The 57,671-nt window shown below is 39.8% G+C and carries 45 protein-coding genes, 5 tRNA genes, 1 other RNA gene and 1 pseudogene; 19 read left to right on the forward strand and 33 right to left on the reverse strand.

The genetic code is table 11. The annotated features are described in order from the left end of the window. Positions 1 to 205 precede the first annotated feature (205 nt). Positions 206 to 1,394, forward strand: a pseudogene (locus tag QL986_RS10890) (alpha/beta hydrolase-fold protein). A 159-nt stretch (positions 1,395 to 1,553) separates the two neighbouring features. On the opposite strand, the gene QL986_RS10895 reads toward QL986_RS10890, so the two are convergent. From QL986_RS10895 to QL986_RS10910, 4 genes are read right to left on the reverse strand one after another with little or no spacing between them, the layout of a single operon-like run. Beyond that, positions 1,554 to 2,720 carry an FAD-dependent monooxygenase gene (locus QL986_RS10895; RefSeq protein ID WP_290191530.1) on the reverse strand — a complete coding sequence of 389 codons (1,167 nt, stop codon included), beginning with the start codon at positions 2,718 to 2,720 and terminating at the stop codon, positions 1,554 to 1,556. Next, a complete protein-coding gene (ubiH, locus tag QL986_RS10900; RefSeq protein WP_290191531.1) occupies positions 2,717 to 3,904 on the reverse strand; it encodes a 2-octaprenyl-6-methoxyphenyl hydroxylase in 1,188 nt (395 codons plus the stop codon). Before ubiH ends, QL986_RS10895 begins: the two co-directional genes overlap by 4 nt. 14 nt (positions 3,905 to 3,918) lie before the next feature. Further along, a complete protein-coding gene (gene pepP / locus QL986_RS10905; protein WP_290191532.1) occupies positions 3,919 to 5,241 on the reverse strand; it encodes a Xaa-Pro aminopeptidase in 1,323 nt (440 codons plus the stop codon). Between the two features lie 36 nt (positions 5,242 to 5,277). Beyond that, positions 5,278 to 5,841: a UPF0149 family protein gene (locus QL986_RS10910; RefSeq protein WP_024600851.1), complete on the reverse strand. Its 564-nt coding sequence runs from the start codon at positions 5,839 to 5,841 to the stop codon at positions 5,278 to 5,280. Between the two features lie 225 nt (positions 5,842 to 6,066). Between QL986_RS10910 and ssrS the strand changes: the two genes are divergently transcribed. After that, positions 6,067 to 6,250: non-coding RNA, 6S RNA (gene ssrS / locus QL986_RS10915), on the forward strand. A 153-nt stretch (positions 6,251 to 6,403) separates the two neighbouring features. Here ssrS and QL986_RS10920 read toward each other — a convergent pair. From QL986_RS10920 to QL986_RS10955, 8 genes are all read right to left on the reverse strand, one after another. Next, entirely contained in the window at positions 6,404 to 9,487 is a 3,084-nt protein-coding gene (locus QL986_RS10920; protein ID WP_013464148.1) for an efflux RND transporter permease subunit, read from the reverse strand. Beyond that, complete coding sequence (locus QL986_RS10925; protein WP_028834372.1) at positions 9,484 to 10,680, reverse strand: efflux RND transporter periplasmic adaptor subunit; 1,197 nt, start codon at positions 10,678 to 10,680, stop codon at positions 9,484 to 9,486. Before QL986_RS10925 ends, QL986_RS10920 begins: the two co-directional genes overlap by 4 nt. Then, positions 10,677 to 12,086 (reverse strand): TolC family protein, encoded by a 1,410-nt coding sequence (locus QL986_RS10930; protein ID WP_024600854.1) that lies wholly within the window; start codon positions 12,084 to 12,086, stop codon positions 10,677 to 10,679. Before QL986_RS10930 ends, QL986_RS10925 begins: the two co-directional genes overlap by 4 nt. Positions 12,087 to 12,392: 306 nt before the next feature. After that, a tRNA-Phe gene (locus tag QL986_RS10935) sits at positions 12,393 to 12,468 on the reverse strand. 40 nt (positions 12,469 to 12,508) lie between these two features. After that, positions 12,509 to 12,584, reverse strand: a tRNA-Thr gene (locus tag QL986_RS10940). A 59-nt stretch (positions 12,585 to 12,643) separates the two neighbouring features. After that, positions 12,644 to 12,719: transfer RNA gene (locus QL986_RS10945), tRNA-Phe, on the reverse strand. 39 nt (positions 12,720 to 12,758) lie between these two features. After that, positions 12,759 to 12,834: transfer RNA gene (locus tag QL986_RS10950), tRNA-Thr, on the reverse strand. Positions 12,835 to 12,906: 72 nt separating this feature from the next. Continuing rightward, a tRNA-Phe gene (locus QL986_RS10955) sits at positions 12,907 to 12,982 on the reverse strand. 306 nt (positions 12,983 to 13,288) lie between these two features. Between QL986_RS10955 and QL986_RS10960 the strand changes: the two genes are divergently transcribed. Beyond that, entirely contained in the window at positions 13,289 to 16,072 is a 2,784-nt protein-coding gene (locus QL986_RS10960; RefSeq protein WP_024601264.1) for an ATP-binding protein, read from the forward strand. A gap of 58 nt (positions 16,073 to 16,130) precedes the next feature. On the opposite strand, the gene QL986_RS10965 is transcribed toward QL986_RS10960, so the two are convergent. Both QL986_RS10965 and mutY read right to left on the reverse strand, forming a co-directional pair. After that, complete coding sequence (locus QL986_RS10965; RefSeq protein ID WP_013464143.1) at positions 16,131 to 16,403, reverse strand: oxidative damage protection protein; 273 nt, start codon at positions 16,401 to 16,403, stop codon at positions 16,131 to 16,133. Between the two features lie 33 nt (positions 16,404 to 16,436). Continuing rightward, positions 16,437 to 17,498, reverse strand: a complete 1,062-nt coding sequence (gene mutY / locus QL986_RS10970) for an A/G-specific adenine glycosylase (protein WP_024601263.1) — start codon at positions 17,496 to 17,498, stop codon at positions 16,437 to 16,439. Between the two features lie 150 nt (positions 17,499 to 17,648). Between mutY and trmB the strand changes: the two genes are divergently transcribed. The 4 genes from trmB to arcA all read left to right on the forward strand — a co-directional run bounded on the left by trmB (position 17,649) and on the right by arcA (position 22,400). Beyond that, the gene (gene trmB, locus QL986_RS10975; RefSeq protein ID WP_024601262.1) at positions 17,649 to 18,374 is read left to right on the forward strand and encodes a tRNA (guanosine(46)-N7)-methyltransferase TrmB; all 726 of its coding nucleotides are present in this window, start codon (positions 17,649 to 17,651) and stop codon (positions 18,372 to 18,374) included. 36 nt (positions 18,375 to 18,410) lie between these two features. Continuing rightward, a complete protein-coding gene (locus QL986_RS10980; RefSeq protein ID WP_024601261.1) occupies positions 18,411 to 19,436 on the forward strand; it encodes a methyltransferase in 1,026 nt (341 codons plus the stop codon). Between the two features lie 183 nt (positions 19,437 to 19,619). Then, the gene (locus QL986_RS10985) at positions 19,620 to 21,224 is read left to right on the forward strand and encodes an ATP-binding protein (protein WP_024601260.1); all 1,605 of its coding nucleotides are present in this window, start codon (positions 19,620 to 19,622) and stop codon (positions 21,222 to 21,224) included. A 459-nt stretch (positions 21,225 to 21,683) separates the two neighbouring features. Then, positions 21,684 to 22,400: a two-component system response regulator ArcA gene (gene arcA / locus QL986_RS10990; RefSeq protein ID WP_008110444.1), complete on the forward strand. Its 717-nt coding sequence runs from the start codon at positions 21,684 to 21,686 to the stop codon at positions 22,398 to 22,400. A gap of 7 nt (positions 22,401 to 22,407) precedes the next feature. Here arcA and arcB read toward each other — a convergent pair whose 3' ends face one another. Next, entirely contained in the window at positions 22,408 to 24,726 is a 2,319-nt protein-coding gene (gene arcB / locus QL986_RS10995; protein WP_024601259.1) for an aerobic respiration two-component sensor histidine kinase ArcB, read from the reverse strand. A gap of 207 nt (positions 24,727 to 24,933) precedes the next feature. On the opposite strand from arcB, the gene folE2 reads away from it, so the two are divergent. The 4 genes from folE2 (at position 24,934) to QL986_RS11015 (ending at position 28,333) form a co-directional block, all read left to right on the forward strand. Then, the gene (folE2, locus tag QL986_RS11000; RefSeq protein WP_024601258.1) at positions 24,934 to 25,854 is read left to right on the forward strand and encodes a GTP cyclohydrolase FolE2; all 921 of its coding nucleotides are present in this window, start codon (positions 24,934 to 24,936) and stop codon (positions 25,852 to 25,854) included. A 102-nt stretch (positions 25,855 to 25,956) separates the two neighbouring features. Then, positions 25,957 to 26,553 carry a DUF2726 domain-containing protein gene (locus tag QL986_RS11005; protein WP_024601257.1) on the forward strand — a complete coding sequence of 199 codons (597 nt, stop codon included), beginning with the start codon at positions 25,957 to 25,959 and terminating at the stop codon, positions 26,551 to 26,553. Between the two features lie 109 nt (positions 26,554 to 26,662). Next, on the forward strand, positions 26,663 to 27,370 hold the full coding sequence (gene mtnN, locus QL986_RS11010) for a 5'-methylthioadenosine/S-adenosylhomocysteine nucleosidase (RefSeq protein WP_016900621.1): 708 nt from the start codon (positions 26,663 to 26,665) through the stop codon (positions 27,368 to 27,370). Continuing rightward, positions 27,371 to 28,333, forward strand: a complete 963-nt coding sequence (locus tag QL986_RS11015) for a cobalamin biosynthesis protein (RefSeq protein WP_024601256.1) — start codon at positions 27,371 to 27,373, stop codon at positions 28,331 to 28,333. Positions 28,334 to 28,372: 39 nt separating this feature from the next. On the opposite strand, the gene tyrS is transcribed toward QL986_RS11015, so the two are convergent. Further along, entirely contained in the window at positions 28,373 to 29,572 is a 1,200-nt protein-coding gene (tyrS, locus tag QL986_RS11020) for a tyrosine--tRNA ligase (RefSeq protein ID WP_013464134.1), read from the reverse strand. Positions 29,573 to 30,063: 491 nt separating this feature from the next. Here tyrS and QL986_RS11025 point away from each other — a divergent pair, with 491 nt between their 5' ends. Continuing rightward, on the forward strand, positions 30,064 to 31,377 hold the full coding sequence (locus tag QL986_RS11025; RefSeq protein WP_013464133.1) for a peptidoglycan DD-metalloendopeptidase family protein: 1,314 nt from the start codon (positions 30,064 to 30,066) through the stop codon (positions 31,375 to 31,377). A gap of 81 nt (positions 31,378 to 31,458) precedes the next feature. Here QL986_RS11025 and QL986_RS11030 read toward each other — a convergent pair whose 3' ends face one another. From QL986_RS11030 to QL986_RS11050, 5 genes are all read right to left on the reverse strand, one after another. Beyond that, positions 31,459 to 31,635 carry a hypothetical protein gene (locus QL986_RS11030; protein ID WP_013464132.1) on the reverse strand — a complete coding sequence of 59 codons (177 nt, stop codon included), beginning with the start codon at positions 31,633 to 31,635 and terminating at the stop codon, positions 31,459 to 31,461. A gap of 56 nt (positions 31,636 to 31,691) precedes the next feature. Further along, positions 31,692 to 32,663, reverse strand: coding sequence for an aldo/keto reductase (locus tag QL986_RS11035; RefSeq protein WP_016900618.1), 972 nt, complete (start codon positions 32,661 to 32,663; stop codon positions 31,692 to 31,694). Positions 32,664 to 32,799: 136 nt separating this feature from the next. Next, positions 32,800 to 33,930: a sodium ion-translocating decarboxylase subunit beta gene (locus QL986_RS11040; protein WP_013464130.1), complete on the reverse strand. Its 1,131-nt coding sequence runs from the start codon at positions 33,928 to 33,930 to the stop codon at positions 32,800 to 32,802. Between the two features lie 14 nt (positions 33,931 to 33,944). Further along, the gene (oadA, locus tag QL986_RS11045) at positions 33,945 to 35,726 is read right to left on the reverse strand and encodes a sodium-extruding oxaloacetate decarboxylase subunit alpha (RefSeq protein WP_016900617.1); all 1,782 of its coding nucleotides are present in this window, start codon (positions 35,724 to 35,726) and stop codon (positions 33,945 to 33,947) included. Positions 35,727 to 35,738: 12 nt separating this feature from the next. Next, complete coding sequence (locus QL986_RS11050; RefSeq protein ID WP_013464128.1) at positions 35,739 to 35,984, reverse strand: OadG family transporter subunit; 246 nt, start codon at positions 35,982 to 35,984, stop codon at positions 35,739 to 35,741. A gap of 522 nt (positions 35,985 to 36,506) precedes the next feature. Between QL986_RS11050 and QL986_RS11055 the strand changes: the two genes are divergently transcribed. From QL986_RS11055 to QL986_RS11065, 3 genes are all read left to right on the forward strand, one after another. Beyond that, a complete protein-coding gene (locus QL986_RS11055) occupies positions 36,507 to 36,680 on the forward strand; it encodes a DUF1328 family protein (protein ID WP_002961939.1) in 174 nt (57 codons plus the stop codon). A gap of 47 nt (positions 36,681 to 36,727) precedes the next feature. Next, positions 36,728 to 36,919 carry a hypothetical protein gene (locus QL986_RS11060; protein WP_013464127.1) on the forward strand — a complete coding sequence of 64 codons (192 nt, stop codon included), beginning with the start codon at positions 36,728 to 36,730 and terminating at the stop codon, positions 36,917 to 36,919. 169 nt (positions 36,920 to 37,088) lie between these two features. Beyond that, positions 37,089 to 37,556, forward strand: a complete 468-nt coding sequence (locus QL986_RS11065; RefSeq protein ID WP_008115132.1) for a YcxB family protein — start codon at positions 37,089 to 37,091, stop codon at positions 37,554 to 37,556. A gap of 55 nt (positions 37,557 to 37,611) precedes the next feature. Here QL986_RS11065 and csrA read toward each other — a convergent pair whose 3' ends face one another. From csrA to ribA, 6 genes are all read right to left on the reverse strand, one after another. Then, positions 37,612 to 37,803: a carbon storage regulator CsrA gene (gene csrA / locus QL986_RS11070; RefSeq protein WP_004587515.1), complete on the reverse strand. Its 192-nt coding sequence runs from the start codon at positions 37,801 to 37,803 to the stop codon at positions 37,612 to 37,614. 90 nt (positions 37,804 to 37,893) lie between these two features. Then, positions 37,894 to 39,111: an aspartate kinase gene (locus tag QL986_RS11075; protein ID WP_290191533.1), complete on the reverse strand. Its 1,218-nt coding sequence runs from the start codon at positions 39,109 to 39,111 to the stop codon at positions 37,894 to 37,896. A 6-nt stretch (positions 39,112 to 39,117) separates the two neighbouring features. Further along, positions 39,118 to 41,718: an alanine--tRNA ligase gene (alaS, locus tag QL986_RS11080; RefSeq protein WP_024601254.1), complete on the reverse strand. Its 2,601-nt coding sequence runs from the start codon at positions 41,716 to 41,718 to the stop codon at positions 39,118 to 39,120. 19 nt (positions 41,719 to 41,737) lie between these two features. Further along, positions 41,738 to 42,190, reverse strand: coding sequence for a regulatory protein RecX (locus tag QL986_RS11085; RefSeq protein ID WP_024601253.1), 453 nt, complete (start codon positions 42,188 to 42,190; stop codon positions 41,738 to 41,740). Further along, complete coding sequence (locus tag QL986_RS11090) at positions 42,190 to 42,978, reverse strand: BPSS1780 family membrane protein (RefSeq protein ID WP_008465956.1); 789 nt, start codon at positions 42,976 to 42,978, stop codon at positions 42,190 to 42,192. Before QL986_RS11090 ends, QL986_RS11085 begins: the two co-directional genes overlap by 1 nt. 400 nt (positions 42,979 to 43,378) lie before the next feature. After that, positions 43,379 to 44,002, reverse strand: coding sequence for a GTP cyclohydrolase II (ribA, locus tag QL986_RS11095; protein ID WP_008465954.1), 624 nt, complete (start codon positions 44,000 to 44,002; stop codon positions 43,379 to 43,381). 232 nt (positions 44,003 to 44,234) lie between these two features. Between ribA and QL986_RS11100 the strand changes: the two genes are divergently transcribed. Further along, positions 44,235 to 45,332: a TonB family protein gene (locus tag QL986_RS11100; RefSeq protein WP_024601252.1), complete on the forward strand. Its 1,098-nt coding sequence runs from the start codon at positions 44,235 to 44,237 to the stop codon at positions 45,330 to 45,332. A 40-nt stretch (positions 45,333 to 45,372) separates the two neighbouring features. Here QL986_RS11100 and QL986_RS11105 read toward each other — a convergent pair whose 3' ends face one another. From QL986_RS11105 to QL986_RS11115, 3 genes are read right to left on the reverse strand one after another with little or no spacing between them, the layout of a single operon-like run. Then, positions 45,373 to 45,825, reverse strand: a complete 453-nt coding sequence (locus tag QL986_RS11105) for a low molecular weight protein-tyrosine-phosphatase (protein ID WP_024601251.1) — start codon at positions 45,823 to 45,825, stop codon at positions 45,373 to 45,375. A 40-nt stretch (positions 45,826 to 45,865) separates the two neighbouring features. After that, a complete protein-coding gene (locus QL986_RS11110; protein ID WP_024601250.1) occupies positions 45,866 to 46,519 on the reverse strand; it encodes a glutathione S-transferase family protein in 654 nt (217 codons plus the stop codon). A gap of 15 nt (positions 46,520 to 46,534) precedes the next feature. Then, positions 46,535 to 47,041 (reverse strand): DUF3087 domain-containing protein, encoded by a 507-nt coding sequence (locus tag QL986_RS11115; protein WP_008115114.1) that lies wholly within the window; start codon positions 47,039 to 47,041, stop codon positions 46,535 to 46,537. Positions 47,042 to 47,255: 214 nt separating this feature from the next. On the opposite strand from QL986_RS11115, the gene QL986_RS11120 reads away from it, so the two are divergent. Then, positions 47,256 to 48,413, forward strand: a complete 1,158-nt coding sequence (locus QL986_RS11120) for a hypothetical protein (RefSeq protein ID WP_290191534.1) — start codon at positions 47,256 to 47,258, stop codon at positions 48,411 to 48,413. A gap of 252 nt (positions 48,414 to 48,665) precedes the next feature. Then, a complete protein-coding gene (locus tag QL986_RS11125) occupies positions 48,666 to 51,914 on the forward strand; it encodes a methyl-accepting chemotaxis protein (protein WP_290191535.1) in 3,249 nt (1,082 codons plus the stop codon). 94 nt (positions 51,915 to 52,008) lie between these two features. Here the strand turns inward: QL986_RS11125 and kynU are convergent, their stop codons facing one another. From kynU to QL986_RS11140, 3 genes are all read right to left on the reverse strand, one after another. Then, on the reverse strand, positions 52,009 to 53,244 hold the full coding sequence (kynU, locus tag QL986_RS11130; RefSeq protein WP_024601247.1) for a kynureninase: 1,236 nt from the start codon (positions 53,242 to 53,244) through the stop codon (positions 52,009 to 52,011). 2 nt (positions 53,245 to 53,246) lie between these two features. Next, the gene (locus QL986_RS11135; protein ID WP_024601246.1) at positions 53,247 to 54,080 is read right to left on the reverse strand and encodes an alpha/beta hydrolase; all 834 of its coding nucleotides are present in this window, start codon (positions 54,078 to 54,080) and stop codon (positions 53,247 to 53,249) included. Positions 54,081 to 54,205: 125 nt separating this feature from the next. Then, positions 54,206 to 55,507, reverse strand: a complete 1,302-nt coding sequence (locus QL986_RS11140; RefSeq protein WP_024601245.1) for an amidohydrolase family protein — start codon at positions 55,505 to 55,507, stop codon at positions 54,206 to 54,208. A 220-nt stretch (positions 55,508 to 55,727) separates the two neighbouring features. Between QL986_RS11140 and QL986_RS11145 the strand changes: the two genes are divergently transcribed. After that, positions 55,728 to 57,422 (forward strand): sensor domain-containing diguanylate cyclase, encoded by a 1,695-nt coding sequence (locus tag QL986_RS11145; RefSeq protein WP_024601244.1) that lies wholly within the window; start codon positions 55,728 to 55,730, stop codon positions 57,420 to 57,422. The last annotated feature ends 249 nt before the right edge of the window (positions 57,423 to 57,671 follow it).

Consider the following 57,671-nt stretch of genomic DNA (forward strand, 5'->3'; position numbering starts at 1 on the left):
GGGTTCGGGAAGAGATTATTGGATGCTCCCTTTATATCAATAAGTAAAATCAAGATAAGTGTTTAATATTTACGAGGTAGACGCCGAGCTTGAAAAGCATAGCTTTAAATTATTTAAGCTCTACATTTGCTTCTAAAATATAAACATTTACTCAAACCTAAAGCCGTGCAATTATTGAGCAACACATTATTTAATAAGGATATTTATGAAGCTTTTACTATCGCTTGTGTTAATACTTACTTTTAGTACACCTATTTTAAGCTATGCAGACACCGCTACAACCGACATAACCGTGGGTAAAAAGGTCATTCTACAATCAAAAATACTTAACGAAGACAGACCTATCAGAATATTCATACCTGACAATGTAAAAGACGATCAGCCGCTCTATGTTATTTATTTACTTGATGGTATTGAGCACTTTCATACGGCGTCTGGCGTTATAAAATCCCTCATTGATTACGAGCAGATACCTAATGCAATGCTTGTTGCTATTGATACAACCAACCGCGTTCGTGATTACTTACCTAAAGTACAAGGTGAGCCTACAAACCTTTGTTAAAAATAAATGGCCTGACGCAGGGCAAACCGATAATTTTTTAAAGTTTGTGTCTGATGAGCTCATGCCCTATATAAATAGCAACTACCCAACTAATGGTTACAACACCTTAATTGGTCATTCTAATGCTGGTACATTAGCGCTTTATACTTTAGTTAATCAGCCGGAATTATTTAACAACTATATAGCCATAAGCCCAAATAGTTGGTGGAGTGATGAAGAGTTAAAAAGTAATATCACTAAATACACTAAAAACCCTAAAGGCGCTCAAGCGTTATTTATTAGTGTAGCAAGTGAAGGCGCACGCTTTTATACAGGTGCATTAAATACTTTAGTAAATTTAGAGCAACAAATGCCCACGCAGCTAAAATGGGAATATAAGCATTATCCCACTTTTACTCATATGGGCACCATACTTCCAGCACTTAGCGATAGCCTAATTCACTTATTTAGCGACCTAATATTTAAAGTGACTGACGAGCACGGAAAATTTGCAGATGTATCATTGATTACCGGTTACTACCAAGCACTTAGTGATAAGTACGGATTTGAGCTTAAAATTCCACAAGATGTGTACGTAGAATTTGCCCACAGCCAACAAGAGTTTGGTAACACTAAAAAAGCTATTTCAACACTAAAACACTTTACTAACGATTACCCTAATGCTGCTTACTCTCACATGCGATTATCGCAAGGCTACACGGCTAATAAACAGTTCAAAGAGGCATTCACTAGTATGAAACACGCACTAGAACTTGCTAAACAGAACTCGCGTGACCCATTGTTAGTTGATGCACTACAAGATATGGTGAATGAAGCAAAAGAGAATTTGTAGCTCATTAATTTAAAGCATTACGAGCTTCGCTTGTCGTGTCAGCAAGCTGTACGCATACACTAAAGAAAGCATTAGCCTATAAAAAAACCGATGCTTAAACTAAACATCGGTTTTTATTTTACTGAAAGCTGACAGCTAGAAACTGACCGCTTGTCTTTATCACTTCCCTATCGCTTCTTTGGCGAATAGGTGTTTGATTGGGCCCAAGTTATCAACTAACGAAAGCCCTACCCCACGAATCAGCTTTTTAACTGGGTTTGCGCCTTCAAATAACTCTTTTAGCCCTTGCATCATGGCAATGTGTTTTTGTGCGTCGAGCTTACGGGTGCGCTCGTAATCACGCAGTGTGCGCGTACTTGCAAATTCTTTGGTGTCTTGACTTAGTAGCTCGATTAAATAAGCCGCGTCTTTTAGACCTAGGTTCATACCCAGCCCTGCCAATGGATGAATGGTATGCGCTGCATCGCCCATTAGCACCACGTTGCCATTTACCCATTGCTGGGCATAACGCATTTTAAGTGGGAACGCGACGCGCTTACTTTGCACTTCACATAAACCGCATTGGCCATCTATGGCAGCCATAACTGCTTTATTAAAAGTGGTGTCGTCCATTGCTAACAATTCATCACAATGATTCGGGCTGGTAGACCACACAATTGAATGAGTATGCCCATCGCTCAATGGCAAGAACGCTAGCGGCCCTGTAGGTAAAAACACTTGGCGTGCGGTATTTGCATGTAACTCTTTGGTTTTAACTGTCGCTACTAACGCATGGTGATCGTAATCTTTAAAGCTCAGCGCCATATTAAACTGTTTACGAATCGCTGAATTTGCACCATCAGCTGCCACCAGCAACTTAGCAATAATAGGCTCACCTGTTTTTAAATTAATAAATACATCAGACTCGCTTTGGTGTATTTGCTGATACTCGGTATTAAACATGAGTGTGGCATTACTTTGCTGCTCAAGCTCTTTTATTAGTGCAAAGCGAATAATATCGTTTTCAACAATGTGGCCTAAATGCTCAAGCTCAAGTTGCTCGTTATTAAAGGCTATTTTTCCAAAGCTGTCGGCATCGCGTACATCCATGTGCGTATAAGCACAAGCACGCTCAGCTATTATGTGTGGCCATACATTTAATTGCTCCAGCAAGGTTTGACTGGCAATACTTAGTGCACTAACTCGTAAACCATAATCATCGCTAGGTGGAGCTTGAGTTGGCGCAGCATCTAACACAGCCACGCTGATATTCGCTTTAGCAAGCCCGAGCGCCAGCGTTAACCCAACGCAGCCACCACCCACTATACAAACCTGTACTTGTTTCATAAACGTGTACCTTGTTTAACTTGACCCATTAATTGTTTTGCTAATGGGGCTTTTAATGCAGGGAATAAATCCATTGAAAATAGCCCAATACTTCGACCAAGCGCTAACACCCGTGATGAGTTTGAAAAAAGTCGAACCAAGGCATCGGTCAATGTCATCACAGTGTTTATATCATCACTGCGCTTAATTGAATATTGACGAGTAAAAGCATAACTACCTAAATCATGTTCACTGTTTGCCATTAAGTTACTCAGCACTTGTACGTCGCGCAGCCCTAAATTAAAGCCTTGTCCTGCAATAGGATGAATGGCATGTGCCGCGTTGCCTATCACCACTGTGCGGTGCGTCGTTAACGATTCTATTTGCCCATAAACTAGAGGGTAACTAGCGCGCATACCGACTTTTATAAACTGTCCTGCACGATAACCAAAGGCAATTTGCAGCGCACTTATAAAGTCTGGTTCACTTAGCGACATATACTGCTCAATATGCTCTTGGCGCATACACCATACTAACGAATAGCGGTTATTACTCATGGGTAATAAAGCCATTGGCCCATTTTGGGTAAACCGCTCAAACGCCTGATGATGGTGCCCACCAGCGACTTCTATATTGGCAATAATCGCACCTTGTTCATAAGGCTGGGTATTGAAGCCGAGCCCCAATAAATTACGAGTTGGCGACTGTGCACCGTCGGCAATCACCAACAGCTTGGCACTCAGTTTTTCACCACTTTGTAGTGTAAGTTCATTACTATCGGCGTTTTGTTTTATCGCTGTTACGCTATCTGGGCAAAAAAGCGATATGTTTGATTGCATTAAACGCTGATGCAGCGCTCTGCCAAATGGGTTTACCTCTACCACATAACCTAATGAGGGTTTTGTAAACTCATCACTGTGTATATGGGTTTTACCAAAGTGCCCTTTGTCTGACACACTGACTTTTTTTATGGCCGCAGCATAGGGAGCGTTCATTTCAAATAAATTGAGGCTTTGTAAATACTCTACCGACTGCTGGGCAAGTGCGATACTTCTGTCATCAAAGCTTGGATGATAATCAGTGGTTACTTGATTTGCTTCAATTACAGCAATATTTAAGCTGGGATTTTTTTTACTTATACTTAGAGCACAACTTGCGCCGACTAAACCACCACCAATTACTACAATATCAAACTGCTTAGCCACTTTTATCTCCAAGCTTATGCGTTTTTAGCGCTTTGCATTAACGCTTCTATTTCGCTAATTTTTTTAGGCACGGTAATCGTTAAGTTTTCGTGACCAGACTCAGTTACTAATAAGTTATCTTCAATACGAATACCTATGCCTTGGTATTTTTTGGGTGCGTTTGAATCTTTACTAATATAAAGCCCTGGTTCAATGGTCAGTACCATACCAGGTTCAAAAGCACGCTCTTGGTTATTAACCTTGTAATCGCCCACATCGTGAACATCGAGTCCTAACCAATGGCCAAGACCATGCATGTAATATTCTTTACAGGCACCTTGCGCCATTAGCTCATCAAAATCGCCGGTTAAAATACCTAAATCGAGTAACCCTTGGGTTAGCACTTGCATAGCGAGTTTATTAGCCTGCGATAAGTAGCCACCGGGCTTTACTTCGCTAAATGCGACTTCTTGCGCTTTGAGTACAATATTATAAAGCGCAGCTTGCTCGGTGCTAAATTTACCATTAACGGGGAAAGTACGGGTAATGTCGGCTGCGTAACCTTGTAGCTCACAACCTGAATCAATCAGCACTAGGTCGCCATTGTTTAATACATCGCTGTTTTGGGTGTAGTGCAAAATATTAGCGTTATCGCCACTACCGACAATGGTGCCATAAGCTGGATGTGGCGCCCCATTCATCGCATAGTGATGATGAAGTTCTGCTTCTAATTGAAACTCGGTTGCGCCAACGTGGGAAAAGCGCATGGCACGCATGTGTGCTCGGGCACTTATTTCGCAGCCTTCACGCATAATGTTAATTTCGCTTGGCGATTTAAATAGGCGCATTTCATGTAATAACGGGCGAATATCTTTAATTGTACTCGGTGCTGTATCGCCTTTTTTGGGGGCACTGCGCAAAGTATTGAGCATTGAAAATACTTTGCCGTCAAAGGCAGGATACGTCCCTTGTGCATAAAATAAAATCTGTTGGCCGTTCACCAAATTCAATAATTGTTCGTTTAGTTCACTTAATGCATAAGTTTTGTCGAATAAGTATTCACTTTGCGCTTTTTCAAAACCAATGCGCCTGCCGTGCCATATCTCTGCAAGTTTATCTTTATCTAAACAAAACAATATAGAAGGCGTATCACTGTCTTTGCATAACACCAATACCGCATCGGGTTCGTTAAAACCAGTTAAGTAAAAAAAGTCACTGTCTTGTCTAAACGGATAATGAGTATCTCGGCTACGTGTGAGCTCGGTTGCAGCAGGAATTATCGCAATACTGTTGCTATCCATTGCCGCCAATAAACGTTCGCGGCGCGCTTTAAACTCTGACTTTTGTATTTCAACCATTAATAACTAACCCATTACTTTTGTTGTATTACTAAATTAATGCAGTGTTTTTTTGTTGCTTTGTGGGTTTTGCTCTTTGCCAAGTTCAGCAAAACACAGTAACGCCGATACGCGTACGTACTCAATCACTTCATGCAGTGCTTGGCTATCTTCTTCGGTTTCTTCAAAGGTTGTATCAAGGCGCGTAATTTCGCTAAAGTCGCTAATCACTTCTTTTACATCTGCCGACAGCTTGCCATAGTCTTTTTGCTTTAAGCCAAAGCCCAGCATAAACCCAGCTACCCATGATACGAGCCCATTGGCTTGATCGATGAGTGTTTCGTCATCACTCGGTAAAAACAAATCAAATTGAAACTCTTCATTGTTAAAGCTTTCAACAACTTGTTGATAAACTTTACCAAAAAACTGTTTTAAATCGTTGCTAAACGACTCGCCATCATTAAATACGTCGCTCAGTAAGCCTAAGTATTCTTTATCGTCAATGCTTAGCCCACAAGCAAGTAAGCCGCTAATAACGCCATGCGCTTCAGCAGGTGATACAAATATTTCGTTTTTCTCTAAAAGAAGTTGGGCTTTTTCGTAATCTGGTAAGTTATTCATAATGACGTCTTCGCTTTGCTAATTAAAGCAATGCTACCACTCGATAAAAAGCAACTCCAATGAATTCTATGACTGAGGTCAAAAGCAAGCGATTGAAAAGCTGATTAAGTTCAAAAAGCAATCTTAAAAGTAAATATAAGATTAAATTTGCAGGAAAACTGAGCGAACAGTTTAATTTTTTACGATTGGGGTTTAAGGATTGGAATATGTCTTATATACTAAATTTGTTCCCTGGGGTGCAGGAGCTTGGTTAAGTCCCTGAGCCGATAAATTTTATACCAGGATTTTTGTTCGTTTACTATTGTGCAAGCTCGGCATGTACCGAGAAGCCTACGGTAAACCGCAGATTTCCGCCCTGAAACCTCAAGGTTTCAGGACTGACACCGGGCACCGCATTCTCGGGGAACACCTTCCTTTATAGCTTAGGTTCTAGGTTCTCAAGCATTTCTTTTTAACTAAACATTCCCTATCTTTCGTCTTTAAATATATCGAACTGCGCCTCCACAGCCCGATATTAAACTTGTTTCTAACACCTATCCCTTTGTCTTTTTAATGCCTAACACTACTTAAACCAACCTTGAAAGCGCTCCATCAGCATATAGTTAACGGGAACAAGTAATAAGGTTATAAAAGTCGCAAATATAATCCCAAAACCTAGGCTTACTGCCATAGGAATTAAAAACTGCGCCTGAGTCGCCTTTTCAAACAGTAGCGGCATTAAGCCTATAAAGGTGGTTAAACTAGTTAGCATAACCGGGCGAAAACGCGCTACGCCGGCGGTTTTAACAGCTTCCATTAAATCGAGCCCTTCACTGCGTTTTTTATTAATAAAATCAACCAATACTAACGAGTCGTTCACCACGACCCCAATTAACGCGAGCATTCCCAGCAAACTCATAATGGTAAGCTCCATAGTCATGATCCAATGGCCAATTACTGCGCCAATCATGCCAAAAGGAATAATGCTCATCACCACCAGTGGCTGTAAGTACGATTTAAAGGGAATTGCGAGCAACCCATAAATTACAAAAAATACAAATACCATTCCCCACAATAATGAACCAAACGATTCGCGCTGCTCTTTGGCTTCACCTTCTAATGAATGGCTTACACCTGGGTATTGTTGCACAAGTTCATCTAAGTAGGTTTTTAAATCAGCTTGAAGCACGGTCATATTGGTATCGGTTTTTTCTACATCCGCCGACACATTAAGAGTACGGTAACGATCAATACGGGTAATGGTTGATGGGCTTTGACCCGGTACTAAAGTGGCCACGTGTGACAGCGGCACTCGCCCACCATTAGGTGTTTGTATTAATATATCTTTTAAATCAGCAACTGAGCGTCTTTCATCTATAGGTAAGCGCACCATAACGCGCACATCATCACGCCCGCGTTGAATGCGCTGTACTTGTACACCAAAAAACGAGTTACGCACTTGTCTTGATACATCAACTCTATTTAATCCAAGTGCAAGCCCTTGCTCTGTTAGCTCTATTTGTAGCTCTTCTTTACCATCAGACATGCTATCGGCAATATCAAACACGCTTGGATAAGTGGCCAATCGTTGTTTAATTTGCTCAGCCACTGTTTGCAGTGTGGTTATGGAATTACCCGATAATTGAATATCAATTGGGTTTGAGCTTCTACCTATTTCTGCTCTAAATGTGAGACTTTCAGCCCCTGGGATCACCCCTATTAATTGCCGCCACTCTTTTACCAACTCACGCGAACCAATATCAGACTCTCGTTGTTCTGCTGGGGTGATTTCAAAGCGCACACTACCCGAATTAGCCGCACCGCCTCGCCCGCCAGTGCTGGCTAAAATATTAAGGATAATACTTTGCCCTGTTTCTTCATCTTGATACTTACGCTGAAGCTCTCTGGCTTTATCTGACATATCAATAATGTATTTATTCGTGACTTCAAACGGTGTTCCCGCAGGAAAAGTTAAATTAACCCGAACTGTTTCACTGGGAATACGTGGGAAGAAAATAAACTTAGTCCAACCACTGGTGATCATGGTTAAAATAATTAAAAACACGCCCATAAATAAACTGACTGTGGCCAGTTTGTTGCGTAGCGCTAGCCCTAATACGGGTTGGTAATATTTTAAAATGGCATGCTCAAAACCATCAGCAAAACGTTGTTGGAGTTGCTCTAATTTAGAACCTTTGCCTTTTTGCTGGCGCAGTTTGATATATTTTAAATGCGCTGGCAGCACAAATTTAGATTCAATCAATGAAAACAATAATACCGGAATAACCACCACCGGAATTTGCGCAAAAATAGCGCCTCGCGCGCCTTCTATAAAACCTAACGGTAAAAAAGCGGCCACGGTGGTTAACACGCCAAATGTAACTGGCGTGGCTACTTCTTGAGTTCCTTTTATAGCAGCCTCTTCGCCCGATTTGGCGGTTTTTAAATGGGTATACACGTTTTCACCGGTAACAATAGCATCGTCCACCACAATCCCTAGCACCAATATAAAACCAAATAAGCTGATCACATTTATGGTCACGCCAAAGGCGGCCATTGCCATAAACGCGCCCATAAATGAAACCGGAATACCAATAAATACCCAAAACGCGATGGCAGGTCTTAAAAATAAAGTCAGTAACCCCAGTACCAAAATACCGCCCTGTAAAGCATTGCTAGTTAGGGTAGCAATACGGCTTTTTACTACCTCAGAGTCATCATCCCAATAGCTTAAATAAAACCCTTGCGGTAAATTAGCTTGCTCACTGGTAATATAGTTTTTAACTGCATCGGCCACTTCTATCGCACTTTGCGGACCAATGCGGTACACATCGATAAATGCGGCTTGTTTGCCATTAAAGCGGGTGCGCACGGGGGTTTCTTCAAAATCATCGTTAATGGTTGCAATATCACTTAAGCGAATAATAGTGCCATCGGCTTGATTTTTTATCACAATGCTTGCAAATTCATCTTTGCGGTAAGCTTGCCCTTTAGAGCGAATAAGTACATCACCGCCCTCTGTTTTAAGGTTTCCCGCTGAAATATCAGAACTTGAATTGGCAATGGCACTGGATATTTGCGCCAAGGTTAAATCGTATTGGCGCAGCGTATCTTGGCTTACTTCGATTGCCAGCTCATAATTACGTACGCCACTAAGTTCAACTTGGGTAATCGCCGGAATACGCAGTAATTCATCACGGACTTGCTCTGCATATTCTAGGGTTTCTTTTTCGTTGTAGTCACTTGAAACAGTGACTGCTATTACTTCACGCTTACGCTGGATTAACCCTATTACTGGTTTTTCTGCATCGGCTGGAAAGGTATTAATGGCATCGACACGGCTCTTTATATCCGCTAACAATTCACGCTCGTCGTAGCCAGTATCAACCTCAACGCTTACTTGTGATGACCCCTCAGAAGAGCGGCTCGATATTTGTTTAATACCTTCGAGATCTTGTAATGCTTCTTCTATTCGTATGGTGACCCCTTTTTCAGCATCTTCTGGGGTTGAACCACGTAAACTCACACTAATATTTATACGATCAGAAACAAACGAGGGAAACACCTCTAACGGTAACTTAGAAGACAGGCTGAATAGGCCGCCCAACACAATACTAATTAGCAGTAAGTTGGCAGCAACATGGTTACGTGTAAACCAAGCGATCATGGTTGCTCTCCTGGTTTTTGTGCTTTAGGAGTCGCATCCATTATCTGCACTGGCGTACCTGAACTCACTTGCCCCAGTGGCGTCAGCACTAATTGACTACCCGCTTCAAGACCTTTACTCACAATGCCTTGCAGCGCATTTTGCCACGCTAAAGCAATATTTTTACGCTGTAGTGTGCCATTTTCAACCACATAAACATAACTGCCTTGATATATCGCACTATTGGGAATAACGAGTACCTGAGAGGCGACTTTGCCATTAATTTTAGCTTTAACGTATTGGCCTATTTTTACTGGGTATTGATTATCACTGGTTGATTTATAAGGGTCATTAATTTTAGCCACCACATACAATTGCTGAGCACTTTCATCTATTGCGCCCTCCGTACGAATAAGTTGGCCTTGCCATTGTTGCTCGCCAATTAAATCTGAAGTGAAATTAACCGCTGAGCCACGCTGATTTTTAGCACCATCTCGATATTGCTCAGGTAAATTAATAAAAGGCAGATCTTTATTCTTTATCGGTAAGCGTATTTCAACACTGTCGGTTGCATAAATTGTCGCTAACTGCATATTGTTAGATACCACCTGACCTAAGTCAACGCTGCGGTTTAATACTCGCCCAGCATAAGGGGCTTTAATTTTAGTACGTTCAAGATTTAGTTGCGCTTTTTCCAATTGTGCTTGTGCTGACAAAACCTGTGCTTGCGCTGCAGCTAGCTGTGGCTTTCTAAGTACTAAAATACTCGGTTCAGACTCATTGCCTAGACGTTGCCAATCAGTAAGCGCTTGTCGGCCTCGCGCTTGCTCTTCTAATAAGTTTTGCTCGGCATTGAGCAAATTAGCTTGTGCTGATTTAACTTCTGCTTTTAAATCGCGATCATCTAACTGAAGTAACACATCGCCTTTTTCAAAAAAGCCGCCTTCGCGGAACTGCTCATTTATATCAATAATCAGTCCAGAAACCTGAGCCACCAACATACTTTGAGTTCGTGGTTTAACCGTGCCAAAGCTATCAATTTCAACGGGGTAGTCAATTAACTGCAATGGTTTTACCGCTACATTAATTTTTGCTTTTGGCGGTGCTGAAAAACGTGATGCTTTAGGCGGGTTTCCCTTAATAAACATCACCAAAAAAATGGTCGCTATAATGATAGCAGCGGGAACAATTATTTTTTGTTTGTTTAGTTTCATAGTGCTTGCTCATCCTGTGCGGATCTTGATTTTGCAAAGTCGCCCCCAAGAGCAACATGTAATTTAATGCGATTTGTGAGTAATTGGTTTTTAATTTCAATCAGTGAACTTTGTGCATCAAACGAGCGTGCTTGTGCATCTAATACGGTGGTGTAGCTCACTAAACCACTTTGATATTGTTCAAACGATAATTGCTCTGCTGCTAAGGCATTTTCTTGTGCCTGCAAGGTGCTTTGGTAGCGTGCCTTTAAAGATTGTTGTTGGGTAATAGCATTTTCAACATCACCAAATGCATCATATAAAGATTGCAGATAGGCTTGCTCTTGCTTTTGCGTTTGTAAACTGGCTATTTCCTCGTTCGCAGCGAGTCGCCCAGCGTCAAAAATAGGCGCTGAAATGCTACCAATAAGTGACCACGCAAGACTTGAAGCAGAAAATAAGTCGCTTACCCTGTTAGTGCTATCGCTTAAACCTGCCGCTAAATTTAAACTCGGAAAACGCTGTTTATGCGCATACGCAAGCGAAGCGTCGCTGGCTAATAACTGATACCAACTAGCACGCAACGCAGGTTTGCGAGTAATAAGCTCCGACGGTAAACCAAGAGGAATGTCGTCATTAATTACAGGTAGGTCGTTATTCGCTGCTATCAATCCTTTTGGATACTCCCCCAATAAACGCTCAAGGCTACGTGCAGCTTGAGTCAAATTTGCTTTTTGGGTTGCTATACGGGAGCGTTCATTGTTTAACTCATTGCGAGCTAAATAAACATCTAACGCTTCATTTAAACCTTGGCGATAACCCGACTCAATAATCTCAAGGTTTTGCTGGGCGTTAGCTTCTCTGCGCTTAAACAAATCAAGTAATTGCTCTGCACTGATTAAGTTAAACCAATTTGTTATAACATCTGCAATAAGCTGTTGTTTAGTTTGCTCATAGCGAGCTTGCTGAGCAAGGTAGTTGAGGTTGTCTCTGCGCTTTGCATCAGAGAGTTTACCCCATAAATCAATTTCATAGCCTAACTCTAACGATACAGAGCTTGAGTTATTATAACTAACCGGACGATTATCTTTGCTCCGTCCTACTCGCGTTGAAATATCTAAACTGGGCCATAAAGCGGCACCGGTGACAATTAATTGCTGTTTTTGTATTTCTACATCAAAACGGTTTTGCAATAGTTGCTGATTGTTTTTTAGCGCTTGAGTAACTAGCTGCTTTACTGTTGGTGAAGCAAGTTTATTAAACCATGTGTCGTTGACAGCAACTACTGATTCAACAGCTGTTTGTTGCCACTGATCTGGGAGTGTATTCGGTGCTTGCTCACGTAGTTGCGGGTTTAAGTTACTCGCACAACCACTTAGCAGCATAATACTTATTGCCAATAAAGATGGCTTATATTGCCACATTATGTTTAAACCTGATTAATGCTATTTATGAATGTTATTCAAGCACTTTAGCAAACGTTGCTCAATTGACTTTACATAACATTACATACTTTGCGATGAAATTATAAGTGCCGTAGATACGCCAAGTATTAACATATTGATCACAAATTAATAAACAATCTAATTTTTAGTCAAAAAAGCTGAATAAAGTTCTCAAAGCGGTACGAAAAGGACAAAGGGACTTACTGTTTATGACATACAGGAAAAATAGAGCAGGGTAGAAAAAACTTAGAAACAAAAAAGCCCCGCATTAGCGAGGCTTTGTATAAATGGTGCCTCGACCCGGAATCGAACCAGGGACACGAGGATTTTCAATCCTCTGCTCTACCAACTGAGCTATCGAGGCACTTAAACAGTGCAATAGTTAAATTAACTATTTAAATAAATGGTGCCGACTAACCGAGTCGAACGGTTGACCTACTGATTACAAGTCAGTTGCTCTACCAGCTGAGCTAAGTCGGCACACTAAACTGTGTGCTAAGGCACTTTATCAATTTTAAAGATTGATAACTTTTAATAAATGGTGCCTCGACCCGGAATCGAACCAGGGACACGAGGATTTTCAATCCTCTGCTCTACCAACTGAGCTATCGAGGCACTAAACAGTGCAATAGTTAAATTAACTATTTAAATAAATGGTGCCGACTAACCGAGTCGAACGGTTGACCTACTGATTACAAGTCAGTTGCTCTACCAGCTGAGCTAAGTCGGCACACTAAACTGTGTGCTAAGGCACGCGTAATAATGTTTAATCTTATGATTTGAAACACTATTACTTTAATAATGGTGCCTCGACCCGGAATCGAACCAGGGACACGAGGATTTTCAATCCTCTGCTCTACCAACTGAGCTATCGAGGCACTTAAACAGTGCTAATTAAAAATGTCAACGGATTTTTAATGCAATTCCCAGCTAGCTCTACTGACTGGCTATCTGGGCGTGCGGCGTATTAAACGAGTTTTGCCCCTACAAGTCAACTTTTTTTTTATTCTTTATAATCGTTTGAACGGTTTTCAAACAACTCGAGGCTATTTTCGTTAATACAGTGTATTTATCCAACAAAAGAGTTTAAAAAACGTAGTGAATTATTTTTTTTAGGTGTTACGATTGAATAATAACTTTCGGTACAGGCTTACCGTTTTAATAATAAGACCACAGGAAAACTCATGCAGAGCAAGCCCTCTTCAGCAATAAAAGGCCTACTACCTTTATTCTTAGTTAGTAACCTTATAATAACCGCATTATTTGTAGTCGCCTTTGTGCTTTATTCACAAAGTAATGCTGATAACAATGCATCTGCTCCAACCTCTACTTTATCGTTAACAAAACTTGCTGAGCGTCTTGATCAGCCTTTAGCAGAAGCATTAACAATATACGAGCAAGACAAGGTCACGCAATTACTCGATATGACCACCTTACTCAATGATGATTATAAATATACGCTCCACCGTTTTAATGCCAATAATCAAGCCGAGTTAGTTTATAGCAATAACAGTAAAGCAATTGCGCCTTTAGCTGTTAATAAACATATTAAAGAACAAAATACTCTTCATCATTTAATCTCATCAGAGGGGCAGATAATTGGAGAGCTTATTATTAAGCAAACACAGCCCTCAGTTACACCATCAAATCAACACTCACCACTAAATGCCTATGTTGTAGCCTTTGCTGCACTGGTGGTGCTGTTTGTATTAGCATTCATGTTGAATAAATACATTAACAAGCGATTACATAAAAATACAGATTCACTTACTCAAGAACTAAAAGAAATTACGCAAAATGATAACTATCAAAGCACCCTAAATGAGCAACTAGAGGGTGGTTTAGAAACGGTAGCTCAACAAGTTAATTTATTACTCAAAAAGGTGAGTAAGGTTCAAGCTGACGATCAAGCGGCAAAAAAAGAGTTAAAAAAATTACAAACAAGCCTTGAAACAGAAGTACAAAGCAGAACCTTTGAGTTAGAGAAACAAACGCAAAAAGCGCTAAAAGCCAGTGAAACTAAAACCACCTTTTTAGCCACTATGAGTCATGAAATAAGAACACCAATGAATGGTGTAATCGGTACCATTGATTTACTTCGTCAAACAGAACTTGATGGTGCACAGCAACGTTTAAGTACAATTATTCGTGAATCTGCATTTTCGTTACTCAGTATCTTAGATGATATTTTGGATTTTTCTAAAATTGAAGCAGGAAAGCTCAATATAGACCCGACTCCCTTCTCTGTTGCAGATACGCTAGAAGAAGTCGCAAAGGTGTTATCGTCTGTTGCAAAAAACCGTCACCTAGAACTCGATTTATCAATTGCACCCGATATTCCTAATAACCTTATGGGCGACTCAGTCAGGGTTCGCCAAGTACTTTATAACTTATGTAGCAATGCCATTAAATTTACCAGCACTAACGGCTCTACTCAAGGTAGGGTGAAAATATCGGTTGAAGTTGCACACAACACTGCCGATCATTTTACACTCCGTTTTTGTGTAGTTGATAACGGTAAAGGAATGAGTCAGTCTCAATTAAGGAAAATATTCAGCCCGTTTACTCAAGCTGAAAGCTCAATTACCCGAGAATTTGGCGGTACAGGACTTGGGCTTTCAATTTGTAAAAGCTTAACCGAGCTAATGCTTGGTACTATACATGTTACAAGCCATGAGGGGATTGGTAGTGAGTTTACCGTTGAACTGCCTTTTTCAACGGCAGGTAAAACTGAATTTGCTCATAAAAATACACTCAATAATAAACATGTTGTTGTTGTTAGTGACAATGCTGAACGCGGCAAGGTAATTTATCGTTACTTGTCATTCATGGGTGCCAAAATAACCTATGCCCATGAGCAAAAAGATATAGAAGATCATCAAGACACAAAGGATATTATTTGGGTTGTCGATGGTATTGACGACATGAGCAGTATTAGCACTTTGCTAAGAAGTTTACTTTACTCACTAGAAGATAATAATCAGCAAATGGTGGTATTAAGTAAGCTAGATGAAGCCGTTATTAATCATGAAAATATTTTTTATATTAATGCTTCACCACTGTGTAAATCTAACTTTATGCTTTCAATTTTGGTTGCGGCGGGCTTACATAAACCTAAGCAAATAAAAAAAGCTAAAAGCATGAATCATTACTTAAATTCAGAAGAAGCACTCGCTGCAAATAGGCTTGTTTTACTGGTAGAAGATAACTTATTAAACCAAGAAGTACTTACCGAGCAGTTACACATATTAGGGTATAGTGTGGAAGTAGCGAATAATGGTGAGGAAGGCATAGAGATGTGGCGTAAAAACAGCTATTCGCTCATTCTGACCGATTTACATATGCCGAAAATGTCTGGCTACGATATGGTTGAAAAGATTAGAGAAGAAGCGGCACTGTTAGAAGCAATCGACGCTCAACCTTATATTATTGCTGTAACAGCCAATGCCTTAAAAGGCGAAAGAGAGCGCTGTTTAGCTGTGGGAATTAATGACTTTATAACTAAACCGATTGAGTTAAATGCGCTTGAGGACATATTAAATCAATGGAGCGATATAGATAATAAACAGCCAAAACAAATTAGCTCAGCTGAAAAGCCAGCCATGCCTATTAACATGGAGTCTGCCAACAAATATATAAATGGCGATGATGCTAAAAAAATTCGCTTCTTTAAAATGTATTTAGAGCAAAGCCAAGAACAAATTAAATCAATCAACTTTGCGGTACTACAAAAGAGTCAAAGTGAAATTATAGCTGCCTGCCATCAATTGAAATCTATATCAAAAACAGTGGGGGCTAATATTGTGGCTGATTTAGCGCAGTCATTTGAGGATAAGTGCAAGGCTGATGAAATCAATGCCGATGAGTTAATTGAGATGAGAGATGAGCTCGAAATTGAATATTCAAGAGCAGCACAATTTTTAAAAGAACAAATTAGAAACCACGATCAACAAGATGACTTGATTTAACTAAACTGTTCATAGGTATGCACAACAAAAAAGGGCTTTTATAGCCCTTTTTTAACGATTATTTTTCTACTGGCTTATAGCCTTCAATCTCAACCTCTTTTCCTTCAAATAAAAAGCCAACCATTTGCTCTTCTAAAAAAGTACGATGTTCTGGGTCCATCATATTTAAATGCTTTTCGTTGATCAGCATCGTTTGTTTATGCTGCCACTGTCCCCATGCTTCTTTAGATATATTATTAAAAATCTTTTCGCCAATTTCCCCAGGATAAAGTTGAAATCCAAGGCCTTCAGCTTCTTTTTGTAACTTTTGACAAAATACAGTACGTGCCATGATTTATTCTCTCTAACGCTAAATGCTGCTAGTTTAACCTATTGGGCTCATTTGTTTAACCAACTTTTTAGTCGGTGCAGCTAAACCCACCTCTATTGATTGATCAAGTGGATACCATATTAATTGCTTGTCGTTCACCACATCAGGGATTTGCTGAACATTGAGCACATGTGGGTTTATGGTTAGCTCAAAATGTGAGAACACATGGCTAAAAGGCGCTAATATCTCAAGCTCACTTTTTAGCCCTTGTTGTACTAAAAAAGTATCGAGCTCACTGTGCTCATTAAATTCAAAAAATCCAAATAATCCCCCCCAAATGCCACTACTTGGGCGTTTTTCCATGAGTACTTTGTCGTTATGTTTAATAATTAACTGATGACAACTTTTTTTAGGCACTGCTTTTTTAGGTTTAGAATGTGGGAACTCTTTAACCTTACCCGCATTAAAAGCACCACATTGTGTTTTTAACGGGCATGCTTCACAGTCAAAACGACTTCGTGAACAAAGGCTTGCCCCTAAATCCATCATAGCTTGATTAAACTCAGTCACATTATTTTTAGGGGTGAGTTGTTCACTTAAATGCCACAGCTGATTTTCTACCTTTTTGACGCCATACCAACCTTCAACCATGAAAAATCGCGCAAGCACTCTTTTTACATTGCCATCAAGAATAGGATGATGCTGCCCCAACGATAAAGATAAAACAGCACCCGCAGTAGAGCGCCCTATTCCGGGTAAATCCATCACCTCTTCAAGTGTGTTGGGAAACTGGCCTTGATATTTGTCTCGCACTATTTTGGCCGTTTTATGTAAGTTGCGCGCGCGTGCATAGTAACCTAGACCAGTCCAGTGATGCAGAACCTGATCTTCATCAGCATTTGCTAAAGCAATAATATCGGGAAAGCTTTGCATAAACTTTTCGAAATAAGGAATAACAGTCACAACTTGGGTTTGCTGCAGCATCACCTCAGACACCCATACTTTATAAGGTGTTTTAGCTAATTGCCATGGCAATGTTTTGCGCCCATGGAGATGATACCAATCAACTACTTGGTTAGAAAACCAATCAGACTGCTGCTTTTTTAAATCCAACATATTTACTTTTTTACTAATGCTTAATGGCGGCTCAGTCTATTGTAGTTGTTGAAAAGATCAAGCTATAACGCCCTAGAGCTTGTCAACCCCGCGCGGGTCAGGGATAATACGCAACCATTTTTAAACACATTGTTTTGTCAGGCCAATAATATGAGTGAATCAAGTAACAACAACCTTGAGCAAGCTAAGCAAGAAGGTAAGTATATCCGCACTATTCGTAGTTTTGTAAAACGCGAAGGCCGATTAACCAAAGGCCAAGCCGCTGCAATCGAAAAATGCTGGCCAACAATGGGGCTTGAGCATAAAAACGGCCTGCTTGATTTAAACGCAGTATTTGGCAATGACAATGATGTAGTGTTAGAAATTGGCTTTGGTATGGGCAAGTCATTGGTTGAAATGGCAAAAAATGCACCACATCTTAACTTTATCGGTATAGAAGTACATCGCCCAGGCGTTGGCGCGTGTTTAATGGATGCCGACGAAGCAGGCGTTACTAATCTTCGTGTATTTGAACACGACGCCGTTGAAGTCCTTGCAGATTGTATAAGTGATGAAAGCTTATCGACCTTACAATTGTTCTTCCCTGATCCATGGCACAAAAAGCGTCACCATAAGCGCCGTATTGTACAAACTGAGTTTGCAGAAAAACTACGTTCTAAATTAAAAATTGGCGGCGTTTTTCATATGGCAACCGATTGGGAAAACTATGCAGAGCATATGCTTGAAGTAATGCAAGCAGCACCTGGTTACAAAAACCAATCAGAGACTAACGACTATGTACCTCGTCCTGATTTACGTCCGCTGACTAAGTTTGAACAACGTGGCCATCGTTTAGGCCATGGCGTATGGGATTTAATGTTCGAACGTACTAAATAACCGTTAATTAAATAATCAAGTAAGGTAAAGCCATTTATGAGCGTATTAACCAATCCGAGCCTATTATTACTTCGCAACAGCGAGGAGCTAAAAGGTAAATCAATATTGGTGGTCAACTTTGTTCAAGATGGCTTTTTAAATGAGCTAAAAACGCTCAACCCACAAAGTAAAATAACGGCTTTTAGCTATAACCATGCAAATGGTGAATTTGCTAAAAACATATCGGGTATAAATGTAGAAGTTAATCACACGATTAGCGCCGGTGAATATGATTTAGTAATTCTTTATTACCCCAAGTCTAAGCCCGAGCTATTAATGGCATTAGACAACATACGCGCAGTGATAAGCAAAGAAGCTGAGCTGCTAGTCGTTGGCGAAAACAAAAGCGGTGTAAAATCAATTGAAAAGCAACTCGCCAATAAAACGGCGTTCAGTAATAAAATTGACTCTGCAAAACACTGCGTTTTATATTCATTTTCAGAAATAACCCTGAATTCAACATTTGATATTAGTACTTACCACAAAGAGTTTGTGGTCAACGTAAGTGATATTGAATTTACTGCTGTAAGTATTCCTGGCGTGTTTAACCATGGCGGCCTTGATGCAGGCACTAAAATGCTATTAGAAAATGCACCAAATATAAAACACGGTAACGTTCTTGATTTTGGTTGTGGCGCGGGGCTTATTGCTACGTTTTTAGGGCTAAAAAATCCGGCTCTTACATTTACATGTAGTGATGTAAGCGCACTGGCTGCCTATGCAACAACACAAACGCTTAAACTTAATAACGTTAATGGTGAAGCCGTACTGAGCGATGGTTTAAACAGCATTGCAGGTAAGTTTGATTTAATTATTAGTAACCCACCATTTCATACCGGTATTGCGACCGACTACACAGTGGCCGAATCGTTTTTAAATAATGCCAAACAGCACCTAACTAAAACAGGTAAGCTCACTATTGTTGCTAATAGCTTTTTAAAATATCCACCTATTTTAGAAGCCCAATTTGATAGTTATCAAACGGTGTTTAAGAATAATAAGTTTGCTGTATACAGTAGCTAAAACTTATTATTAATCCCCTATCAAAACATAAATATGCGGTATATTAGCCGCATATTTACTTTATTACGTAGATTAACTAAGAATAAATAGTGTAATTAAGCTAATCTTTTTTCTTCACTTTTTCCTGTTTTTGCTAAACTAGTATTTATTACACTCACAATTGACACGGATGACCCTCTCGCAATGCCTAAAACTGTAGAGCAAAATAGCATTCGTAGCATATTGTTTAAAACCATCATGCTTATAACAGCCATCTGTTTGCTATTATCTCTTTCTATTTCTACTTACTTAAGTACACAAGAGCAAAAAAAGCAGCTCATTAGTAAACTTGTGCTGGTGTCAGAGATCATTGCCTTTGATGCAATGCCGTCATTACTAAATAAAAATAGACCTGCAGAAGAAAGGCGGTTAAAGCTTCTTCAACAAGTATCATCGGTTACAAACTTACATATTTATGCGCTAGATGAGCAAACAAATAAACCAGTATTTTTTACCAGTTTTAATGCCCGAAAATCGCCACCTGTTCCAATCAAAACAGACAGTATTAACGACTTTATAGAACCCCAAGTAGGTGATGAGTTTATTGAGTACATTACTCCAATACTCAATAATGATCAGTTACTGGGTTATGTGTATATTAGGGGCAGCTTGGATAACTTAAATAAGCTTATCACTAAAAAAATTATAATTGATATTGCCATTATCGCTTTAATACTTATCTTCATCTCTTTGATTATTTTAAGGCTACAAAAAAGGATAGCCAGCCCAATAGAAAACTTAAGCTTGTTACTGCAAAACATAGCTAAAAATCATAACTACTACGCCCGGGCGCCTTTAACAAACTTAACTGAAATAACCCGGCTTTCTAACAGCTTAAATGTAATGCTGGCGCGAACACAAAGACAAATAGAGCGCCACGAAGAAGATAAAAAAGAAATTAAGCTACTAAACTCAAATCTTGAAGAAAAAGTAAGCCAACGAACCATCGCGCTCAGAGAAGCAAATAAAGAGTTACTATCTACACTTGAAAAGATGCACCAATACCAAACTCAAATTGTCGAAAACAAAAAAATGGCTTCATTAGGGCAAATGGTGGCAGGTGTAGCTCATGAGGTAAATACCCCTATAGGGCTTGGGATCACCGGTTCTACTTTACTAAGGGATAAACTCGCGGAGCTACAAATTAACTTTCAAAATAAGTCATTGACTGCCAGTCAATTTGAGCAATTTACTAACGATGGCATTGAAAACTTAGACCTCATCTACAGTAGTTTAAACCGTGTCGCAGAGCTTATTTCTAACTTTAAAAAAGTGGCCGTGATTAAAGATGATGAAATCACTAGCACAGTTCACTTACAGCAGCTCATAAACGATACATTATTGTCTATGGGGCAAGAGTTAAGAATAAAAAATCCTAAAGTTCTTATAAATTGTCCAGCAGATTTAACCGTTGAAAGTAAAAAAGGGCCACTGCAGCAAGTTTTCCATCAACTAATTTTAAACTCCCTACTACACGGATTTGTAGCTGGCGGTGACAATGTAGTGCAAATTGATATTGTGGCAACAAACACAAAAACACAAATTACCTACACCGACAACGGCCTAGGTGTAGAGAGCAACATAAGAGCGAAAATTTTTGACCCCTTTGTTACTTCAAAACGCGGTCAAGGAGCCAGTGGATTAGGCATGCATTTAGTTTACAACTTAGTGACCCAGGCTTTGGCTGGAGAGATTGTGTTAGATACTGAGTATCAATCAGGAGCACGATTTATTATTACGCTATTTTAAAAAGTGAAATAAATCCGTTGCCTGCTCTTGAATTACGACTTTATGACCATACTAAGACAGCACTCATTGAACAGTTGTACCATTAATGCTGTATTTTCACACAATTAATGAACTTAATTGTGTTTAACATATCACATACATTGATGAAAAATTGTAAAGTGATATAATTCCGTTTTGAATTAGTCTGATTATTTTAAGTATCTTTAGGTGGTTGATGGATGTATCAATTATTAAAGGGAAATGGCTTCGACTTTATAATTCAAATTATACATCCAACGTTAAGTATCAATTAAGCCGCGGTTTTTAATAATACGTCAAAGTAGGTTTGGGCGCGCAGCTGTTTTTATCTAATTTGTTTTTACTTGTTAACATTTAGATATAATCCTATAATTCTAGTAGTCGGTTTTGATGATCACACCGATTTTAAAATAAAACACACTCCAAAAAGGTTAATTAAAAATGCAAACGCCAGTCATTCTGATCGTAGAGGATGAAGACGTAACTAGACTAAACCTCGTTAGTTTATTTGAAGCCGAAGGTTACAAAGTTATTGAAGCCATTGATGGCGATGATATGCATGATAAGCTTACAAATAACGATGACGTCAATCTTGTAGTTATGGACATCAACCTGCCAGGTAAAAACGGGCTTATTTTAGCTCGCGAATTACGCCAAAAACGCAAAGTTGGTCTTATTTTCTTAACAGGCCGTGACAACGATGTAGACCGTATTTTAGGTCTTGAAATTGGTGCTGATGACTATATTACTAAGCCTTTCAACCCGCGTGAATTAACTATTCGTGCTCGTAACTTAATTACGCGTACTGCATTAGGTGGTGAAGAGTCTGCTATTGAAACAAATGGCGTGATCACCTTTAACGGTTGGGAACTTGACGAAAACAGTCGTTGCCTTACTTCTCCAAACGGAGACGCGAAACGTCTACCTAAAGGCGAATACAGAGCACTGCGTTTAATGCTTGACTCTCCGGGTCGTATATTTAGCCGTGAGCAACTAATTAAACACATGACTGGCCGAGAGCTCCGCGCTAACGACCGTACGGTTGACGTAACAATTCGTCGTATCCGCAAACACTTTGAAAGCGACAACTCAACATCTGAGTTAATCAGCACCATCCATGGTGAAGGTTACCGTTTCATTGGTAAAATCGACAGCTAATTAGTTATTACTCTAATTGCTGTAAAAATAAATGAAGGGCCTGTTGTCCTTCATTTATTTTATCTGTTAACTCCTCAAGCCACACAGCTAACACTTCATCACTTTGCTCCAGCGCCCCATGCTCCATTTGCTTTGCATGCAACTGAACATCATTAAGACCCACCGAACCAGCGGCACCTTTTAATTTGTGCGCAACCGATTTGTACTCTTCTCTATCAGCAGCGTTTAACGAAGCTAATAGCTCTTGTTGGTACTGCGGATTTAGCTTTGCGAACAACTGGCTACTGCGTTTAAATACTTCAACGCCCATCGAATTTACAAAGTCTTCAATGGTTTCAATATCCAACAAGTCAGTATTAATTTGATTTAATAACGCTTGATTGACCACTCGTTGAGGAGCCTCGGTTTGCGCTTGCTTAATGCCAAAGAGTTCAGCGAGCATATTATCTAACTTGCTTGTGTTTATTGGTTTAGCTAGTGCGCCTTGAATAGATATACCCTCAAGCTCTTCTTCAGCACTGCGTACATTGGCCGTTAATGCCACTATTGGTAGCTGATCAAAATGACTTTGAGCACGAATTTGTCTTGCCACTTCGTCACCATTAATATCAGGCAACTGCATATCAAGTAATACTAAATCTAAGTCATCTTCAGTTTCGACAAACGATAAAGCATCTTCACCCGTTTCAGCCCACAGCACTTCGTGTCCACGTTGCTCTAGTAGGTTAGTGGCAATTTCAGCATTAAGTGGCACATCCTCCACTAATAAAATATATAAGCTACGGCCAACATAACTATGTTCGGTAGGAGCACTACATAAATTCAGCGGAATTTGTACCGTAAAGCAACTGCCCTCTCCTGGGGTACTATTAACCGTTATTGTGCCTTTCATTGCGCTTACTAACGCTTTGGTGACAGCTAAGCCAATACCTGAACCTATGGCATTGGTGCCTTTAAGATCTGGCGCTTTATAGTACATGTCAAAAATGCGTGTTAGTTGCTCTTGTGGAATACCTTCACCGGTATCGAGTATTTTAATAATAAGCCAAGGGCCATCTTCACGGTTTTCTCTGGCACAATCTAAGATTACGCTCCCTTGTTGAGTAAACTTAACGGCGTTATTAATTAAGTTCCACACCACTTGGCGTAAACGAGTCGGGTCAAGCAAAGCATATATGTCAAGCATGCCAGAACGCTTCACTTCAAACGAAAGCTCTTTTTGCTCAGCAATAAGGCCTGCAAAGTTAACTACATCGTTGATAAAGTCCGAAACATTAATTTCGTTGGCGGCAATATCTAACTGCTCACGGTCAATTTTATCTAAATCTATAATATCGTTAAATATGTTACCTAGCGTTTCGGCGCTTGAAAACACGGTATTACACCAACTGCGTTGCTGTTTGTTTAATTCGGTATCCAGTAGCATGCGCGTTAAGCCCACAATACCATTAAGCGGTGTGCGTAACTCATGGCTTAATGTGGCAATAAATTTCCCTTTATCTTTGTAAGCTGTTTCCAGTGCCTGCGCAGCTTCTTTACGACTGGTAATATCACGGCCAAAGGCTAGTAGACCAATGTAATCGCCCTGCTCATTTATAAAGGGGAGTTTTCTGAGTTCAAACCACCTAATTTCACCGTTTACTGAGTACTCCACATCTATAGTTAAACCTTGGTGAGTGCGCTCAACTTGCTCATCGGTTCTGAGTACTTCTGATAAAAAGTGGCTTGGGAATATTTCTTCTGCGGCTTTACCAATAAGTTCACCACTGGTTTTGCCCATTACCTCTTCAAACATTTTATTACAACCGGCAAATACCCCGTTGTTATCGCGGTAATAAAATAAATCCGGCGAGGAGTCTACTATTGAGCGCAGTAACATGCCTTGCTGTGCGAGTTCTTGTTGTGTTTTTTTACGCTCTGCAATTTCACGCCTAAGCTCTTCTATTGCTCGGTGTTTGGCATGAAAAGCCATTTTACGTTCGTCAATTTCAATATTTAAGCGGTTAATATTGTCTTTGAGGGTTTGATTTAAAAGCTTCTCTTGTTTTGTGGCACTATCTAAATAAGCATAAGAGGCATCAAGTTGCCGAATAGAGTTTAATAATATGCTGATAACTAAAGGAGAAACAACCGAGGTAAAAAATACCACGGCGAGTATATCAACCAAGTTTACTTCGCCTATGGCAACGTAATAAAACATACTTGATAAAACCAGCGATATTGTCAGTAATAATGCATAGCAAATAGCTGCAGTTTTAAACTCACCAAAACGAGTTATTGAACTGGAAAGAACTCGAACCCACGGGTTCAAAGAAGAATCAGTCATATATCAGTTTTTCTCTTAGCTAAATGCTTAGGGTCTGTTGACCTTTCAAGGTTAAAGGCTAATTTTAGCATTTTCTATCAGCTATTTTCATGTTGTGCGACAAAAACAATAAAATTTCATGTTTGGTGTTATTTGCTGCATTTCAGCAAATCTTTATTTAGTGTAAAATGCGGCGTTTTAAATATTGCAAATAACGAGTAACGTATCATGCAAAAAACTATGCCAGATATTGCTAACACGGCTGCCGCATTACAAACAGGTAAATTAGACTGGGTAGGTATGGGCGATATAGAGCTGCCTTTTATTTTTGAATCTCTTGATTTAGCTCCAGTTACCGTTAATGCAAAAGCACGCGCCTTTGTTAATTTACACAAAGAAGATGCTAAAGGCATTCATATGTCGCGACTATTTTTAGCGTTGGATCACCTCTCAACTGAGCAACAGGTCAATCCACAAACCTTAGCACAAGCCTTAGATACCTTTATCACCAGTCATGAAGGCTTAAGTGATAAAGCACACATTGAATTTAAATTTGAATTGCCGCTACGCCGTAAGTCATTACTTAGTGGTAAAGCAGGTTGGAAAAGCTATCCCATTGTACTTACCAGCACTATAAATCAAGGCGTTATTAGTTTTGAGCTCAGCGTTGATGTGACTTATTCATCAACTTGCCCCTGCTCTGCAGCACTGGCTCGCCAATTAATTCAAAACGCATTCAGCGAAAAGTTTTCTCAAGAAACACTCACTCAATCAGAAGTTTTAGAGTGGCTTGGAACAACTCAAGGCATTGTAGCAACCCCGCATTCACAGCGTTCAATTGCTAATGTTAAAGTTAAATTAGCAAATAACATTAAACAGTTTGATGTGGTTAACTTAATAAACTTACTAGAAGATGAGCTAAAAACACCAGTACAAGCTGCGGTAAAACGTGAAGACGAACAAGAGTTTGCTCGCTTAAACGGTCAAAATTTAATGTTTTGTGAAGACGCAGCACGAAAAATTAAAACGACGTTAGAGTCAAAAGAGTTTAGCGATTACTTCCTGCAAATTAACCATTATGAGTCTTTACATGCTCATGATGCAGTTGCGATTGCCGTAAAAGGTATTGAAGGCGGCTATAAAGCATAATAGTGCTCATCCCCATTCGTTAATAAAACAACCATAACAACTATTTGGGCACATAAATTGCTTTAGAAAAGCAGTGTCAATTTGTTGTTATGGAGTTACCGTATGGAATTCGCTTTATTATTAATATTAGTGCTAGTTATTGGGGCATCTGTCGTTGCGTCAAAATTTAATGATGACGGCGGAAACCCTTATCCTTTTACTCGTAAGCAAAGTGTATTTACCCAAGTAGAAGGGGCGTTTCTGAATTTATTAGAGCGCGCTGTTGGCGATCAATATAAAATTGTTAGTCGCGTTAAACTAATCGATGTGATTGACTGTAAACAAGGCCTGTCTGTTAAATCTAAACGTGCGGCAATGGCTAAAGCAAAAAATAAGCAGCTCGACTTTGTTTTAGTAGATAAAGAAAAAATGACCATAGTGGCTGCGGTTGACTTAGTTAATAACGCCAATAAAGATGGCCACAAAGCACAGCGCGACTGGTTTGTTAATGGCGCATTGGAAGCCGCAGGTATTCCACATATTCGTATGAAAGTGAAGGCAGGCTACCGCCCAAGCGAAGTACGCGATGCAATTATGTTTAAATTAGGTAAGCCAGCGGCATCTAAACCATCACGACCTACGCGTGCTAGAGTTCATAAACCTGCGGTATTGTCTCCTTCTCAAGCAAAGGCACAATCAACAGCCCTTGCTGAAATATAATCAATAAGTTTATAAAGTGCGGGCTTTTTAAGCTCGCATTTTTGTTTGTTTTACCCCACGTTATTTTTTGCAGTATAATCACCGTATTCAAACTCAGGAATTTAACACTATGAATGTTGGTATTATTGGCGCAATGGAGCCAGAAGTTAAAATTTTGCGCGAGGCGATGCAAAATCCACAAGTTTTAACCAAGGCTGGTTTTACTTTTTACACAGGCGAGCTTGCAGGCAATACCGTCACTTTAGTGCAATCAGGTATAGGTAAAGTCGCTTCGACAATCGCAACCACATTACTTATCGATAACTTCAATCCAGATTGTGTTATTAACACTGGCTCTGCCGGTGGATTCGACCCATCACTAAACGTTGGCGATGTAGTAATTTCATCTGAAGTACGTCATCACGATGTTGATGTAACAGCGTTTGGTTACGAAATTGGCCAAGTACCACAAATGCCAGCAGGTTTTACTGCTCACCCTAAACTTGTAGAAGCAGCCGAGCAAACAATTGCACAAATTAGTGAAGTAAAAACCCTTGTTGGTTTAATTTGCACTGGCGACTCGTTTATGTGCGACCCTGTTCGTATTGAAAAAGCACGCAGTGACTTCCCTACAATGCTAGCAGTAGAGATGGAAGGTGCATCAATTGCGCAAACGTGTTTTGCACTTAATACACCATTTGTTGTTATTCGCTCAATGTCTGATATTGCAGGCAAAGAGTCGCCGCAATCATTTGAAGAATACTTAGAAACAGCCTCTATAAATTCATCAAAAATGGTCGTAGCTTTACTTGAGAAATTAACGGCGGTTACGCTGTAAATGCTCAATAATATTGTTCAAAATCATTTGGACTTTATTGTATTTATTTGTGCGCTCCTTGCTGAGCGCTTTTTACCTTTAGTAAGTTGGTATCACCCTAACCACATACTCTCTGCTATTTTTAGCGCTATAAGCCAGCGTATTTATAAAAAAACAGACACCAAGCAATATCATTATTTAGCAGCCTCAATGGCAAGTACGCTTATACTTAGTACTGTGCTTATTATTGTAGTTTTACTGCTTCAGCTTGCCTTTTACCCCGAGCTGTTATCAGGTCTTATTTTATATTTATGCCTAGAAAACAGTAGCCTGAATAAAAAAGCGATACGCATAGCTAGGCTAGTCAAAAAAAATCAAAAATCGACAGCACGCGAATTATTAAAGCCACTAGTAGCCCGTGAAGTTAATGCACTTTCAAGCCCCGGGATCATTAAAGCCATTATGGAAAGTGTCATACTTAGAACGGCGCGTCATTACTTTGTGGTAATTTTCATATTTTTAGTATTGGGCCCCGTCGCCGCTCTCGCCTATCGTTTAATCACTTTAATTCAACAGGCGTGGCGAAGTGATATAGCCCCAAACAGCTCTTTTTTGATGCCGCTTAAACTGGTTCTTTTTATTGTTGAGTACATTCCCATACGTTTACTCGCGCTGACAATTGCCTCACTAAAGGCCAGTAAAAAAAGCATGCATTATATTAAGCATTATGGCCGACACTTCTATCAAACCAATACAGGCTGGTTACTTAGTGTGTGCTCTGCATCTTTGGGGGTACAACTTGGTGGGCCTGCTATTTATAATACACAGCGTTTTAATAAAATGCGTGTCGGTGTAGAGCGTCTTCCCAACGCCGATGACATACCACAACTACTCAATACACTTAACCAAACTCGCTTTTTTTGGCTTCTGATTATTATTAGCGTTGAAATTATTAAGGCTGTTCTCGTTTTTAAGTTCGCATAAAAAAACCAGCCGTAGCTGGTTTTTATAATGTCCGCAGTTTTAAGCTACGGTGATATTTGCAAATTTGCGTTTACCTACTTGGTAAATAGCCGTTGTGCCTTTTACAATTTCCAATTTGGTATCTGTAATTTTGTCTTCGCCGTTTAGCTTTACAGCACCTTGTTTGATCATCCTCATGGCTTCTGAGGTACTCGCCACTAAGCCCGCTTCTTTAAGTAAGTTAGCGATTAAAATTGACTCTTCATCAATATTAACTGTCAGCTCAGGGATTTCATCTGGCAAGGCTTTTTTCTGAAAACGCTGGATGAAGTCATCATGAGCAGCTTGCGCATCAGCTTCACTGTGAAAACGCGCAATTAGCTCTTTAGCTAATTCAATTTTAATATCGCGCGGGTTAGTACCCTGCTCTACACGCTGTTTTTGCGCTGCAATTTGCTCGATAGAAAGGCTACTTAACAAATCGTAGTAACGCCACATAAGTACGTCACTAATTGACATGATTTTACCGAACATATCTGAAGGCGTATCAGTAATACCAATATAATTACCGAGTGACTTCGACATTTTCTGAACGCCGTCAGTTCCCTCAAGTAAAGGCATCATTAATACTGTTTGTGGTTTTTGACCTTCATCTTTTTGCAGCTCACGACCCATTAATAGGTTAAAACGCTGATCGGTGCCGCCTAGCTCAACATCTGACTCTAATGCGACTGAATCCCAGCCTTGCACCAGTGGATACAAAAACTCATGAATCGCAATCGATTGACCGCCAGCATAGCGCTTTTTAAAATCATCACGCTCAAGCATACGCGCCACAGTTTGACGCGCGGCTAATTTTATCATCCCCGCAGCGCCTAATTTCTCCATCCATGTAGAGTTAAAAGCGACGGTTGTTTTAGCCGGGTCTAAAATTTTGAACACCTGCTCTTTATAGGTTTCGGCGTTGGCAAGCACGTCATCACGTGTAAGTGGTTTACGGGTCACATTTTTGCCCGTTGGATCGCCAATCATACCGGTAAAATCACCAATTAAAAAAATAACCTCATGACCTAAATCTTGAAAGGTTTTCATTTTATTAATGAGTACAGTGTGACCTAGGTGTAAATCTGGAGCCGTAGGATCAAAACCAGCTTTAATTTTTAGCTTTTTCCCCGACTTTAATTTTTCAACCAACTCATCTTCAATTAATATCTCTTCTGCACCGCGTTTTATCTCTGCTAGAGCGGTTTGTAAATCCACTGTGTGTTACTCCAAAAAATTCTGACAACGAAGGGGGTGTAATATGCTCACGGTTTATTGCTAGCGCGTTATCACAAAGCAAATAAAACTATTTAGCTAACATAACAAATTTCCACCTAATTAGAACAACTTTTTTAACTAATCGCAGCACCAACTAAAATGCAGGGTGTACGTTCTAAAAGGGGATATAAACGAGCGATTAATAATACGCCAAAAGTGTTTATCACAAACTAAAAACAGTTTACAAATTAATCACTTCTCGTAATTAAACCGTTTTATAAGCTAATTTAACATTATGATGAAAAAGCAAAGTATCCAAGAATATAAAATAGTGTAACAGTTCAACTTTAAACACAAACAGCCTGAATACCCTATGATTTTAGCCTAATTTAACTCGAGTTTAAATCTACAAAATACTAGTATTCACAGATTATTCGTTATATCCTGCAATATAACCTATTTATTATCTTGACAGCAGAAAAAGGCACGTTATGGTTCACGTGGTTAACACGCTCCCCAAAAAACACAAAATGCTTATTCTAGGTTTGGTTTCTGCTATTGTTGCCTTAGCCTTTCTTCCTTCTGAAAAAGCCACTGCATCCAAAGACAATAGTGAAAACACACTAGAAATTGGTAAGCGCTATGAATTACAAATTAAAGTAGGTGAGAACGAAAAACTCACTGACCTTAATTCAGAGCAGGCAGCACAAAAACTTCCAGAATATGATTTTGTCGATCACCAAGTTAAAAATGGTGACAACTTAGCGATTATTTTTAAGCGTGCCGGTTTTTCTGCGCAAACGCTGCATAAACTTGTAAACACCAACGCTGAAACACGTAAGCTAACTAAAATTCACCCAGGTGAAACGTTAAGCTTTGCTACCGCCGAAGACGGTTCATTAGCTCAATTACGCTACGTTATTTCTAAAACGGATACGCTATTCGTCACACTTAATGACGAAGGCCAATACGACACCTCAATTGACAGCAAAGAAATAGAAACACTGAGCAAAACAGCCGGTGGGGAAATTTCAAGTAGCTTTTGGACCTCTGCAATTGCAGCAGGTTTAAGTGAACGCCAAATCATGAACTTTGCCGATATATTTGGTTGGGACGTCGATTTTGCTAACGACATTCGCAAGGGTGATGAATTTGGCTTAATTTATGAGTCTCATTTTGTTGACGGTGAGTTTATTGGCACCGGTAAAATTATTGCCGCTGAATTTATAAACCAAGGTGAGCGTTACACCGCTATTCGTCACACAGACGGTAACTTTTACACCCCTGAAGGCCGTAGTATGAAAAAAGCCTTTTTGCGTGCGCCTGTTAATTTCAAATATATTAGTTCAAGCTTTAACCCTCGCCGCCTACACCCTGTTACAGGACAAGTGAAAGCACATCGCGGCATTGATTACGCTGCACGCACAGGCACGCCAGTTGTATCATCGGGTAATGGTAAAGTAATTAAAGCAGGCTATAGCAAATATAATGGTAATTACGTATTTATTAGCCATGGTACTCAATATGTTACTAAGTACTTACACCTTAACAAGCGCTTAGTCAGAACAGGGCAAAAGGTAAAACAGGGAGAAAAAATAGGTACTGTTGGCTCAACTGGTCGTGTAACCGGTGCGCATTTACATTATGAGTTTTTGGTTAACGGCGTTCACCGTAACCCTAAAACCGTAAAACTACCTAAGTCTGAACCATTACCTCGTTCAGAGCTTGCTAAATTTAAGCCTATTGCTGATAACTTTATCGCGCAACTAGAGCGTAATCGTGAGCTACAACTAGCACTTAGATAACCACTTCACTGATTAAATAAAAAAGCCTTTGTTGGGGTTACCCGCAAAGGCTTTTTTGTGTGTGATATTTAAGTTTCAATCTTAATTTACAAGTACATAAATTAGCTGCACAACCAAAGATATCATGACTAATGGCCAAATATACTTGCTGTATTTGGTAGCACCCTCTAGCCCCATTTTACTTTGGTACTTTTCTAGCAAAGGAATAATGATCACCAAAGCAATCACTAAGCTAATTAAAATGACAAATATATTCATATCAACACCTTTGTATTATACCAATTCGTTTAAATAATATTGAAACGGGTATTAACTTACGGCAAAGCGCAGCCTTTCGCGCTAATATATAACTCATACCAATGCTCTCGACTTAAGTTAATATTAATTGCATCACTCGATGCCTTAATACGATCTACATTAGTTGTGCCTATAATTGGCTGAATCGATGCAGGATGGCGAAGTAGCCATGCCAATACAATAGCTTCTGCACTTGTGCCATATAAAACGGCAAGCTTACTAACTAAAATACTCGTGTTTACATCCGCTTGTGACGCTTTTGATAGGTCACCGCCTGAGTATAAACCTTGGCACAAACTGCCCCAACTCTGAATTTGAATGTCATGCTCACGACAATACTCAACACACCCTGGGGTAAAGTTAATATCTTTACCATCGGCATTACCTACATAAATGCCCTCATCAACCCACTGATGTTTTTGTAAACTGGCCTCTATTTGATTTGCCACAATTGGCATATCTAAAGCGCGCTGCAAAAACCTTATTTGATGTTGAGACATATTAGAAACTGCAAAATGACGCACTTTGCCACTTTCTTTTAAACAGCTAAATATTTGCGCAACTTCCTCCACCTCCATTAATGGATCGGGGCGATGCAACATAAGCACATCTAAGTAGTCGGTATTTAATCGTTTAAGTGAGCCCTCAACAGAACGCTCAATCCAATCAGCAGAAAAATCATAACGCTGCGGGTTTTTCTCATCAGCAAAGCGAATACCACACTTAGACTGAATATACATTTGTTCTCTGAGCTCAGGACGCTCAGCCAACGCTTTACCAAAAACGTGCTCAGCTTTGCCTAAGGTATAAATATCAGCGTGATCAAAAAAGTTAATCCCGCTTTCAAATGCTGCGTCTATGCATGAATGAGCTTGCTTTAAGTGCCCACTGTTGATGGCGTCTTTATTCCAAGCACCTCCTAAACCCATACAACCAAATACAAGCTTACTAACCTTGGGTAAATATTTTGCCAGCGGAGTGTGTAACATTTGACAGCCCTTTTAAAAAATGAAGAGTGATTACTTTAAACAAAAAACCCTATACAAGAAACCGCTTAATCTAAAACATTAAATTTTAGGCAAAAAAAAGCGCAGTAAACTGCGCTAATGGTTGGATTAAATATTACTAGCCAACAAGTGCTAATAAAATACCTGCAGCAACAGCACTTCCCAGTACGCCAGCTACATTAGGCCCCATGGCATGCATCAGTAAAAAGTTGTGCGGGTTATTTTCAAGACCGACTTTATTAACTACACGAGCCGCCATAGGAACAGCCGATACACCCGCTGCACCAATTAATGGATTAATTGGGGTTTTTGAAATTTTATTTAAGCCTTTTGCCATAAATACACCTGAGGCCGTACCAATAGCAAACGCCATTGCGCCCAGCACTAAAATACCAATGGTTTCCACTGTTAAGAACTGCTCGGCAGCAAGCTTAGAGCCTACCGCTAGTCCTAGAAATATGGTGGTTATATTAATAATTTCGTTTTGAGCACTGTTACTTAGCCTATCGACCACACCCGACTCACGCATTAAGTTACCTAAACAAAACATACCAACCAGTGGAATGGCGGCTGGTAAAAAGAGCGCAGTTAAAGTGAGTACCATCAGCGGAAAAATAATTTTTTCCTTTTTTGATACTTTACGCAGTTCTGGCATTTGAATTTTACGTTCTTCAGGCGTTGTAAACGCACGCATGATAGGCGGCTGAATAATAGGAACCAACGCCATGTACGAGTACGCAGCCACTGCTATAGCACCTAATAAATCAGGTGCCAGCTTTGACGCTAAAAAGATAGCGGTTGGCCCATCAGCGCCACCAATAATGGCAATTGCTGACGCATCTTGTAAACTAAACTCAAACCCTGGAATAAAGTTAAGTAAAATAGCCCCAAATAAGGTAGCAAAAATACCAAACTGCGCCGCAGCACCTAATAACAACATACGCGGATTTGCAATTAAGGCACTAAAGTCAGTGAGCGCGCCCACTCCCATAAATATTAATAACGGAAAAATTCCGGTATCAATACCTACATAGTAAACATAATAAAGTAAGCCACCAGGGTCAGATAAGCCCGCCACAGGAATATTAGTTAAAATAGCCCCAAAACCAATGGGCAGTAATAGTAGCGGCTCAAAGTTTTTAACTATAGCTAAAAATAATAACAAACAACCAACGGCAATCATGATCAGCCCAGGAAATGTAAAGTTAGCAATGCCTGTGGCATGCCAGAGGTTTAAAATACCATCCATCCTCTAATTACTCCTTAAGCTAATGCAATCATTGCATCGCCGGTTGACACTGAATCACCTTCAGAGACAAGCACGTCTGCAATTGTACCGGTATGCATGGCGCGTACTTCGGTTTCCATTTTCATGGCTTCCATAATAATCACCACATCACCTTCATTTACTACCTGACCTGGCTTTACTTTAATTTTAAAGATATTACCGGCAAGTGGCGCATTAAGAGTTTCACCTGAAGCAACTGATGCCGACTGTGGAATATGCTCAGAGTCTTTTAGCGTCACCTCTTTAAGCTCACCGCCTTGAGCAACCACGACATCGTATACTTTGCCATCTACTTTAACGCTGTATTGCTCAGCCTTAACGCCTTTATTGTTTGCCGCTGATTTTTCAGGTGCTTTATTGGAGCTATCATCAGCGCTAGGAACAGGTTCAAATGCGTCAGGGTTATTGCGGTTTTTAATAAACTTCAAACCAATTTGTGGGAATAAGGCATACGTGAGCACATCATCAATTTGCTCATCAGCAAGCGTTAAGCCTTGCTCTTGCGCAAGTTTACTTAATTCAGCCTCAAGCGTTTCAAGTTCAGGTTTGATCACATCTGCAGGGCGACAGGTAATTGCTTCGCTGCCATCAAGTACACGCTCTTGAAGCTCTTTATTCATTGGTGCAGGTGTTGAACCATACTCACCTTTTAATACGCCAGCAGTTTCTTTGGTAATGGTTTTATAACGCTCACCAGTGAGTACATTTAATACCGCTTGAGTACCAACAATTTGTGAGGTAGGTGTAACGAGTGGAATAAAGCCTAAATCTTCACGTACTCGTGGAATTTCAAGTAATACTTCGTTTAGTTTATCAGCAGCGCCTTGCTCTTTAAGCTGATTTTCCATGTTAGTTAACATACCACCTGGCACTTGGGCTAATAAAATTCGGCCATCAACACCTTTTAAACTGCCTTCAAACGCAGCGTACTTTTTACGTACGTCTCTAAAGTAAGCTGCAATTTCTTCAAGGTGGTTTAAATCAAGCCCAGTATCACGCTCAGTACCTTCCACGATTGCAGCAATTGTTTCAGTTGCTGAATGACCATAAGTCATACTCATAGACGATACAGCCGTATCGAGCATATCAATACCGGCATCAATCGCTTTTTGATACGTTGCGGTACTTAAACCCGTTGTTGCATGACATTGCATGGCAATAGGAATTGAAACCGTTTCTTTTAAGCCTTTAATCAGTTTTTCTGCATCGTAAGGCTTAAGCAATCCCGCCATATCTTTAATACAAATTGAATGGCAACCTAATTCTTCAAGCTGCTTAGCAAGTGTTAGCCACATATCCAATGTGTGTACTGGGCTTACCGTGTAAGAAATCGTACCTTGGGCATGCGCACCTACTTTAACCGCCGCTTTTATGGCAGTTTCTAAGTTACGTACATCATTCATGGCATCAAAAATACGAAATACGTCTACGCCATTTTTGTGTGCGCGCTCAACAAACTTTTCAACAACGTCATCAGCATAATGGCGATACCCCAATAAGTTTTGACCGCGAAGTAACATTTGCTGGGGTGTATTTGGCATCGCCTTTTTAAGCGCACGAATACGTTCCCAAGGATCTTCGCCTAAATAACGAATACATGAGTCAAAGGTAGCCCCACCCCAAGACTCTATAGACCAATAACCTGCGTCATCAATTTTTTTTGCAATAGGTAACATGTCGTCTAATCGCATGCGGGTAGCTAAAAGCGACTGATGTGCGTCTCGAAGTACGAGCTCTGTTATTTTTAATTTAGCCATTGGTATGCTCCTCTAATTATTATTTGTTTTGTACTGAGCAATGGCAGCACTAATTGCAGCGATGTGCTCATTTGGCACACCTTGAGATTTAAAAGATGGTGTTCTCTGTGATACTTCAAGTTCTGGCTGAGAAAATTTGCTAGCCAGCTTAGACATAACTGTCACTGCACCAATCAATAAAGAAAGAAATACAAACACCCCCACCATACCGGTTAGCATTAAATTGCCTGCAGTTGTGAGCAAAGCCCCTATATCCATAATTCTCCCCTGTTCAAAACTGAATACATAAAAAGTCAGTTTATTTAAATAAATATTCACCAATAGTAACAAAAACTATTCTTTTGTCTACACATTGTAAATTGGTAAAACCAATTAATCTAAAAGTAACATATCACCAATAAGGTTAACACCACCTAAAATAGCTTATTTAACCTATATATATAGATGGTAAAAATGTTCGTTATAAACAAAGAATATATAAAAACCCTAATATTCTGTAAAAACACATAAAAATATACCTAATGAGCTAATCCACTAAAAACTGCCAAAGCAAATGTTAATTGGTCTTACCAAAATAACGACTGTAAAAACTATTTATTATCTCATCAGACACCACTGTGAATAAGTTACAGATAAAACCGTAAAAATTACCAACCTAATATAAAACCAAACTGAAAAAGATAAGTTAAACCGTTGATTTAAAACAAAATAAAATACTGGCATATTACTCGCTTATATAAAAACAACACTTTAACACTTAGATAAATCAAGGAGATGACAATGTTACGCTGGACAATTACATTTTTGGTGATCGCACTAATCGCAGCCGTTTTAGGATTTGGTGGTATTGCAGGAGCCGCAGCAGGAATTGCTAAGATCATATTTTTTATCTTTTTAGTTTTACTGGTTATTTCACTTGTCTCTGGCGCTTTACGTGGTAAAAGCCCCAGGTAGATAAGAAACAACGAACTTTTTTAAATTTATATACAAGGAATTACATTATGAAATCATCAACACTTAAAGCAGCAGCTATTGGCCTATTCGCAAGTGCATTTATTATGGGTTGTGAAGACAATCATGCAGAAGAAGCCGGTGAACGCATCGACGAAGCCGTGACAGATGTTCAAAATAAAGTAGAAGATGCCTGTGAAGAAGTAAAAGAAGGTGTCAACGCTGAAGAAACAAATTGCTAATTCAGCCCCTTTTTAAAGAGCGACCATTTGGTCGCTTTTTTTGTGTTTAATACTAGTCGCCAAGTTGCTACCCATTAATTATAAACTCTGAACTATTAATTCTTTTTAAGCTGCGCATTTACCACATAGCTTGCTAAAATGATAAAAAATAGCTTTTAAGTATAGATGCATGGTATTTACGACAACCTATAAACTCGATAAACCTTACTTTTATGAATGCTTCGACCAATCGCTGCCTTATAGTAAACGCGCGCAACCTAAATATTTTTTATTAGCACTGCTTGTTGTATTGGGATTATTTGGTATTTATGGTTTAGGAGATCATTACCTAGGTACATTTTTGCTGATGCTAGCCCTACTCGAATGCATCGCCTTTTACTATCGCCGCCCATGGTGGGTTACCAGGCAAATGCTAAGCAGAGCGTCTGGTTCTGAAGTCACTCTCACCTTCGACGAAGACGGAATAAAATCAACCAATCATTACAAAAATTACCAGTTAGCTTGGCACGACATTAACGAAATTATTACTACAGATTGTGGACTATTGTTAAAAAGTAAAAGCGGTATGCAATACATTTCTAAGGCAATACTCGACGAAGAAACGATTGATTTTATAAACAAAAAAGCCACTCAATGAGTGGCTTTTACAAATGTCATAGTTATATTAACTAGCACATTTTATACTATGTTGATTAAGCATTGCCCGGATTAGGGTTAGACTTTTCAGCTTGTATGCGCATGTAAATTTCTTCACGATGAACTGATACGTCTTTAGGTGCGTTAACACCGATACGAACTTGATTTCCTTTAACACCTAGAACAGTAACGGTTACTTCGTCACCAATCATAAGGGTCTCGCCTACTCTACGAGTTAGTATTAGCATTCTCTTGCTCCCATGTTCCAATAAAATTATAAGATTCCGCACAAACATTTTAATTAAAATTAGACTAAAAAGTAAGTAAAAACTCTCAATCTATTCATTTTCTGTTAAAAATGTCTTATGTAATGCACGAACAGCCAGCTCTAGGTATTTTTCATCTATTAAAACTGAAATTTTGATCTCTGAGGTGGCAACAAACATCACATCAATGTTTTCTTGTGCTAGCGAATCAAAAAATAAACTCGCTACCCCGGAATGAGATTTCATCCCCATACCCACCGCTGACACTTTCGCCACATTGGTCAATCCGTCAATTGCATGTGCGTCAAATTGCTGTTGCTCAGCCGTTAACAAATCAAGTGCGTTTAAGTAATCATTTAAATGCACAGTAAAAGCATAGTCGACTTTTTCAACTTTATGATTAATTTGATTAATCATATCTATTTCGATGCCATTATCAGCAAAAAGTTTCAAAACTTTTGCAAGATGTTTGGTGCCTTGCGGCATTCCATGCACCTTAATTAAGCACTCATCTCGATTAAATGCAATACCCGATACGACATTGCTTGTCACGTCGCTCTCCTCAAAACTAATTAACGTGCCTTCATCGGGTTTAAAGCTAGATAACACCCGCAGAGGAACATTGTGTTTACCAGCAGATTCTACAGAGCGAATATGTAATACTTTAGCGCCTAAACTTGCCAGCTCAAGCATTTCAGCAAAGGTAACATGACTTAAACGTCGTGCGTTAGGTTCCACACGCGGGTCTGTAGTATATACGCCATCAACATCGGTATAGATCTGACACTCATCGGCTTTTATTGCACCAGCAATTTCAACCGCTGAGGTATCGGTGCCACCACGGCCAAGCGTGGTCACGTTGCCCTCAATATCGCGCCCCTGAAAGCCGGCAATAATAGCAATACGGTTATGTTCAAGTTCATGTTTTAAACGCGTTGCCGCAACTTCTTCTACACGGGCTTTACCGAACATGTTATCGGTTAATATATTCACTTGATCGGCTAGTAAGCTTACCGCTGAATGGCCGCGTTTAATAATGGCTATCGCTAATAAAGCGATAGAGACTTGTTCACCGGTACTCAGTAATACATCGAGTTCACGACTACTCGGGCGAGAGTCGATTTGTTTGGCAAGATTAATTAAGCGATTGGTTTCTCCCGACATTGCCGAAAGCACCACCACCACTTGGTGGCCTTGTTGCTTGGTTTTAACAACAAGGTCGGCGACCGCTTCAATACGCTCTATTGAGCCTACCGAAGTGCCGCCAAATTTTTGAACTATAAGTGCCACTTAAGCTTAAGTACGCTCAGTTAACCAAGCTGTTACGCTATCAAGTGCTGCAGTTAAATTTTGTGGCTCAGAACCACCCGCTTGCGCCATATCTGGACGACCGCCGCCTTTACCACCGACTTGGCCTGCCATGTGATTAACTAACTCACCCGCTTTTACTTTGCCAGTTAAGTCTTTAGTTACACCCGCAATTAGGCTTACTTTGTCGCCGCTGGCAACACCTAAGGCAATAACACCTGAGCCAATTTTATTTTTAAGGTCATCAACCATACCGCGAAGCGCTTTTGATTCTGTGCCCTCAACGTTGGCCACTAACAATTTAACCCCGTTAATTTCAACCACTGAATCAAGTAACGATGCACCTGCCGCACTGGCTAGTTTATCGTTAAGCTGGGCAACTTGTTTTTCAAGCCCTTTCGACTTTTCAAGCAAGGCAGTTACTTTTTCAAGCACTGACGCATTGTCACCTTTTACAAGCGCTGCAACATCAGCTAATTGTTGCTCTTGCTCGCTTACAAAAGCAATTGCCTCTGCACCTGTTACCGCTTCAATTCGACGAACACCAGCAGCAATACCGCTTTCAGATACAATTTTGAATAAACCAATGTCACCCGCACGCTCTACGTGTGTACCACCACAAAGCTCGATTGAGTAATCACCAATAGTCACAACGCGTACTTCGTCATCGTACTTTTCGCCAAACAGTGCCATTGCACCTTTTGCTTTAGCATCATCAATTGCCATTAGCTCAGTGTTAAGAGCAAAGTTACGACGAATTTCGTCATTCACTACGCGCTCAATTTCGCGCAGTTCTTGTTTGGTCACCGCTTCAAAATGTGAGAAGTCAAAACGCAGACGATCTGGCTGCACAAGTGAGCCTTTTTGCGATACGTGCTCACCTAAAAGCTGACGCAGTGCTTCATGCAAAATATGCGTAGCGGTGTGATTTTTCTTAATGCTGTCACGGCGCGCATCGTCAATAGTTGCATCCACTTTATCGTTAACGCCAATACGCCCTTGAACTGTTCCATGGTGAGCAAAAGCATTACCCAGTTTAGTGGTATTAGTCACCACAAACTCACCGCCGGCTACTGTGATTGTTCCGCTATCACCAATTTGGCCGCCTGATTCAGCGTAAAACGGAGTACGGTCTAAAACAATAATACCTTGTTGACCATCTTCAAGTAATGATACAGCTTCGCCACCAGCAAAAATTTCTACCACTGTGCCACTGTAATGAGTGCTATCGTAGCCTTTAAAGTCAGTGTGCTTGTCTGATTTTAATTGGTCATTGTAATCAGCCCCAAACTTACCCGCTTGTTGCGCAGTTTTACGTTGTACTGCCATGCATGCTTCAAAACCTTGATGGTCAATCGTCATCTGGCGCTCACGCGCAACATCGGCTGTTAAATCAGCAGGGAAACCATAGGTATCGTAAAGCTTAAATACTAAGTCACCCGGGATCACATCCCCGGTTAAATCACTTAAGCTTTCTTCTAAAATAGCTAAACCACGCTCAAGCGTTTTACCAAACTGCTCTTCTTCAATACGTAGTACTTTTTCAATAATTTCTTGTTGCTTAGCAAGCTCTGGGTACGCTTGACCCATTTGCTCAATAAGTGCAGCAACCAATTTATAGAAAAACGCGCCTTTAGCACCTAACTTATTACCGTGACGTACTGCACGACGAATAATACGACGCAATACATAACCACGGCCTTCATTTGATGGCATAACCCCATCTGAAATTAAAAATGCACACGAACGAATATGATCGGCTACCACGCGAAGTGATTTATCATCCATATCTTGTGCATTGGTAACGCTTGCAGCGGCCGCAATTAAGCCTTGGAATAAGTCGATTTCGTAGTTTGAATGCACACCTTGTAAAATAGCTGAAATACGCTCAAGGCCCATACCTGTATCAACAGATTGCTTAGGAAGTGGCTCCATAGTCCCGTCGCTTTGACGGTTGTATTGCATAAATACTAAGTTCCAAATTTCAATGAAACGGTCACCATCTTCTTCAGGTGTGCCCGGAGGACCGCCCCAAATATGCTCGCCATGATCATAAAATATTTCAGAACATGGACCACAAGGACCCGTATCACCCATAGACCAAAAGTTATCGCTCGTTGCAATACGAATAATACGATCTTCAGGTAAGCCTATATCGTTAGCCCAGTAGCCAAAGGCTTCTTCGTCATCATGGTAAATGGTTACTAACAGCTTTTCTTTTGGTAGTTTTACAACCTCAGTTAAAAACTCCCACGCAAATTTAATTGCATCTTGCTTAAAGTAATCACCAAAGCTGAAATTACCTAGCATTTCAAAAAAGGTATGGTGACGTGCTGTGTAACCTACGTTTTCTAAATCGTTATGTTTACCACCAGCACGCACACAACGCTGCGAACTGGTTGCGCGTGTGTAAGGGCGGCTTTCAGCGCCTAAAAATACATCTTTAAATTGCACCATACCGGCATTATTAAATAACAACGTGGCATCGTTACCCGGTATAAGCGAACTAGAAGGAACAACTTGGTGTTGCTTGCTGGCAAAAAAGTCTAAAAACTGTTGCCTAATTTGTGCGGTAGTCATGTGCTGCATGTGAAAGTCTCACCTGTATTTACTGTGCTTGCATTGCAAAATTTATTTGATCATAGCTAAATCCTCGATACATTAAGTAGCGCACGCGCTTAGCTTTTTCTTTGTACTCGAGGTTTGCCGGTGTCGTTGAATATTTTTTGTTGTACGCTTCCTGCGCGAGCTCAAACCAATCTATTTCCAGCTCTTCAATCACTGTTTCAAGCAGTGCTCTATCAATCCCTTTGCTCATGGCCTCACTTTGAATTCGCTTTAAGCCATGGCATTTAAATATGTGCTTTCTTACAAACCCTTCACAGTAACGCTGCTCGTTAATAAAATTGTGCTTTTCGCACCAATCAAGCAGGTTTTCTATGAACTCGTCGGTTGCTTCTCTTTGCTGTAACTTTTGGGTTAACTCTCGGCGCGAATACTCTTGCCTTCCTAGTAACCAAAGCACATAGTTTTTTAACTTTTGTTTTAACGTATCATCCATTAAGCGTCAAAGCGCCCGCTTTGCTCGCTACTTAAAGGCTTAATGTTACTGTCATCACTTGGTGGCACAACGGGCATAAAAATAGCCTGATAAGAAACAAAGAAACTAATGTAGCAAATTGGCATTAAAATCAACAGCGGTAGTAGCGATAAGAACATCGACACCACAATTAATAATGCGCAAATAATACCATAAACACTCAGTGGTAAAATATTATAATAAAACACCATAAACGAACTTTTTAAGGCATTTAAAATACGTTGTTCTTTATTAAAGTAAACCAGCGGTACCGCATAGGCAAACGAAGTAAAGTATATCGACAGCGCAATTAAAAACAGTGCCACATTGGCAAACGAAATACTCTCAAGCATTTGGCTAATTGCTGTATTAGGATCTAAGTCAGGCTGCGTCATAACCGCCATCGCATCGGCAAATAAACCATTGGCGAGCAGCGCAATTAAAATACCGGCACCCATTTGATAAAGCGCTAAGCGGAATAAGCCTAACCGATTTCCTTTTGCTGAAAAGGGCTTCAAAATGTCGGCTAACATAATTTTTCCGCCTTGCTGCTTGGTAAGCACGGCTTGATAAAAACCAGCGGTTAAAAATGGTGTAGCCAATGCTGCGACTATTTGTAATAACGGCAAAAATAAAGACAACAAGCCAACAATGCCAATAAACAAGTGCATAAAGATAAAGGTTAATGGCTGAGTTTTAAAAATTAGCCAACCCGCTTTAAACCATTTTAATGCCGCATCCGCTTTAAAAATTCGTAATTGTGTAGACATACTTGCTCTTAATTAAAACAAAACACGCCGAGTATAACTCGGCGTTGGTTGGTATTACATAGGTGGCGGCGATAAATGCCGTTAATATTAGGGTCTGTTGCCCTTTACGGATTAAAATTTGTTCAAACTAGGGGCGATTTAATCGCGGCGCGAGGTTTGTAACCTAGTGGGCTAAGTCAAAACCGAGCAAAGCTTCCGCGTCCTGCTCACGCCCCTTACCTACATCCATGTAGGCAACAAAGAGTAAATCGCCCCTAGGCAGAACCCTTCGGGCAGCGCCTGTTTGGCATTGATGCTGCGTTATCGCCTATTTATGGGGAATAACCACACCACATAGGCTCTGCCTTGCCTAAATACCAAACAGACTGCTGCAAATTTAACCTTGAAAGGTCAACAGACCCTAAGGTTTTTTAATTTTCTTAATATCTAGCATATGAGAGCCATGCTTAATTTTAGTCTCTAAATACGCCTTGTTACCTGAAAGCCCAGCTTTAATGTGTGCATGAGTGCCCACAACAGAGTCCACCTCTATGCCAGCATCTTTTAATGCGTTAAGCTTTTTAGGATTGTTAGTCATTAATTTTACATGCTTTAAATTAAGCGCATTGAGCATTAATACAGCATCCGAAAAATCACGTAAATCATCAGCAAAGCCCAAATGATTGTTGGCCTCGTAAGTGTTCATACCTTGTGACTGCAGTACATACGCATCAATTTTATTATATAAACCAATACCACGCCCTTCTTGGCGTAAATAAAGTAAAATACCGCCTTGTTCGTGCATCATTTCAATACACTCATTTAACTGCTCACCGCAATCACAACGTGACGAGTGAAACACATCACCGGTTAAGCATTCAGAGTGCATACGAATAAGCGGAACATCTTGCTCGGTATCGGCGTTTTTAAACACTAACGCAACATGCTCTTGGCCATCTTTTAAGCCACTAAAGGAAATAATTTCTGCAGGAATATCACTATTTTTGCCAACATTAAGCTGGACTCTTGCTCTTACTTGCGCCACGACCAATCCAAATATTAAAAAACTACGACACGATAAAGTGATAATATCACAAAATAGGTTAAATACACCGTAGTACAAGACTGTTTATGGCAAATATATGGCGACGATAGCGACTATTTTCAATCTTAAACCGCAAATATATTACTAGCGAGCGTTTACCTTGATTTACCTAAAGTGATGACATATACATAAGGATTTGCTAATTTGTTATCGACAAATAATAGGGATCATTATGAAATTAAACAAACTTGCATTACTGATGGGCTTAGGTTTATCTGTATTGAGCACCACGTCATTTGCCGAACAAACAAATAACGCTCAAGCCGTTTTCAACGACGCGTATCAAAATTACTTAAATGCGATTAAAACCAAAGAAAATGTGCAACAAGCCGCGGAGCAGGCTTACACATTAGGTAAAACTGTTTACGGTGAAAATGCTGATAACACCGCAAACTTAGCGATTAACTATGCAAAATCAATTAATCGATACGGTAAACAGTGGATTGAAAAGCGTTTTTCGCTCTATCAACAAGCCTATACTATTTTAGCTACTAACCATGGTAAGCAATCGCCTGAAACCATTGATGCTTTAGTCGGTATGGCTAGTTTTGCCCCTTCTGCTCAAAAAGCGGATTATTATTTAGAGCAAGTGATAGCAATCGCAAACACACAAAACAACCCTAAGTTTGTGGCTGATATGAAACTAGAAGCGGCAACCATACTAGCTAATAAATTCAGCTATGAAAAATACCGAGAAGCTAAAAACTACCTAGAAGAAGCCGATGAGTATTATCTGGCTAACTTACCTAAAAACTCAGTTGAACAAATAAAAGCTGATTTTTTAATGGCGTCATTTGCGGAAGGTCGAAAAAGATACGATCAAGCAATAGAACGACTTAACCGTGTAGTAAATGTGTTTGATGAAAGCTTAAGTTACGATCACAACGCCGAGCTTACCGCACACTCAAGATTGATTGGCTTGTATGAAAAACAAGGCAAAAGTGATGAAGCCACCAAACACTGCATCGCGATTGCTAAAATGGTGCCGTGGAAAGAAAGCCAAGAGCAAAAGCCGCTATACCGCGTTAACCCTAAATACCCTAAAAACAAGGCGCGATTTAGTAAAGATGGCAGTGTAGTTATGGAGTTTGAAGTAGATGAGTCTGGCTTTGTAAAAAATCCGCAAGTAATTAGTTCTGAAGGTGGCGTGGCCTTTGAAAAATCGGCAGTAGAAGCATTAGCGCAATGGCGTTATGCACCTAAGTTTGAACATGGAAAAGCGGTTGCAGCAACTTCCAAAGTACAGCTCGACTTTAAAGTAAACCGTTAATAACATACCAAAGGCGCTTTAAGCGCCTTTTTAGTTTATTCTACTTTAACTTAGCTAAAATGTTATCGCTGGCGGCCTCTATTAAATCAAGTACCTTTTCAAAGCCATCATCACCGCCATAGTAAGGGTCCGGAATAGCGCTTTGTGCTTGCTCGCCATACTCTAAAAATAACGCCAACTTATATTGCAAATGATCGGGGCAGCGTGCGGTTAGATCCGTCAGGTTTTGTTTATCGGCTGCTAAAATTAAATCAAACTCGCTAAAATCACTACTGCGCACCTTGCGTGAAAAAATACCTTTAAAACTATAACCACGTTTCTCGCCAGCTTGCATAGAGCGTTTATCTGGCGGATTACCTTCATGATGACCAATAGTCCCAGCCGAGTCCACTAGCAAATCAATGCCTAACTCTTTAGCGCGAGCTATTAATACCGCCTCTGCGGTAGGTGAACGACATATATTTCCCAAACACACTATCAGTACTTTTTTCACTTATAGCTCCTAAGCTTTTGCAAAAAATCAGTAATAAACATTATTTTAATGAGGCTAATATTTTTTGCTCGCCCTCAAGCATGCTCTGCATAGCGGTGCCCTGTTTTACCCGACTATGCAAAGCAGCAAGCTTAGGCCAGCGCGACTCATCAAGTTGCTCACCACCATGCTCCATATTCATTAACTGGCAGCTCACAGCAATGTCGGCAAGGGTTAAGCTCTCGCCAACAAAAAACTCGTTATCCCCTAAATAATCTTCTAAATAATCAAATAAAGGCGGTAGTTTTTCATTTAATGCACTTTGCACTAAGGCTTCATCGGTTGGCTTTTGCATTGTGGGGGCAATAATACGTTGCTGAAACACCGTAAATGTTGCAAAAGGAGCCAGCTCGTAATCTGCGTATTTTTCTAACCAGCGAACGGCTGCACGTTGCTCTATAGTATCACCGATTAAAGACGCTGAATTAGGGTATTTTTCATCAAGATATTGGCAGATAACGCTAGAATCCGCCAAACTTAACTCGTCGTCTTTTAGCGCCGGAATTCGCCCTAGAGGGTTCAGTTCTAAAAACCAATCAGGTTGATTAAACGGCGAGACTATTTCGAGTTTATAGTCGAGTTGTTTATGCGCTAAACATACACGCACTTTACGTACATAGGGAGAAAGCGGGACACCATAGAGAATTATGCTCATTGTGATTCCTATAAATTAAAACTGCTTTAAAATTGCGTCATCGTAGTCATCGGCATTAAGAGTTAAATTATATTTAGCCGCAACGCTATCTAACTCGGCTTGTTTAATCGCTAAATCATCCATGGTGATGGTGTTATCGTCAAGCTGCCATAACAAGCGTGAACCTGCATAACTATAGTGAATGGCTAATAGCGCATCAGGATTACCTTCACGTCCCGCCGCTTTAAGCTTTGCCATCTTGCGGGTAATTTTATTAAGCGCTTGTTTGAGCTCCCATACATACACCACCTCGGTCATAAAAGGATGTGTACGGTATTTATTTAACAACCAGCCAATACCAATACTAGTAACAATAACGCCTAATAAGTTCCAATGAAAATGACTACCACTTTCATCGGGAAATAATGCAATAAGCGTTTGTGAAATAGCTAAACTACCAATCGCTAAGCTTGCGGCACAACCGACTATAACGCGGTTTAAATGTTTACGATAACGAGCTTTATCTATTTGAATAAGTTGCATAGTTGCCTAAAATTAAAAAACTAAAAAATACACAGCCACCATTGTAGCTAAACCCACCACAGAGTTTCGACTCTTTTTAATAAAATACCCGTAGTTTTTGATTTAACGCCGGTTTTATACTTCTTGCAACATAAAACCAACCAACGATTTTATTTGCACCCACTTATTAGGCATAGGATAGTAGACAACAAATACGACTCAGTTTAGGACCATCATGATAAAAACACTGATTGCTGCAAGCTTAATTTTTTCTTCTTCTAATGCGTTAGCTAATTTAAACACACCGCTAACCCCAGAAGAATTGCGAATTGAAAAAGCCAGCCAAGCGATGCCTAGCGTGCTAAGCGCTTTTGCCAGCGAAGTTAATCAATTTGAGCAGCAATTCAAGTCACTCTCAAGCTATGCACAAGCCGTAGATGCCGTTAATGACTACTCAAAACGATTATGGTTTAGTGCAAAAAAACGCATCGCTACAACGCAAAACTTAGATGATCGCGCACTTTACTGGGCTCGCTTACAATCAAGCAAAATTATTCGCACCACAAAGCCTGCATTTTCGCTGAGCGCCGCGCAGCAAACAGTGTTATTAACACTTCTAGAGAATGGCAGCCGAGGCCGCACCAATCTTAGCTACTCACAAAACACCTCTAAAAAAATATTATTAACTGGATTTGACCCGTTTTTACTTGATAGAAATATAAACCAAAGCAACCCATCGGGTGTTGCAGCACTACTTCTTGATGGCCAAGTCATTAACTATAAAGGTATTAGTGCAGAAATAAACACAGTGATGGTGCCTGTGCGTTATGAAGACTTTGATCACGGTATTATAGAATCCTTACTTGCCCCTTATTACGCACTTAATAATGTTGATATGGTGGTTACCGTTAGCATGGGTAGTAAAGACTTTGACCTTGAGCGCTTTCCAGGCAAGCGCCGCAGTGTAACAGCGCCCGACAACGCCAATGTAGTGTATGGAGGCAGTAAAACAGCGCCGCTCATTCCAAGCTTGAACGACCGCCCATTACCAGGTACTGAGTTTGTAGAATTTAGCTTACCCGTTAGCGCTATGTTAAGCGCAAAAGGCCCTTTTGCGATTAATGATAATCATCATGTTATTACCCTCAAAAAAGACTTTGAGCCTAGCAGTTTTGACGAATTAAAAGAGGCAACTGCAGTACATGGCGGTGGCGGTGGTTACCTGTCTAACGAAATTTCGTATCGCAGTATTCGGCTGCGAAATCAGCTAAATTCAGATATTCCGACAGGACATATTCACACCCCACGAATTGCTCAGTTTGAACCCGAAACTGAAGCTAAAATAGTAAAGCAAATTCAAACTATGTTAGAGCGCAGTTTAGTAGCACTCTAACATCGTTTGCTTTTTCAACTTCAACGTTAGAACGACTATTAATTAATAAACGTAGGAGCACTTAAATGCTTCTACGTTTTTTTGCTTTAAACCGCTAAAAAAGCATGCTGAAATTACATTAAAATTGAAAGCGCTCTGTATCAATCTCGGCTATTTTATAATAAAAACTCATTACTTTAATTATTAACTAGATCTTCACAAATTGTGTTCTATGCTCATTTGAGGTACAAACCTTATTACAGGGACATAGTAATGCTCACAATTAACCACTTTTTTAATTCATTAAACTTAACAAAAAAACTTATCTCCGCCTTTTTAGTTGTTGCCCTAGTGCCAATAACAATAATTATTATTGTCGCAATTAATACAGCTTCAAACTCGATGACAGAACAGGTTTATTCGCGTTTAGACGCTGTGAGTAAAGTAAAACAAAGCGCTGTTAAACGCTATTTTAACAACATTGAAAAAAAGCTTAATGCGCTGCAAGCAAATCCAGAAATGGCCAATATTGCGACAAAGTTTATAGATGGATTTAATAATACCTCCCCTTCAACCTCATCAGAGTCTCTAAATCGCTTTTATAAAGAGTCTTTTGCTCCAAAATTTAAACAGCTAAACCCAACTGATACAGTTTCTTCATCTCTATTAAAGCAAATGAATCCAAAAAGTATTGAGCTGCAATCTCGTTATCTAGCTAATAACCCAAACCCAATCGGTGAAAAACAAAAACTAACCACCACAGAGCAATCAGACAGTTACGAGCAAGCGCACCGCCAATATCACCCTTATCTACGCGATATGACTAATATAAATAAGTTCTACGATATTTTCATTATCGACCCAGCAAATGGCAATATTGTTTACTCTGTTTATAAAGAAGTAGACTTTGCAACATCGCTGCAAACAGGCCCCTACGCTAAAAGTAATTTAGCGAACCTATTTAGACAATTAAAAGACAGCAGCAACCCACAAAAAATTGCTTTTGCAGATTATAAACAGTACTCCCCTTCATATAATGCCCCTGCAAGCTTTATAGGAAAGCCTATTGTTGTTGATGGTAAAACGGTTGCTATTTTAGCTGCCCAATTATCGATTGAAGATATTAATTCAATTATGAAAGAACGTGACGGGTTGGGCGAAAGCGGAGAAACCTACCTTGTTGGCCCTGAAGGGTTAATGCGCTCTGACTCTTATATTGATCCGAAAAATCACTCTGTAGAAAGCTCGTTTAGAAACCCAAATAAAGGCACTGTGAATACCTTATCTGTAATCAAAGCACTAAAAAATGAAAAAGGGCAGCATGTTATAAATGACTATAACAATGAAATGGTGCTCTCTGCATTTGCACCTGTAAATGTATTTAATGTTCGCTGGGCACTCATAGCAAAAATGGACGAACAAGAAGCTTTTGAGTCAATAACGACTCTTTCCCAACTACTCATTGTGATACTTTTTGTCACTATTTTTATTGTTACTATTGCCGCATATTGGTTTGCGCGAACACTCACGAAGCCAATACATGCATTGGCTGATACGATGAAAAAAGTGGAGCAACAAGGTGACTTTTCATTACGAGCAACTGTCTATTCAAGCGATGAAATAGGCGTTAGCACTCAAGCATTTAACACTCTTCTTGATGCTCTACAGTTATCTATTAGTGAAACAAATCGCGTTATGAACCAAATGGCTGCGGGTAAATTTGATCAACGTATTGAAGCACCATGTCGAGGAGAGTTAGCTACGTTAAAACAAGCAACCAACGATTGCGCAAGTTCACTAAACGGGGCAATAAACGAATTAAATAACATTGCGATTGCTATGGCTGACGGTCAATTTGATATTCAAATTAATGTCTCAATGTCAGGTGAATTAGGCACCTTAAAAAGTAATATTAACCAATCGCTTTCCTCAATAAACAACACAATGAATAGTATCGTAGATATTATGGCTAACGTAGAGCAAGGTAACTTTAAAGAGCAAATTACCTATCCAGCTAAAGGAAAACTTGCCCAGCTAAAAGACAGCGTGAATAACTCAGTGAATAGCTTAAGTATTGCCATAGATGGTATTAGTGACGTTATGAGTGCATTACGACAGGGCCAGTTTTCAGCGCAATTAGATGCTCCCTTAGCTGGACAGCTTGATATCTTAAAACAAGATATTAATTCCAGTATGGCTAATTTAAATAATGTAATGAATGAAATAGGTGAAGTCATGTCCTTTGTTAGTAAAGGTGACTTTAAAAAAATGATTAAAGGTGAAGCCAGCGGTCAACTTGAGCAGTTAAAAAGTAACATCAATACATCAATTACTGCTATTGATAATGCTCTAACTGAAATTTCATCAGTCATGCTAGCAATTAGTCAGGGGCGCTTTGATCATACTATTTCATCGACTATGACAGGCCAGCTAAATAGTTTAAAAACAGATATAAACCACTCGGTAACAAACCTTGAACATGTCATAAATGATCTTAATCAAGTAATGGCTGCAATGGCAAATGGCGATTTTTCTCATCAATTAAAACAACCATTGCAAGGCCAATTGGAAGATTTAAAAAATAATGTTAATGAGTCTACCTCATTAGTTTCATTAGCTATAAATGAAGTAAGTAGCGTTTTGTCAAACTTAGCTAAAGGTGACCTTACCAAAAATATAGAGGGGCAATATCAAGGCGTATTCAATACCCTTAAAAGCGACACCAACGCGACCATTGAGAAATTAACTAATGTCATTCAAGAAATTCAAGTATCAGCTGGCCAGGTTATGCAAAATGCAGGTGAAATAGCTTCAAGTAATACTGAAATAAGTAAACGCACAGAAGAGCAAGCAGCCAACCTTGAAGAGGCAAGCTCAAGTACTGAGCAAATGCTAGATGAGCTAACTAAAGTATCTGAACAATCAAAAAGTGCCGTGGCATTGGCAAGCAATGCAGAGCAAATTGCTGAAGAAGGAAACCAATTATCAATACAGACTGTTAGCGCGATTGATGAAGTAAATGAAGCCAGTAAAGACATTAACGAAATACTTTCGGTTATTGACAACCTCGCTTTTCAAACTAACTTGCTATCACTTAATGCCGCCGTAGAAGCAGCTAGGGCTGGCGACCACGGAAGAGGCTTTGCTGTAGTAGCTAATGAAGTCGGTGATTTAGCGGGGCGTAGTGCTAAATCAGCAAAGCAAATAAAAAGTATTATTGTAAACAGTAATCAAAAAATAGCACTTGGAACTGAATTAGCCGACACCTCAGGGAAAAAACTAAAACACATAATGCAAGCTGTTAGCGATGTTAATAAAAATATAATACATATAGCGCACTCAACCTCCGCACAAGAGCAAGCAATTAAAGAGGTTAATCTTGTTGTACAACGGTTAACGGGGCTAACTCAGGCTAACTCAGCGATTACAGAAGAAACAATGGCGGCGGCACGTCAAATGGCAGAACAAGCTACCGAGATGAGAGTACAACTTAATTACTTTCATCTAGAAAAAGAGCAATAATAACCTAAAGGCGCTGCTAGTGATTCTGCTAACGCTATGCCTTTTTTAACTTGAGAAACGCTATGAGCCATTATAATAATGGCTCATCATAAAGTTACGTCACTTTACCCGCTAAATTAAAACGTGGCTGGGTATATAGCTGGCTTTTAACTACCTCAGCTAAAATAGTTACTGCCTGCCAAATCTCTTCAAACGAGGTGTAAAGAGGTGTAAAACCAAAACGTAAAATATTAGGCGCACGAAAATCTGCAATTACCCCTTTTTCAATTAACGCTTGGCATATAGCAAACGCATCGGTATGTGAAAATGCTAGTTGGCTGCCTCTTTGGCTCGAATCCTCAGTAGAACATAAGCGTAAATCACTTAAGCATGAATGTGTTTGTACTAATTTAATAAATACCTCGGCAAGTGCAATCGACTTTTCTCTTACTTGAGAAATGTCTACGTCTTGCCATACATCAAGCGCAGCATCTAAAGCACTCATCGCAATCACACTAGGTGTGCCACATAAATACTGATTTATAGTATCAGCACCTTGATATATTGCATCAAAAGCAAATGGTTTGGCATGACCCATCCAACCTGATAAGGGTTGCTTCACAGCAGCTTGGTGGCGTTTAGCCACATATAAAAATGCAGGTGAGCCTGGGCCACCGTTTAAGTATTTATAGCCACAGCCAACGGCAAAATCAGCATTACAGTTATCAAGTTCAACTTGTAAAGCTCCCGCACTATGGGCTAGATCCCATATCACCAAAATGCCTTTCTCGTGGGCTAACTGGGTGAGCTTTTGCATATCCAGCAACTGACCGGTTCTAAAGTTGACCTGCGTTAATAGCAACACAGCCACTGAATCATTAAGGTTTTGCTCAATACTTTGCTCTGCCACTAATTTAAGCTGACATAAGTCGGGGCCTAATAGCTCACTTAGCCCCTGTACCATGTATAAGTCAGTAGGAAAGTTATCCTCGGTGGATAACACCACATTTCGCTCAGGATTTAACGATAATGCACTACTTAACAGTTTAAATAAGTTAACTGAAATAGAGTCACAACAAATCACTTGGCCTTTTGCTGCGCCAATAATCGGCGCTATTTTCTCTCCTACCTGAGTTGGTAAATCAATCCATTGGTGATCATTCCAACTTCTAATTAAGTGACTACCCCATTGTTGATTTACCACCTCTGCCACGCGCGACTTAACGGCTTTAGGCAAGGCACCTAGTGAATTACCATCGAGATAAATAGTGTCTGCGGGTAAATCAAATTCATCGCGTTTATTAGCCAGCGGATCGGCTTTATCAAGCGCTACAATCTCATTAAAATTCATTTTTATATCTCATTTAAATTTTTTATTAGTGTACTAAATGCCTCAGTTCCTGGGTGGATCCAATCAAAATGCCCCACGCCTTCGAGCATCACCACCGGGCGTTTAAGCTGCGCTAAATTAAAAGCGGGGACAATGGCATCTTTGTCGCCTTGTAAAATAATGCTTTGGGGATGAAGTGGCTGCTCACTCGGGTTAGCTTGCGTGTAAGCCTTAGGTTTATCAGTTGGCATACCTTGCATAAAATCTTTTGTCACTTTTTGACAGCTGTTATTACCACGTGCATATGCTTTTATATCAGTAATAGGGGCTAAGCCAATAACGCCTTTAAGCTGGCTTATTTCACCACCTGCAAGCAGTGCTAAATGTCCACCAGCAGAGTGCCCTACAGCAACCGAGTCAGCTAATTTAAACTCGCCATTATTGTAAGTACTTGCCGCTAAAATACCGGCTTTTATATCATTAAACGTTGCAGGCCAGCCACCACCGCTTGTACCACTTCTTCGATACTCTAATGACCACACATTAAAACCAGCTTGTGCAAGCCCCGTACTTAACGCATACGTGTGTTTAATATCGTACTCACTAAGCCAACAGCCACCATGGAGTAAAATAACTAACGGCGTTTGCACCAGTGCTTGCTTTGCGCGCCAAAGTAATGCGTACTGTGACTCATCACTGCCGTAGGCTATTTTTTCATCGGCTAAGTTAAATCCCAATGAAGCTACTTTTGCATAAGCCACATTATTTTCAACATCAGGAAATTCAACTGGTTGCTGCGAGGCACTATTTGCTAACAAAGGCCATACACTAAAAAATAAAACCACTAAGCTCTTCAAAATAAACTACTTCCTTTTTACCTAAAAACGGTATAACAAAATAACGCTGGTCAATCGTCTACAAACATTCTGTTGTACGACCTACCAGCGTTATAACGTCATTCATAATAAAATAAATATAGTGTTTATTGTTGTTTGAAAATTACGCCTTCTTTCATCACAAAATCAACATCCATTAAAGCGCTAATATCGCTAAGTGGGCTGGAATCTAAGGCAATAATATCGGCAAACTTACCAGGCTCTATAGTGCCTAAACTCTGGCTCATATCAATTAAATCAGCAGCATTGACGGTTGCCGACTTTAAAATATCGGAGGTACTCATACCGGCTTCATACATCAATACGGCTTCTTTTGCGTTAATACCGTGCTTTGATACGCCACTGTCAGTACCAAAAGCAATTTTAACGCCGGCTTTGTAAGCCTTAGTAAAGTTGTTGAGCATATCACCCCCCACTCTCGTTGCTTTAGCCTTAATAGGTGCAGACATAAAATCTGAATTTTTTGCCATATTAACCACGGTATCGCCAGCTAACAACGTTGGTACAAGGTAAGCGCCGGTTTCTTTAAAGAGCTTAATGCCCTCTTCATCGGTGTAACTGCCGTGTTCAATGCTATCAACCCCTGCACGAAGTGCGGCATTAATACCTTGTGCAGCATGGGCATGGCTTGCTACTTTTCGTCCTAACCCATGTGCAGTTTTTACAATGGCTTTGAGCTCATCGTCTTCCATTTGTTGACCTGTCCCCGTGGTGGTATCAGAAAGCACACCACCGGTAGAGGCCACTTTAATTAAATCCGCCCCATACTTAATTGCATAACGTGTTTTTTTACGACACTCAACTGCGCCATCACACACTGTTGGTGGCGTTTTTATGGTGAGTAAATCAGGACTCATACCATCAACATCTAAATGCCCACCAGTAATAGTAACTCCAGCACCGGCAATAATACGCGGACCATTAACCCAACCATTCGCCACCCCTTTTCGTAATGCGTACATTTGCTCGCTTTGGCTACCTACATCACGCACGGTGGTAAATCCCGCCATTAGGGTTTTATTAGCAAAATGAACACTGCGCATTGCAACATCTGCATCAGACATTTCAACCAGTTCTTTTTTATTATCTGGCCCAAGCTCACCTTGTAAATGCACATGCATATCCATAAGCCCTGGCATAACAAAGCTGGTCGATAAATCGATTAATTGGGCATCATCACCAAATCGAGAGGCCGGTAAAAAACCAGCGGATACAGACACTATTTTGCCATTTTCTATTACTACAGTTTGTTTTTGCTGTGATTTTTCGCCAGGGACGCTTAATAGCTCTCCCGCATGAATCACTTTAGTATTGGCTTGTGCATTGCTGGCGCAAAAATTTGCGGCTAAAAAAATCGAGGTAATAACACTCAATCGAAATATGCTCATGAAAATCTCCAATGATTCGCTTTTCGTTAACAGCAACGAAATAACGTTAAAATATTGTTATACAACCAATACCTTATCAGGAAAGTCACAAAAACAAACCTGAAATACGTTTTTAGTAAAAATTCTGACCACTATTTACACTGCCTTCAAACGGAAAAAATAAAAGAAGATGTCTATACTCAACCATATTGTTGTAATACTTTTCATATGTAGGGAGCTTATGGATATTAAAGACATAAATATTGCACTGCTAGAAAAATGCAACTTTCTTTTAATGGTATTTGATAACCATGATCAGCTCAGTTATCTCTCAGATGGGTGGTCAGAGCTAAATATTACAACCAAAAACATGCCAACCATTGAAAGCCTGTATGCCTGTTGTACAACTCAAAGCAAAACACTATTACAACAACAAATTCTCGCACTAAAATCGCAACATAATGAGTTAGACCAATTTGATATTGAGCTCACATTTGCAACCGATTACTCTATTAAACTGAATTGCTGCTTACATAATGTGGATCAAAACCAACACCAATATATGGTTTTAGTTTTTAACCAGCATTTTTCCCAAGTGTCCTCTGTTATTAGTAATAACGAATTACAAACCATCATAGAAAACGCAGGCGAAGTTTTAAAAGTAGGTTATTGGCAGCTCGACTGTAATAGCAACCAATTATTTTGGACCGATGAAATTTACACTATCCATGGTGTTGCCCCTAGTCGCTATTCACCACAGTTAGATACTGCAATAAACTTTTATCATGCAGATGATAAGCCCAAAATAGCCAGCGCTGTCGAAAATGCGCTTTTAACGGGGCAAGAATGGAGTTGTATAAAATTACGTGTTGTAGATGACGACCAACAAGAACGCACTGTGATATCAAGCGGTAACGTATCAAGAAATAAAAATGGTGAAATTACTAAGCTATACGGCATTTTTCAGGATATAACAGGAAGTGAAAAAATAGCCCTTGAACGAGACTTTTTAGTTACCGCACTCAAAGAAACTACGGTAGGAATGGTCATTGCCGATAAAAATAAGCATGTTATTTGGGTTAATGGATCATTCGAAAAAATGACAGGGTATAGCCTTTTTGAAGTTGAAGGCAAAAAGCTCGGATCTATTTTACAAGGTGAAAACACTGATTTAAAAACGATAGCTAAACTTAAAACTCACCTCAAAAAAGGGCTGCCTATAAGCACCCGAATTTTAAACTACACCAAAAGTGGGGAACCCTATTGGAATGAGTTGGCAATATCGCCGATTTATAGAGATGGAAAAATCGCTTATTACTTTGCGGTGCAAAACGATGTAAGCAAAGAAATAAACATAGAACACAAACTCATAGCCCTTAATACCAGTTTAGAGCAAAGAATACAGGCACGCACTCAAGAACTATTTACACTTAACAAAGAGTTAGAAAAACAGGCTAATGTAGACCCACTTACAGGATGTTTAAATAGGCGAACCTTATACAGGTTCCTTACCGATGAGCTATTAAAAACACAAGATGAAAATACCTATATTTCATTATTAATGCTCGATATAGATCACTTTAAAGCCATAAATGATAACTACGGCCACGAAGCTGGAGATAAGGGTTTAAAAGAACTCGCTAATATTTTACATGGCCTCACCAGAAAAAATGACGCCGTATTTCGCCTTGGCGGTGAAGAGTTTTTAATTATTATGCCTAACACAAACAAAGCCGAAGCTAAGCAAGCCGCTGAGCGTATTAAAAACGCAGTGAATGAACATAAAGTTTACTATCGTAATAAAAATATTAGCTTTACTGTCAGTATTGGACTGCTTACCCACGATGGCACAATTAGCCTACAAAGCAGCTTAAAATACGTTGATGACTATTTATACGAGGCAAAAAATAGTGGTCGAAATAAAATTGTTGATTGACTCGCTATAAGACGGATTGCTTTAAATCAATTCGTAAAAATTTAAAAGGTCATATAAGCTAAATACTTAAGCACAATATTTTAGCTTAAATTTTCAACAGCAGATAAACTCGTAAATAAAAATACACTTTAAGCAAATTGACATTAAACGCGTATTTTTTCATTTTATACTAGGGTCTGTTGACCTTTGCGGATTAAAATTTGTTCAAGCTAGGGGCGGTTTAATCGCGGCGCGAGGTTTGTAACCTAG

The sequence above is a fragment of the Pseudoalteromonas sp. APC 3250 genome, from assembly GCF_030407915.1.
GTDB lineage: Bacteria > Pseudomonadota > Gammaproteobacteria > Enterobacterales > Alteromonadaceae > Pseudoalteromonas > Pseudoalteromonas tetraodonis.

Coding starts and splice junctions, on each gene's coding strand:
- QL986_RS10965 (WP_013464143.1), bottom strand. CDS start 16,403: ATGGCACGTACTGTATTTTGTCAAAAGTTACAAAAAGAAGCTGAAGGC.
- QL986_RS10985 (WP_024601260.1), top strand. CDS start 19,620: ATGCCTAAAACTGTAGAGCAAAATAGCATTCGTAGCATATTGTTTAAA.
- QL986_RS10920 (WP_013464148.1), bottom strand. CDS start 9,487: ATGATCGCTTGGTTTACACGTAACCATGTTGCTGCCAACTTACTGCTA.
- oadA (WP_016900617.1), bottom strand. CDS start 35,726: ATGGCTAAATTAAAAATAACAGAGCTCGTACTTCGAGACGCACATCAG.
- QL986_RS11120 (WP_290191534.1), top strand. CDS start 47,256: ATGATAAAAACACTGATTGCTGCAAGCTTAATTTTTTCTTCTTCTAAT.
- QL986_RS11085 (WP_024601253.1), bottom strand. CDS start 42,190: ATGGATGATACGTTAAAACAAAAGTTAAAAAACTATGTGCTTTGGTTA.
- QL986_RS10895 (WP_290191530.1), bottom strand. CDS start 2,720: ATGAAACAAGTACAGGTTTGTATAGTGGGTGGTGGCTGCGTTGGGTTA.
- QL986_RS10925 (WP_028834372.1), bottom strand. CDS start 10,680: ATGAAACTAAACAAACAAAAAATAATTGTTCCCGCTGCTATCATTATA.
- QL986_RS11005 (WP_024601257.1), top strand. CDS start 25,957: ATGGAATTCGCTTTATTATTAATATTAGTGCTAGTTATTGGGGCATCT.
- QL986_RS11140 (WP_024601245.1), bottom strand. CDS start 55,507: ATGAGCATATTTCGATTGAGTGTTATTACCTCGATTTTTTTAGCCGCA.
- mutY (WP_024601263.1), bottom strand. CDS start 17,498: ATGTTGGATTTAAAAAAGCAGCAGTCTGATTGGTTTTCTAACCAAGTA.
- QL986_RS11060 (WP_013464127.1), top strand. CDS start 36,728: ATGAAATCATCAACACTTAAAGCAGCAGCTATTGGCCTATTCGCAAGT.
- QL986_RS11115 (WP_008115114.1), bottom strand. CDS start 47,041: ATGCAACTTATTCAAATAGATAAAGCTCGTTATCGTAAACATTTAAAC.
- QL986_RS10960 (WP_024601264.1), top strand. CDS start 13,289: ATGCAGAGCAAGCCCTCTTCAGCAATAAAAGGCCTACTACCTTTATTC.
- QL986_RS11110 (WP_024601250.1), bottom strand. CDS start 46,519: ATGAGCATAATTCTCTATGGTGTCCCGCTTTCTCCCTATGTACGTAAA.
- folE2 (WP_024601258.1), top strand. CDS start 24,934: ATGCAAAAAACTATGCCAGATATTGCTAACACGGCTGCCGCATTACAA.
- QL986_RS11065 (WP_008115132.1), top strand. CDS start 37,089: ATGGTATTTACGACAACCTATAAACTCGATAAACCTTACTTTTATGAA.
- csrA (WP_004587515.1), bottom strand. CDS start 37,803: ATGCTAATACTAACTCGTAGAGTAGGCGAGACCCTTATGATTGGTGAC.
- QL986_RS10910 (WP_024600851.1), bottom strand. CDS start 5,841: ATGAATAACTTACCAGATTACGAAAAAGCCCAACTTCTTTTAGAGAAA.
- QL986_RS11145 (WP_024601244.1), top strand. CDS start 55,728: ATGGATATTAAAGACATAAATATTGCACTGCTAGAAAAATGCAACTTT.
- QL986_RS11055 (WP_002961939.1), top strand. CDS start 36,507: ATGTTACGCTGGACAATTACATTTTTGGTGATCGCACTAATCGCAGCC.
- QL986_RS11015 (WP_024601256.1), top strand. CDS start 27,371: ATGCTCAATAATATTGTTCAAAATCATTTGGACTTTATTGTATTTATT.
- arcB (WP_024601259.1), bottom strand. CDS start 24,726: ATGACTGATTCTTCTTTGAACCCGTGGGTTCGAGTTCTTTCCAGTTCA.
- QL986_RS11125 (WP_290191535.1), top strand. CDS start 48,666: ATGCTCACAATTAACCACTTTTTTAATTCATTAAACTTAACAAAAAAA.
- mtnN (WP_016900621.1), top strand. CDS start 26,663: ATGAATGTTGGTATTATTGGCGCAATGGAGCCAGAAGTTAAAATTTTG.
- QL986_RS11040 (WP_013464130.1), bottom strand. CDS start 33,930: ATGGATGGTATTTTAAACCTCTGGCATGCCACAGGCATTGCTAACTTT.
- QL986_RS11050 (WP_013464128.1), bottom strand. CDS start 35,984: ATGGATATAGGGGCTTTGCTCACAACTGCAGGCAATTTAATGCTAACC.
- QL986_RS11090 (WP_008465956.1), bottom strand. CDS start 42,978: ATGTCTACACAATTACGAATTTTTAAAGCGGATGCGGCATTAAAATGG.
- QL986_RS11035 (WP_016900618.1), bottom strand. CDS start 32,663: ATGTTACACACTCCGCTGGCAAAATATTTACCCAAGGTTAGTAAGCTT.
- arcA (WP_008110444.1), top strand. CDS start 21,684: ATGCAAACGCCAGTCATTCTGATCGTAGAGGATGAAGACGTAACTAGA.
- kynU (WP_024601247.1), bottom strand. CDS start 53,244: ATGAATTTTAATGAGATTGTAGCGCTTGATAAAGCCGATCCGCTGGCT.
- alaS (WP_024601254.1), bottom strand. CDS start 41,718: ATGCAGCACATGACTACCGCACAAATTAGGCAACAGTTTTTAGACTTT.
- QL986_RS11030 (WP_013464132.1), bottom strand. CDS start 31,635: ATGAATATATTTGTCATTTTAATTAGCTTAGTGATTGCTTTGGTGATC.
- pepP (WP_290191532.1), bottom strand. CDS start 5,241: ATGGTTGAAATACAAAAGTCAGAGTTTAAAGCGCGCCGCGAACGTTTA.
- QL986_RS11100 (WP_024601252.1), top strand. CDS start 44,235: ATGAAATTAAACAAACTTGCATTACTGATGGGCTTAGGTTTATCTGTA.
- QL986_RS11025 (WP_013464133.1), top strand. CDS start 30,064: ATGGTTCACGTGGTTAACACGCTCCCCAAAAAACACAAAATGCTTATT.
- QL986_RS10980 (WP_024601261.1), top strand. CDS start 18,411: ATGAGCGTATTAACCAATCCGAGCCTATTATTACTTCGCAACAGCGAG.
- trmB (WP_024601262.1), top strand. CDS start 17,649: ATGAGTGAATCAAGTAACAACAACCTTGAGCAAGCTAAGCAAGAAGGT.